This is a genomic window from Asanoa ferruginea (assembly GCF_003387075.1).
GTDB classification, from domain to species: Bacteria; Actinomycetota; Actinomycetes; order Mycobacteriales; family Micromonosporaceae; genus Asanoa; species Asanoa ferruginea.
Genome location: NZ_QUMQ01000001.1, coordinates 1687241 through 1744550, shown reverse-complemented (window position 1 = coordinate 1744550; position 57310 = coordinate 1687241). Strand labels below are relative to the sequence as shown.

Genomic DNA, 57310 nt, shown 5'->3' with positions numbered 1-57310 from the left:
AGACCACCCGGTGGGCGAGGATCTCCAGCGAGCCGGCGTCGTGCAGTTGCTTGATGTAGAGCGGCATGAAACCCCAGAGCAGATACGCGCTGAGGCCGAAGAGGTAGCCCTTGCGCAGCTCCGTCACGGGGTGTTCCGCCGGTCGATCTCCATCCAGCGGTCGGGTCGGGCGACCTGGACGAAACCTGCCTTGGCGTAGACGCCGTGCGCGTCCCAGGTGGCCAGGATGATCCGCAGTACGCCGATCTCGGCGAGCGCGTCACGGGCCGTCTCGGCGAGCCAGGTGCCGAGGCCGTGGCCACGCTCGGCCGGGTCGACGTAGACGTCGCACAGCCAGCCGAAGGTGGCCCGGTCGGTCACCACCCGGGCGAAGGCAACCTGCACGTTGTCTTTGTAGATGCCGAACAGCACCGAGTTGGCGAACGACCGCTCGACGATCTCCCGGGGTCGGCCCTTCGCCCAGTAGGCGTCGTTGGAAAGCCAGTCATAGACCCGGTCGACGTCGATGCGGTCGGGGTCGGTGGAGAGCTCGTACCCGTCGCGGGTGGCCGTCCGGTTGATCTCTTGCGCCGTGTTGGTCTCGTGCGCCGTGCTCATCTCCACGCAGGTGACGCTAGCCCGCGACCGATCGACGGTCGCGGGCCAATGCGCCAACTGCGGCCCGTGTCGGGGCCGGTTTCTGCTGTTTTGCCGGTGCGCTCAGTCGCGATCGAAGATCAGACCCAGCACCCAGGTGACGAGGCTCACGAAGAGCGCACCGAGCACCGCGGCCGGCCAGAAGCTCTCGACATCGAACGGCAGGTCGACCTGCTCGGCGATCCACCCGGTCAACAGGAAGAGCAAGGCGTTGACGACGATGGCGATCAGCCCGAGCGTCAAGATATAAAGCCCGCAACCGAGCGTCTTGATGATCGGCTGAAGCACGGCATTGACCACACCGAAGATCACCGCGACCAGAATGACGGTGAGCACCACCTGCCCGGTGGAATCGGTGTCCAGCGTGATGCCCGGAATGATCAGGGTGGCGAGCCAGAACGCGAACGCGGTGGCCAGCAGCCTGACAAGAACACCCTTCATGAAACCCATGCGCGGCATAGTGCCATGGAGATCGCCGCTAGTCGCCCCCTCGCAGCGAGTTTCCTGCCCTGGTCACGGGCTGCAATGCATCGACATCACTCGGTGTTCCCTGGTCGGTGAGAGACCGCTCGACCGGGGTCGGCGCGAGGGCGGCCCAGCGCAGTGGTTGGCCGGTCGCGATCATGGCGACGATCTCGTCGCCCAGCCCGGTGAGCTGGCCCTCCAGCGCGAAGGTGTCCGCCACGAGGTTGGCTTCGCCGGGTCTGAGGTTTTGCAGCATCACCAGGTCGGCGGTGGTGAGCAGCGGTGTGTCGGCGCTGGTCAGCTCGTCGCGGACGATGATCGTGGCGTGCCAGCCACGTGTGTTGCCCGGCGGCGTGGCGCTTCCCTGGTCGGCGGGTCGATCAGTTCCCGGGCCGTTGGCCGGCCGGAGGCCCCGGGTGGCGGCGTCAACGATGGTCAGGGTCGGTCGCAGCGGTGTTCCTGGTGGGGTGGTCGAAGCCATCCTGGTTGGCATGCCACCGTTAAGGCTCGGGCTGGCCCAATCTGGGATCGCGGCCGCGTCCGGCGTCACGACGATGTTGCGGGTGGGCGCCGTGACTTCGTCGGCGAAGCCGCTCCATGCTGCCCACCTGCGTGTTCGCACGTCGACCTGCGCGCCCAACGCAAGCGCACGGATGGCGACCAGTTGTGCGGTCCGCAGCCCGGCCACGACGACAATCCGCGTAGGCGCCGGGCGGAAGATCTTCGCGACCACGGGGATCCCGTGTCGGTCGTAGCCAAGCACCAGCCCGGCCAGCGGCAGCGCGGCGCCGCCGCTCACCGTTTGCGGCCATGATCCCGCGTATGGCTGCGGCGTCGGCTGTGGTCGGCGCGGCCGGGGGCTGGGTCGTGGTCTCGGTCTTGTCGCATCCGGGCGAGCGACGTGCTGCCGCTCATCCGGGGGTCGGCTGCTTGCCGCGCCGCCGGCCGGGTCACCGCGACATGCTGCCGTTGTATCCGACGGCCTGATTCCCAGCGATCCGGAGCGCCCACCAACCAGCAACGTCTCCGCTGCGGCGATGCGGTGCTCACCGTCGAGGCGATGCACGGTCGCCCGCTCGGCGGCGGCGAGTTGGCGGAGGGCTTGATCCGCGCGCTCCAGTTGCTGCGGTGACTCAGCGGCCAAGCGGACGGCGAGAGAAGGCGCGAACCGGCGCGGGCTGACGCAGATGGCGATCGCCGCCGTGGGGAGGGTGAGCAGGCGATGCATGGCCCGCGCCGTGTCCTCGTTGCCCGCGGGCAACGTCACCCGGTAGGCCGCCTGGCACAGCCCCCCGATCTCGACGAACGTCCAACGCTCGTCCACCCTGCTCGTGAAGTCGTGGTGGGCGAGTTCGGCCAGCGTCGTCGCCGCGTCCTCGTGGCCAAGCCGCCGATGGGGCCCGAGGCGTTTGGCGACGCGTCGGGTGGCGGCGGACATCGTCGGCCTCAGGTCGGCGTCGGACCATCCGGGCGGCCGCAGGACGCGGAGGACAACGAAGGTTCGGCACTGCGCGGGGATGCGGCCGCCGGTCAGCTGGCGATAAGACACGGCAGTCGCGCTGCCGATTCCGGACGTCCGCACCGCGGCGGCGGTCAGCAGCAGATCGATCCGTACCAGCGGTCTGATTTCCGGCAACGCGGTGACGGTGCGCGGGTGCTGCTCCGGTGGCGGGTCATCGGCGGCGGACCAATCGCGTGCCGCTGGGTCGTGAGCGACGGCCGGGTTCCGGCTCGGTCGGGGTTCGTGGGTGGCGGACCAATCGCGTGCCGCTGGGTCCTGGGCGACGGCCGGGTTCCGGCTCGGTCGGGGTTCGTGGGTGGCGGACCAGTTGTGTCCCGCTGGGTCCTGGGCGACGGCCGGGTTCCGGCTCGGTCGGGGTTCGTGGGTGGCGGACCAGTTGTGTCCCGGGTTCGGGTCGTGGGCGGGGGACCAGTTGTGTCCCGGGTTCGGGTCGTGGGCGGGCGACCAGTTGTGTCCCGGGTTCGGGTCGTGGGCGGGCGACCAGCTGTGTCCCGGGTTCGGGTCGTGGGCGGCGGACCAGTTGTGTCCCTGCGGCGGGCCGTAGCCGCCGGCCGGATTGTGGCTCGGGTGGGCGCCGCGCGGATGGTGGCTCGGTATCGGTTCGTGGATGGCGGACAGGTTGTGACCCAGCCGCGGGTCGTTGGCGGCGACCATCAGTAGGCCGAGATCGGGCAGCGCGGTCGGTTCGCTCGCGAGCAATGGTCCGTCGAGTTCGAAGACGGCGACCAGGCCGTCCGCGTCGACGAAGGCGCCATCCGGTGCCGGGGCCACGTCGGGCGCGAGGAAGCGCATCAGCTCGGCCGGCGTGGCGTTGGCCGGCAATGAATGCCGCCGGGTCGCGTAGCGGATGCCGATCGCGAGCCAGCTGTGGAGCCAGCGTCCGCGTACACGGGCAAAAGCGACAATCACCACCATGCAGCCGATGGTGCAGGCGGCGGTCAGGATGATCGGGCCGTGGCCCAGCGCGGCCAAGAGGCCGGCGATGGCCGCTTGAGCAGCGACGATCTGCCCGACCCGGCGCGGCGTCCATTGTGGATCACCCCGGGCCGCCTCCGCCGTCTTGCGGTAGGGGTCCACCGCGGTCGATGTCATCGCGATAGCCTGCCCTCCGTATTCGGCGCGGTTACTCGCCGCATCCTAGAACCGCCAGCGCCCACAAGGGAGCCCTGATGCCGTCGCGGCAGGACCAGCTGCACTCGTATCAGTTCATGGTGCAGCGGGTGGTTTCCGCCCTGGTTATGCGCGAGACCGACCCCGCGCAGCCGCCATTTCGGCGAGCCGCCGGCGCCTCGCTGGCCGGCGTGTTGGTGGCGGCCATCATCTGGGGCGGATTCGTCGTTTATGGCGTGCTCGTTGATGGTGGCGGCACCGCCTGGCGCGACACCTCGGCGGTGATCGTCGAGCGCGAATCCGGTGCCCGCTATATCTATCGGGATGGCAAGCTGCACCTGGTCGTCAACTATTCGTCGGCGCTGCTCGCGGTCGGTGCGCCGCAGCCGAAGACGGTGCTGGTCTCGCGGCGTTCGATCGAGGGCGTGCCGCGCGGCAGCACGCTGGGCATCGCCGAGGCGCCGGACTCGCTGCCCGCCGCCGGTCGTCTGCTCGGTCCACCCTGGACGGTGTGCACGCTGCCCGGGCCGGCGTCGGTGGTGCTGGTGGGCGCGACGAGCACGGGCGGCACGCGAGTCGGCGAGCGCGGTGTGCTGGCACAACATCCGGACGGCTCCTTGCATCTCATCTGGCAGAACCACCGCTATCGGCTGAGCGACCCGAGCCTGGCGCTAACCGCCTTGGGCTGGACGACCGTGCGGCCGGTGGCGGTCGCACCGGCCCTGCTCGGCGCGCTGCCGGCCGGTCCCGACCTGGCGGTGCCGCGCATCAGCGGCCGATCCACCCGCGTGCCATCGGCCCGCATCGGAGAGGTGTTCGTGGTGACCAGCCAGGGTGGCGGGCGGCAGTATGCGGTCGCGGTGCGCGCCGGCCTCGCCGGCATCACCCAGGTGCAGGCCGACCTGTTGCTGACCGCCAACCGGCAGGACGGGCCGACGGAGCTGACCCAGGGTCGCTTCGCCTCCATCGAGAAGGCGCCGGATCTGGTGCCGGCCGATCTGGTGCCCACGGTGACTCCCTCGCTGGTCGGGGCGTTCACGGGCGCGCTGTGTGCGGTGGTGCGCGACGACCGGGGCGTAGCCGATGTCGTGGTCGACGCCGACCTGCCCGATGTCGCGGATGCCGCGAGAACGCGGGATGGGGCCGCCGACTATGTGGCGGTGCCGCCAGGGCGTGCCGCGGTGGTGGAGGCGGTCGCGGCTCCGGGTGCGACCGGCGGAACGGTCAGCGTCGTCACGGACCTGGGCCGCAGGCATGCGGTCGTCGGTGCGGACACGTTGGCGATGCTCGGCTATGGCGACGTGCGGCCGGTGCGCCTGCCGGCGGCGGTGGTGGCGTTGTTGGGGTCGGGTGCATCACTCGATCCTGCCCGGGCGCAAGACCCTGTTTGACGCTATCCACAGGCAGAAATTTGTCCACAGCGAGTGTTTTCGGGGCTACCGAACGTATGCCATGAAGGTTTAGCGTCATGCCCGGCGTTGCGAGACATTCGCCAACTTCGACACGAAGCGAGGTGACGTCGGGGTGTCCCAGACGCAGGCACAAGCGGCGGTGATGCAGCAGACCGCCGCCAGGTTCGAGCAGGTCGACGAGTCGTTGCAGAGCATGCTGACCAGCCTCATGGCCGAGCTCGCCGTCCTGCAGACCGCGTGGCGTGGCGCGGGCGGTCGCTCGTTCGAGCAGGTCAAACAGCAGTGGTCGCACGACCAGGCGGCGATGCAGCGGGCCCTCCGCGAAACGGCCGGCGCGATCCGCACCGCCGGCCGGCAATACGAGGCCTCCGACAGCGACGCCGCCACCCGGATCGCCACCATCCAGCTGCCGTTGTAGAGGAGCCATCCGATGAACGACGACATCCTGGTCGTCAACTTTCCGGCCTTGCAGCAGGCCAGCGCCGACATCCAGAAGGCCCTGAACACCCTCGACACCCAACTGGCCCAGCTCGAACGTGACGCCGCGCCCCTGATAGCCACCTGGGACGGCGACGCGCGGCAGGCCTACGACCAGCGCCAGTCCCGCTGGCGCACCGCCTCGGCTGACCTACAGGCCATGCTGCGCGACATCAAGCTGGCCCTCGACGACTCCGCCGCCGACTACCTGAGCACGGAGAAGAGAAACGTCAACCTCTTCCACTAGCCCGGGTGCCCGTCGTGTCCAGAAAGTCCGTGCCGCTTGTCACCCGGGAGCGGCGTTGAGGGTGATCCTGGACCACGACGCAGGCGACTACCGCTACCGTCACGCCGGTGCCGATTCCCAGGTCGACGCGTTGTCCGCCTGGGAAGCGGGATCGTGGCCTCGGGAGCTAGGCGACCGGGCCGCGGTTGGGAGCGTGCCCGCCCGGGTTGGCGGGACCGTGACGGAAACATGGGCAACTGGCAAGATGACGATTGACAGGGAGAAAGCGGCGGTGCCGGCTCGGGATGGTATCGACGGTGGGCACGGCGAGACCGCCCGTGACGTCCCTACATCGTGATCTAGCCGACACCTTGTAGGTTGTACGCGATGCGTCTGGCCTGTCCGGGAAGGGGGTGGCCGTGACCGACTGGGAACCGGCCACCGAGGTCGAGGCCGCGATGCGAGACGCGCTCCGCGCCGGCGACCAGGAACTCTACTTCCGCATCCTGGCCCGCTCCGAGCTGCTGCTGCCCGTGTCGTCAGAGGCGCTCGCCGGTCGTGCTCCGGTCGGCTGGGGCACCTGGACCACCAACGGCCGCACGCACGTCCTCGCTTTCACGTCCGGTGAGGCGCTGCGCGTCTGCCTGGCCGACAACGCGGGGTCCGCCCGCCGCATGCCCTACCACGACCTCGCCGCGAGTTGGCCCAACCTGGAGTGGTGGCTCGCGGTCAACCCGGGCCTGCCGATCGAGGGCTACCTGCCGGCCTGGTTCGTCTCGCAGCTAGCCCGCGGTGACGTCCGCCTGCCCGGCCGCACCATGGGCGCCCGCGCCCGCCTTGACCGGGCCGAGTCAGCCGCGCGCGCCCGCGCCCGGGCCACTGTCCCCGGGCAGGTCGTCCAGGGCGAGATCGTCGAGCCGCCGTTCGTCGACCGTGCCGCGGCCGCGGTCGGGCCGGTCCTCGAGCCCGACAGCATCGAGCCACCGCAGCGCAATCGCCCGACCCGGCCGCCCGGCTACGACTCGCCGCTCGCCTCGATCCGCCGGCGGGCGGGCGTTGCCCCGACCGATGCCACCCCGTCGTCGCCCGCGACCCCGCCGCCCTACCGGCCGGTCCCGCAGCCGCAGGTCACCGACGTCACGCCACACCGTTCGCAGCCGAGCGGCAACGGCTACGACCGCCAGCCCGCGGCCAACGGCGAGGCGACAGCCTGGCCGCCGCCCGTCGTTCAGGGCGGCCCGCCGCCGCGCCGGCCGCTTCGCCCACCTGTGGAGCCGCCGCGCGAGGTCATCGACCAGTCCGCGCCCCCGATGCGCCCGCGCTCCCCGTTCCGCGACGACCCGGCGCGGGCGACCCCGCCCGCCCGTTTCGGCGCGCCGCCGCCCGTTCCGCAACCCCCGGCCAGGCCCACGTCGGGCGGTGGCTTCTTCGGCGGAGCCGAGGCCGACCCCGAGCCGCCACGGCGCCCGGCCACACCGGGTTGGCCCGGCCAGCCGGCCGCCCGCGACGACCCACGCCAGACCAACTGGTCGCCGGCCAACGCGGCTGCCAGCGCCAGCGTGCCAACCGAAACCAGACCATCCGCGGGTACGCCCACCGCCTCCCCGACGCCGCCCAGGCCCGCGCCTGGTCGCGACCCCGGCGCACCCGGATGGGCCGACAGCACACCACCAGCCCGTCCGGCGCCGGCCTGGCCGGCCGCGGCTGCGCCCGCACCCCAGGCCCGGCCCGGCTCCGTGACACCCGGCGGATCAGACAGCCCGGGTTCGCGCGGGCCGCAAGCCCGACCCGAGCACCCGCCCCGGCAGACCGACTCGGCACCCTTGCCGGTGCGCAGGCCAGGCAGTCCGCCCGCGAGCGGCGCCGCCGCGGCGACCGTCGGGCAACTCTGGCCCGACCACCCGGTCACCGGCCCGACGAGGGCGGCGGAGGCCGCGCCGCCGCGTCCGGATGATCGGCCCAGCGACGCCGGCACCCCCGGCGCGACGCCGCCCGGACGGGCCTGGCCCGAGCAGCCGCCGGCCGGCAAGCCCGGTCGAAGCGCGTCAACCTTGGCAAAGGTGTGGTCCAACCGCGGGTCCGCCGCGGCTCCCGAGGGCTCGACGGCGATCCCCGCCGGCAGCCCAACACCAGCGGCGCCGCAGTTGTGGGCAGACAGCAAGCCCCCATCGACTCCCGAGGTCCCGGCCCGAGCCGAGCCGCCGCGCCCGGCGTCGGCCGCGCCGCAGCGATGGCCCAATGACGCATCGCCGGCCCAGGCACCCGGCGGCCGCTCGCACACCGCCTCGGCGCAGGTCGGCTCGGACAGCAGGCCATCGCCGGGCACCGCGCAGTCGCCGGCGGTGTCGCAACTCCGCCCCGACGGCACCTCGTCCGCCGAGGCCGGTCGCGCTGACCGTTCGTCGGCAACCGCGGCGCAGATGTGGTCCGACAGCAAACCGTCGCCCGGCGTGCCGGCTGGTGCCGACAGGCCGGCAGCGATTCCCAGCGCGACGACCGACCTGTGGTCAGACAGCAAGCCGCCGTCCGACGTGCCCTCTGACGCCGAGCGGTCCTCGGCTGCGACGAACCGGTGGTCCGACGGCAATCCGTCCGACGTGCCGGCCGCCGCCGCCCGGCCGCAGGCCGTTCCGAGCGCGGCGACGGACCTGTGGTCAGACAGCACGCCGTCGTCAGAGCCGGCCCGCAGCGCGGTGGCCGACGTGTGGTCAGACAGCAGCTCGGCGGACGTATCGGACGGGTCCGACAGTGCGAAGGCGGCCGCCAGCGCTCGGACGGATAGCCGGTCGTCGGCCGGCGCTGACGGCCCGCGATCAGCGTCTACTGCGGCGACCGACTTGTGGTCGGACAGTGGGTCGTCGTCCGACATGTCGGGTGGCGCCGATGGGCCGCGGGCGGCCTCTAGCGCAGCCACGGACTTGTGGTCGGACAGTAGGCCGTCCTCCGACATGTCGCGTGCCGCTGACGAGCTGCGGGCGGCTTCTGGCGCGGCGACTGACTTGTGGTCGGACAGCGGGTCGTCGTCCGACGTGTCGGGTGGCGCCGATAGGCCGCGGGCGGCCTCTAGCGCAGCCACGGACTTGTGGTCGGACAGTACGTCGTCCGACGAGTCGTCAGCCACGTCGCCCGCAGGCGCCGGGCGATCCCCAACGGCCGACTCTGCGGCGGACTTGTGGTCTGACAGCAAGGCGCCGGATGTGCCGGCTGAGGCCGAGCGGTCTTCGGCGGCCGGGGCTCTGGCGGATCTCTGGGCCGACGGTAGGCCGTCGGCGGGTGCCGGCTCGACGGCAACTGCCGATGCGGCGCGGATGCGGTCCGAGAGTCAGACGCCGTCGCAAGCGCAGGCTGGCACCGATCGGTCGCCAGCGGCTTCCGATGCCGCCCCGGACCTGTGGTCGGACAGCAAGCCGCCGGCTGATACCCAGCGGTCGCAAGCGGCTCCTGGGGCCGCCGCGCAGGCGTGGTCGGGCAGCGAGCCGGCGAATGCCGGTGTGGCCGCTGAGACGTGGTCGGACGGTGGGGCACTGGCAGCACCGCAACAGCCCGACACTGACGGGCCGGAGGGCGTGAAGCCGCACGCGAACACCGCCGCGCAGTCATGGTCGGAAGCCGGCACTGCCGAGAAGCCGCAGACGAGCGGACTATGGTCCGACAGCGCCGCGCCGTCCGAGGCGGGGACCGCGGAGCCCAGCGCGGCGGAGATGTGGCTGGATCGCGCAGCCGCCGCCGAGAAAGCTCCGGAGCCCTCCGCCACTGAGATCTGGCACGACCGCACGCCATCGCCGAGCGACGACGCGCCGGCGGCGGCGACGGACTCCAGCTACGCCGAGCTCTGGCTCGACCACGACGATGCGGCGGCCGCGGCAGAAGCGCCGCGCGGCGAAGACCAGCGGTGGGCACCGGGACCGGTTGACGCGCAACCGGACGCCGCGGACCTCTGGCGAGACAGCGCACCGGCGACCCAAACCGAGGCCGCCACCCAGGGGAGCGACCCGCACGCGGGTTGGTCCAGCAGCACGCCGGTCACACCGTTCGCGGCGGCAGACGCTCCGTCGACCTCGCAGGCCTGGGCGACCGCACCGACACCGTCCTGGTTGGATCAGGCCGCGCCCGCGGCGGGCCAGCCGCCCGCCGACACCAGCCTTTTCACCGCTGAGGTGCCCGCCGACTTCCGGCCGGCCAACGACGTCGAGGAAAGCCTGCTCACCGCCGCCGGTAGCGGCAACACCGACACCTTCCTGTCGACGTTGCTGCTCGCCCGGGTGCTGCTGCCCGTCTCCAGCGATTCGAGCGCCGGCGCCAAGCCGGGTGGCGACGGGTTCGTCTGGCGCACCGAGACGATCGACGACCAGCCCTACGTCGTGGTGTTCACGTCGCCGGAGCGGATGGCCGAGCACCTCGACAACGGGCACGAGACGGTTACCGTCAAGTTCGTTCGGCTGATCAGTCGCTGGCCGCAGGAAAACTGGTCGTTCGCCGTCAACCCGGGCACGCCGGTGGGCGCGAAGCTACCCGGGGCCCAGATCGTGGCGCTCGCGAGCTGGGCCGCCGAGGTTGGGCTCGACGCCGGCGACGACGAGCCGGTGGTCGCGGCCGCGCCCAAGCAGGAGGCGCCGAAGCCGGCACCCGCACCGGCCGCAGTGGATGCGGCGCTGCCGACGATGATGCAGAAGACGATCGCGCCGAGCCAGGTCGACTACTACCTGGAGCGCGGGTATGACCGGGTTTCCGGGTTCGTGCACCGGGTCGCCGAAGTCTCTCACCTCAGCAGCCCGGCACAGCTGTTCACCGCGCTCGGCCTGGGCTACGCCAACAGCCCCTTCGACGCCGGCGCCGACGAGGTCTATGTGTTGCGTTGGCCCGCCTACCGGCCGAGCCTCTACCGGATCCCTTACGGCGGCCAGAACGAGACCGCGATGCGCGCGATGGAGGGCTGGGTCATCGAGCGCGGGCCCTTCCGCGGCAACGGGTTCGCGCCCGGTGAGGGCAGTGAGGTCATCGCGGAGTTCAAGGTGGACAGTGCCCGACTGCCGCACGGCGCGCAGCTCTGGTTGATCCGCGCCGACGGGTCGGAGAAGCTGGTCGCCGTGCTCGACGCCGACGCGCCGGGGTGGAATCGGGTTGATGACCAGTGATGCGTGACGGGTACGTGGCCCGCTGGCAGGACCGGGAATACGACGCCAGCCCCGACGGCGAACAGGTCCGGATCTACCAGCCGGATCCCGGCGACGGCTTCACCGAAGTGCGCACCGGCCGTTACGTCCGGGTCGTCCCGGTGGCCGAGGTCGACGAGGTCGCCTACGTGCGCACCACCTGCTCCTGGAAAGGCGAGCCGTTCATCGTGCTGGCGGAGCACGACGGCTGGTTGCGGGTCGAATACACGGGCGGGCGGGCCCCGATCGCCGAGTCGCTCGGCCTCGAACCGTTCGACTTCGGTGTCTACCAGGGCTGGGCACCCGCCAACGAGGTCCGCGACCTGCGCGAACAACGCGCCTAGGATTTAGCCCAGCGCAGCACCTCGCCGAGCACCAGGTCGGGTGCCTCGAGATGTGGGTAGTGGCCGACGCCATCCAGCAGGCGCCACTCGTACGGTGCGACGCAGTAACGTCCTGATCCTTGCGCCGTCCGCGGCAGCACCGCGTTGTCTAGCGCCCCGTGCAGTTGCAAGGTCGGCGTGATCAGCGGCGTCTGCATCTGCTTGACGAAGCGATAGCCGTGCAGCCGCAGCGCCGAGCGGAACGCCCAGCGATAGCCCTCCAGCGCGCAGAACGCGACCTGCGGGATCCGCATCGCCTCCTGGCAGCGCGCGATGTAGTCGTCGAACCCGGCCGACTGCTTCCACGCCGGGCCGGACCACTGGCGCAGGAAGTCGCCGACCATCTTCGCGCCGTCGCGGACCAGCACGTGCTCGTAGCGCGGGAGCTGGAAACGCAGTGTCGGGGTCGCGGCGTTGAACTGGCCGCGTGGGTCGGCGAAGATCGCCGCGCGTAGCCGGAGCGGGTGCGCGGCGCCGAGCACCACCAGCCGGCGCACCATCTTCGGGTGGAACGCGGCGGCGGCCCAGCCGACCATCCCGCCGAAGCCGGCGCCGACGATCGTTGCCTCCCGCTCGCCCAGTGCGCGGATCAGGCCGGTGACGTCGGCGGCCATCGTGAACCCGTCGTACCCCCTGGGCGGTTTGTCGCTGGCGCCGTATCCCCGCATATCCACCGCGACGGCCCGGAAGCCGGCATCGGCCACTGCGGGCAGCATCTCGTGCCAGGCCCACCAGAACTCGGGAAAGCCGTGCAGGAACAGCACCAGCGGGCCGGCGCCGGCCTCGACCACGTGGAAGCGGTTGCCGTTGGCGCCAACCGAACGGTGCGTCCAGGGGCCGTCGACCAGCACGCTTGTCTCGTCTACCACGGGTTCCATCCGGCCAGCGTAGGTCAGTCGCGCCCCGGTCCGGCTCCGGAGATCTCCCGGAGGGACCTCTTAGGGATTACCGTCAGGGACATGACACTGCCTGTCCCTTACGTCGAAGTCAGTGGCACACCGGGCGAATGCGGCATCGCCTACGGGCAGGCCGCACGCGATCGGATCGCCGCCAACCTGGATCTCTACGCCCGGCGGTTCCGGGCCGTGGGGCTCGGGCCCGACGTGACGCGCGCGGCGGGCGAGACGTTCCGCGGCGAGACCGTGAAGCTCTACCCGCGGATCGCCGAGATGCTCGATGGCACCGCCGAGGGCGCTGGGGTCGCGGTGGGTGACCTTTATGCGGTCAATGCCCGAACCGAATTGATCTACGGTACGCCGCCCGACGGCGCCGCCGGTGGCTGCACGGTGCTCGGCGCGCTCGGCACGCACACCGCGACCGGTCACACGCTGATGGCGCAAAACTGGGACTGGCACCCTGACCAGCGGCAGGCGATGGTGCTGCTGAGCACGACCGACGAGCACGGCCACCGGGTCGTCGCGCTCACCGAGGCCGGCATGCTCGCCAAGGCCGGGCTCAACTCCGCCGGAATCGGCATCTGCGTCAACATGTTGACCACTGACCGCGACGGCGCCGACCCGAACCGTCCCGGGGTGCCCTACCACGTGGTGCTGCGCGCGGCGCTCGAAGCCGACACCCTCGGGCGCGCGCTCAAGGCGGTCGTGCCGAGCCCCCGCAACGCCTCGATGAACCTGCTGCTCGGCCAGGCCGGCCCCGCCGGTGGCGAGTTGATCGACCTGGAGTTGGTGCCCGGTGCGGCCGGCTGGCTGCACCCGGCCGACGGGGTGATCGCGCACGCCAACCACCTGGAGACCGTGTTGCCCGTGCGTGACCTGGTCAACGACTTCGGCGGGTCGACGCTCTTCCGGGCCGCCCGGGCCCGGCGGCTGCTGACCGCTGCGGCCGAGCCGGGCAAGCTGACCGACGACGACCTGGCGGAGATCCTCCGCGACCACCAGAGCTACCCGAACGCGATCTGCCGGCACGTCGACGAGCGCGATGTCTATCTCGAGCGCTCGGAGACCGTCTACACGGTGCTGATGGATCTCGACGAGCGCCGGTTCGGTGTCGCCGAGGGGCCGCCGTGCGGCCATGAGTTCGACTGGGTCGAGCTCACAGCCGGTTGAACGAGATCATCTCCCGGGGTATGCCCTCGCCGCAGTCGATCCGCGCCAGGAGCGGGCCGACCTTGGCCACGATGTAGCTGCCCTCCTCGAGGACCAGCCCGGCGTCGCTGTGCAGTGCGAAGCGCCGCCCGTCGTCGGTTTCCACCGCGTAGCAGGGGCCGGACCCGCCCTTCACCACCCGCCCGCCGACGACGTCGCGAGGGAGGTTGTCGGTCGGCCCGGACGGACCGTTTAGCCCTGGTGGATACGTCGGCGGCGGGATCGGCGACAGCGTGGCACCACCGTCGCGAGGCGCGACCGACGACGGTGGAGATGTCGGAGTGCCGGACGGCTCCGGGGCTGAAGACGATGATGCGGCCGACGATGTGCCTGGCATGGCGCTGCCTCCCACCGACCCGCAGGCGCTGAGCGCGGTGGCGGCCAGAACGAGCGTGGCGACCATGGCGGCGGGTCTTCTCATCTGCACCTTCCTTGGACGCTACGGCCTGTTCGACGGTTCCGCGAACGGGAGCGCCCCCCGCTCCACCGGACGGCGGGGCGGGGGGCGCGACGCGCTTTGGTGCGTACCCGAAAAGATCAGTTGACCTTGATCTTGACGGAAGTGCCGTTCTCCTGGACCACCTTGATCTTCACACCGAGCGCAGGCAGCTTGACGCCGTGGCTCGGCACCGCCTCGTCGAAGTAGTTCTTGGTGTCGTCGAACAGCGGGTTGCCGTCGGGCCCACGCACATACATGGCCTGGTCGTTCACGTGGACCGTGAACGAGTCGGCCTTGCGCAGGCTGAACGGCGCGTCGTAGATCTGGACCCGGGTGCGCCACGGCAGGCCGTCGAGGCGGTAGAGGGTCTTCGGGCGGGCATCGACGTAGAGGTTGAGGCCGGCACCGGGGTGCTCGCTGACGTTGTTGTCGCCCTGCGAGGTGTCCCAGTAGGAGACCAACAGACCCGTCTGGTACGGGAAGTGGTCGACCTTGTCCTCGGTCGGCCGGTTGAAGTAGTAGGGGCCGTACTGCAGGTATTTGTCATAGCTGACGTAGGTACGCCACCCGGCGATGTAGTAGTGCGGGTGGTGGGTCGTGAACGACGACGTCACGTTCTGGAAACCGTTGACCGTCCAGCCCATGTTGCCGTCGGCGTCGCCGTCGGCGAACACCGTGGTGGCACCGTTGGTGATGGCGATCTTGTCGACGAACAGGCCGTTGGGCAGCGGGGTGTCCGGGTTGCCGCGCTGGGCACCGTCGGTCCAGTAACGGAACCGCAGGCCGATCGTCTTGCCGGCGAACGCCGACAGGTCGAACGTCGCGTCGGTGTAGGTCTCCTGCACACCGTCGATACCCAGGCCGCCGTCGGCCTCCGTGGCGTTGGTGATGTTGCCCTTGATCGGGACGAAGCCGCTGCCCGAGTCGACCTCGACGTAGGCGAAGTCGCACGGGTCAGGACCGCAGTCCTCGATGTCCCAACGGGCCTTGAAGGTCAGCGTCGACGTGCCGGCTGGCAGGGTCACCTGACGGGACAGCGTGTTGTTGAGATCGTCGCCGTCGCCGCTCCACCACTGGTGTGTGCCGTCCGCGACCGCACCGACATCGTGGACCACGTCCTTGAGGCCGAGCGGAACGACCAGCGCCTGCGGCTTGGCGGAGTTGTATTCCTCCGGCCCGAGGGTCCAGCTGTCCTTGACGCCGACGGGGGTGACGACGTAGTCGAGCCAACCGAGCTGCAGCTTGTTCCAGGCGCCCATGTCACCGGCGCGGTCGCCGATGAACTGCTCGCCCTTGGCGCCGAGACGGCTTTGCGCCATCAGGGTCCAGTATTCGTTGGGGTTGTCGCCGGCGCCGGTCGTGTCATAGTCGTCCGGCAGGCCCAGGTCGTGGGTGTATTCGTGGTAGAAGACGCTGCGACCACCGTTTTCCGGCTGGATCGTGTAGTCGTAGATCCACACGCCACTGTTGCCGATCTGGGTGCCGCCGTGGAGGTTGTCGGCCGGGCCCGTCGTGTTGCTCGGGAAGACCGACCAGCGGTGGCTCCAGATCGCGTCTTCACCCTGGTGCGGGTCACCGTCGGCCTCGTCACCGCCGGCGTGGACGATCTGGAAGTGGTCCATGTAGCCGTCGGGCTCGTTGAAGTTGCCGTCGCCGTCGTAGTCGTTACGGTCCCACTGGTCGAAGCTCTTCAGCTCGGCGTTGACCTCGGCGACCGGCCGACCCTTGGCGATCTGGTCGTTGTACCAGGTGTTGGCGGCGTCGCGGATCAGGGCCCAGGTGTTGCTGCAGACGTTGCCGCCGCAGACAGCGGGGTCGTCGCCGGCCTCACCGTCGTTGGGGTCGCCTGAACGGCCGTAGCGAGCCTCGTTGTAGGGCACCTTGACCCAGTCGGTCACCGTGCCGTCGACCGTGTAACGACCCGAGGACTGCGTCTCCATGTATTGCTTCAGCGACTCGTCGTTCTTGCCGGTGCCGAAGTAGAGCTTCTGGAAGTGCGCCTGGTTGAAGTCGCTCTGCCAGATAGTGGAGTTGTCCGTGGCCCGGTTGGGTGCCGGGATCGCGTTGTGCAGCGGACCGTCGAATGTGGTCGGTCCGGCCGTGGTCGGGTCGGTGTCCTTGTCGGGGAAGGACGGGTGCCGCTGGTTGCCGAACTCCGTCAGGATCACGAAGATCTTGTCGGACTTCTCCCGCTGGAGCTCGACGTACTGGTCGACCTTCTTCTTGCCGGTCCGCTTCTGGTCGGCCTTGCTCAGGTTCTTCGAGCCGATCTTGACGACCTTGCTGCCGTTGATCATCTGCGGCGTCTTCTTGCCCGCGATGACGTCTTGGATCGCGACGTCGCGCAGCTCGCGACGCTTCGACTCGAGCGGGTCAGTTAGATCGTCATCCGCCGGCTGGGGTTCGGACGACGAGGGGGCCACCGCCGTCGCCGCGGCTTTTGGCGCCTGGCCAAACGCCGCGCCGCTCAGCGCGAAGCTGGTTGTCGCGGCCAGCGACAGACCTAGCAGCCCCACTGCGACTTTGCGCACGTGGATACCTCCGGTGTGAGGGTGCCGTCCCCGGGGGGTAGCGGGAACGGAAGAACAGGCACCTAATAAGGGGCCAATGAGGAAACTAAGCACTACTGGGGCGTGAGGGAAGTCGGACGCGTCGATTTATTGCAAAAATCTTGGTGAGTGTGCCGTCGAGCGTCACATCGACGCCTGCTACCTGCATACGAAAGCGGGCGAACCCCCTGAGGGGGTTCGCCCGCCATCAACACGGACTAATACCTACTCGTCAGTGGACTTGCCCGACTGCATGCCGTCGGAGATCAGATCCATGACGGTCGAGTCCTGGAGCGTGGTGACGTCGCCGAGCGAGCGGTGCTCGGCCACGTCGCGGAGCAGTCGACGCATGATCTTGCCCGATCGGGTCTTCGGCAGTTCCGCCACCAACATGATCTGGCGCGGCTTGGCGATCGGGCCGAGGGTCTTGGCCACGTGGTCGCGCAGTTCCTTGATCAAGACTTCGCCGGCTTCGCCCTCGCTGTCGACCGAGCCGCGCGGGATGGTGAACGCGACGATCGCCTGGCCGGTCGTCGGGTCGGTGGCACCGACCACCGCCGCCTCGGCCACCGACGGGTGCGACACCAGCGCCGACTCCACTTCGGTCGTCGAGATGTTGTGGCCCGACACCAGCATCACGTCGTCGACCCGGCCGAGCAGCCACAGGTCGCCGTCGTCGTCCTTCTTGGCGCCGTCGCCGGCGAAGTACATGCCCGGGAACCGGCTCCAGTAGGTGTCGATGAAGCGCTGGTCATCGCCCCAGATGGTGCGCAGCATCGACGGCCACGGCTCGCGCAGCACCAGGTAGCCACCGCCACCGTTGGGCACGCTCTGGCCCTGGTCGTCGACCACGTCGGCGGAGATTCCCGGCAGCGGCCGCATCGCACTGCCCGGCTTTGTTCCGGTAACTCCCGGCAGCGGCGAGATCATGATCGCGCCGGTCTCGGTCTGCCACCAGGTGTCGACGATCGGGCTGCCGTCGTGGCCGATGTTCTTGCGGTACCACATCCAGGCCTCGGGGTTGATCGGCTCGCCGACCGACCCGAGCACCCGCAGCGACGACAGGTCGGCCGCGGCCGGGAACTCGTCGCCCCACTTCATCATCGTGCGGATCAACGTCGGCGCCGTGTAGAGGAGCGTGACGCCGTATTTGTCGACGATGTCCCAGAACCGTCCCTTGTGGGGGGTGTCCGGCGTGCCCTCGTACATCACCTGGGTGGCGCCGTTGGAGAGCGGCCCGTAGACGATGTAGGAGTGGCCGGTCACCCAGCCGATGTCAGCGGTGCACCAGTAGACATCGGTCTCCGGCTTCAGATCGAAAACCGCGTGATGGGTGTACGACGTCTGCGTGAGATACCCGCCGGTGGTGTGCAGGATGCCCTTCGGCTTGGCCGTCGTGCCGCTGGTGTAGAGGATGAACAGCGGGTGCTCGGCGTCGAACGGCTGCGCCTCGTGCTCGGTGCTGGCCGTCTCGACGGTCTCGTGCCACCAGTGGTCCTTCTCGCCCCAGGCCACCTCCTCGCCGGTGCGGCGCACCACCAGCACGTGCTCGATGGTCGGGCTCTTGGCGACCGCCTCGTCGACGGTGGGCTTGAGCGCTGAGGGCTTGCCGCGCCGGTAGCCGCCGTCGGCGGTGATCACGACCTTGGCGCTGGCGTCCTGGATCCGGCCCGACAGCGCGTCGACGGAGAAGCCGCCGAACACCACGCTGTGCGTCGCGCCGATCCGCGCGCAGGCCAGCATCGCCACCGCGGCCTCGGGGATCATCGGCAGGTAGATCGCGACCCGGTCGCCGGCCACCACGCCAAGATCGGTCAGCGCGTTCGCTGCCTGGCAAGTCAGTTTGTGCAGATCGGAGTAGGTCAGCGTGCGGGTGTCGCCGGGCTCGCCCTCCCAGTGGATGGCGACCTTGTCACCTTTGCCGGCCTCGACGTGGCGGTCGAGGCAGTTGTAGGCCACGTTGAGCTCGCCGCCGACGAACCACTTCGCGAACGGCGGGTTGGACCAGTCGAGCACCTGGTCCCACTGCTTGGCCCAGTCGAGCCGGCCAGCCTGCTTCGCCCAGAACGCGAGCCGGTCGTCGGCGGCCTCGTCGTAGGCGTCCGCCTTGACGTTGGCTGCCTCGGCGAGCGCGGTTGGTGGTTCGAAACGGCGGTTCTCCTGTAGCAAGTTCGCCAAGGTCTCGCTCATCGTCACGCTCCTTGCACCGGGGGGTCGGGGTCCTCGGACGAATCCTGCCACCAGCGCGCGGTTTCGTGCAGGTCGCGGGCCCTCGGCTAGCGTTGCGACCGTGACCGCACCCGTTGACCCGCTCTCGCCGTTGCTGGCGCTCGCCGATGTGCAAGACGCCGTGGTGGAGGCCCGGGACGCCGCCGACGCCGCGATGCGGCATCGGGCGCTGCGCCGGCAGGGCGGTGCGGTCGCCGCCGAGGTCAGCCTGCGGTCCGCGGTCGCTTCGGCGGCTTTGGCGGGGTACGCGCACGAGCGCGAACAGGTGCGCGCCGGCGTCGTGACGGACCCGGTCGTGCAGGGCTGCCTGCGGGTCGCCGCGGCGCTGCCGTCGCTGGTCGAGACCTGGCCGAAGGCGCCCCGCCAGGTGCTGGCGCGGCTGCACGTGCTGGCCGCCCGCGGGTCGGTCGCCCCGGAACTGCTGGGGCATCCGGTCGACGGGTTTGCCTCGCCCCGGCTCGACGCGCTCTCCGCGCTGGTGACCGGGGGCACATCGGCGCCGCCACTGGTGCTGGCGGCCGTCGTACACGGTGAGCTGTTGGCTCTTGCGCCTTTTGCCGGTGCCCCCGGTGTGGTCGCGCGCGCGGCTGCCCGGTTGACGCTGATGTCGTCGGGATTCGACCCGCGCGGGCTGATCGCGCCCGAGGTGGGGCATCTGGCGCGGGAGCCGGAGTATGTCGGCGCGGCGGGTGCGTTCGCGACCGGGACGCCGGACGGGGTGCGGTCCTGGTTGCGGCACTGCGCGGCCGCTGTGTCGCTGGCCGCCGCGGACCTGACCGAGGTGGCCGAACAGACGTGGACGGCGCCCCAGTCCTGAGGCGCCGTCACTCACGTCCGGCCGGGTTATCAAGCGTGCACCGTAGTCGTCGTCAACGGTCGTTGGCCCGCGGTGCGGGCGGCTCGATCCGCCGCGACGCGCCTGCCGCGGCTGGTCGCGCGTGGGTGCCCGGTGGCCGTGCACGGAGCCCGATGGTCTGGGGTCCGCATCCCTTTTCTACGCCTCTGACCGCTTGATCGGAAGGCTTTGACCTGGGTGTGTCGCCCTTGTCCTGCGTCCGTTGCGCGTTGGCTGGTCGGTCAGGCGTTCGCTGGGCCGGGGAGGGCGGTGCGGGTGCGGCGGTGGCGGCCGTACCAGGCGATGCCGATCGCGACGCCCACGCCGACGCCGATGGCGGCGGCGGCGACCGGGACGGCCGGGCGCTCGCGCAGCCGGCGGCCGATCGGGATGGGGTGCCGGAACTCGAGGACCGGCCAGCCGTTGTCGGTGGCCAGCCGGCGCAACGCGCGGGGCGGGTTGACGGCGCTCGGGTGACCGACGCATTCGAGCAGCGGGATGTCGGAGGTCGAGTCGGAGTAGGCGTAGCAGTCGGCCAGGTCGTAGCCGCGCTCCTTGGCCAGCGCGGTGACCGCGTCGACCTTGGCACTGCCGGCGGCGTAGAACTCGACCTCGCCGTTGTAGCGACCGTCGGTGACGCCCATCCGGGTCGCGATCACGTCGGTGATGCCGAGCAGGGCGCCGATCGGCTTGACGATCTCTTCGCCGGAGGCGGAGACCAGGACCACGTCGCGGCCGGCCGCCTGGTGCTCGTCGATCAGGGCCGCGGCCTCGGCGTAGATGTAGGGGTTGATCAGCTCGTGCAGCGTCTCGGTGACGATCTGACCGACCTGGTCAACGGGCCAGCCCTTGCAGAGGGTAGCCAGGTAGTCACGGATGCGCGCCATCGACTGGTCGTCTGTGCCGCCCAGGCGGAACATCAGCTGCGCGTACGCCGACTTGACGACGTCACGACGCGTGATGAGGCCATCACGGTAGAACGGCCGACCGAAAGCCAAGGCACTGGACTTGGCGATGACGGTCTTGTCCAGATCGAAAAACGCGGCGCTGCGGCCCACGATCGAAAGTCTAATGTGCGGCGCGAAATGTGTTGGCCCTCCCGGGGTAGGACGCCTAGCGCATAGCCTGGTACAACTTGGTACCGGGCCTACAACACGGCGATGGATGTCACGGATCTCCATCGGCGTGTCGTGCGAGTTGGGGCAAACGCCACTCGACGCGCACCGCGCATATCAGGCATGCTAGTTGAGACACGATTTCCAGTCGTGTTTCCGACCCTCGGCGGTTGCACCCCCCGTAACCGCTGAGTGGGTTCGGCTCGACCCCCCCGGAGCCGAACCTCAGGCGACCCCCGTCTCCCCCCGACGGGGGTCGTCGTTTTTGCGTCCGTCCTCTGTGGGTGGTTTCCGGTTTTCCACAGGTTTTCGGTTATCCACAGACGCTGAGCTTGTCCCGCTTCGGTCTCCCGTGGCGGCGGATGGTGTGTCAGTCCCTTCCGCCCGCTCCTGGAGGCCCCGCGATGCCTGCTCCCGTTCGACCCGGTTTCCGGCTGCCGCTGCTCGTCACGGCCGACGCCGACCTGCTCGACGAGTTGCTGCGGATCGCGGCGGCCGCCGGCACCGAGGTCGACGTCGCGCCCGACCCGACCGCCGCACGACCACGCTGGTCCCGGGCGCCGCTCGTGATCGTCGGTCAGGACCAGGCGGCGGCCTGCCTGCGCGCCCGCCTGCCCAGACGGCAACGTGTGGTCATCGTCGGTCGCGGCCCGGCTCCTGGTTGGGATCTCGCCGAGCCCCTGGGCGCCGAATACGTGCTGCAACTGCCCGAGGCCGAAGAGTGGCTCCTACGCCGCTTAGGTCCGTCTGTTGATGCCGGCGGCCGGGTCGTGGCGGTGCTCGGCGGGCGCGGCGGTGCCGGCGCGAGCGTGCTGGCCGGCGCACTGGCGGTGACCGCGGCCCGCGACGGCAAGCGCACCCTGCTCATCGACGCCGACCCGTTCGGCGGCGGCCTAGACCTGATCCTGGGCTGGGAGACCGTCGAAGGTCTGCGCTGGCCCGGCCTCACCGCTGCGGAAGGTCGGTTCGACCCGCTCGCACTCGTCCGCGCCCTGCCTCAACGCGGCGACCTGGTGATGCTCTCGTTCGACCGTGGCGACCCGCTGCCCCTACCGGCCGAGGCGCTGGCGGCGGCCCTCGATGCCGGCCGGCGCGCCCGCGACCTGATCGTGGTCGACCTGCCCCGCCGTCTCGACGACGCGGCCGTTGCCGCGTTGCAGGCCGCCGACCACACGCTGCTGGTGGTGCCGGCCGAGCTGCGAGCGACGGCGGCGGCCACCCAGGTGGCCAAGGCGGTCACGATGCACTGCGCGGCGGCGTCGGTGGTCGTCCGCGGCCCCGCGCCGGGCAACCTGTCGGCGACCGAGGTGGCCCGTTCGGTGGGCTTCCCGCTGGCGGGCCTGCTGCCGTCCGAGCCAGGCCTGGTCCGCGGTCTGGAACACGGCGAGGCGCCGGCGTCGGGTGGCCGCGGCCCGTTGGCAGACCTGTGCCGCCGGGTCATCACCGACCTCTTCGGCAATGGCGGGGTGGCGGCGGCATGACCACGACGTTGCCCGCCAACCCACCACCGTTCGGCGGCGAAGCCGACCTGGCCGGCACAGTGCGTCGGCGCTTCGCCACCGGCCACCGCGAGGTGAGCCCGGCCGCGGTGGTCGAGGCGGTCCGCTCGACCGGCGGCGCGGTGCTCGGCGATCGCGACGTGCTGCGGCTGGCGGCCCGCGTGCACGACGACCTGGTCGGTGCCGGCCCGCTGGGCCCGCTGCTGGCCGACCCTGCGGTGACCGACGTGCTGGTCAACGGAACCGAGGTCTGGGTCGACCGGGGCGACGGGCTGCGCCGCGAGCGGATCACCATCGCCTCGCCCGAGGCCACCCGCCGCTTGGCGCAGCGCCTGGTCGCGGCGACGGGCCGGCGGCTAGACGACGGTTCGCCCTACGCCGACGCGATCCTGCCCGACGGCACCCGCTTGCACGCGGTGCTGCCACCGGTGGCGACCGGCGGCCCCTACCTGTCGCTGCGCACCTTCCGTCGCCGTCCGTTCACGCTGGTCGACCTGGTCTCGTGCAACACGGTGCCGCCCCCGGTCGCCGACCTGCTGGCGGCGGTCGTCGCTGCTCGCCTGGCCTACCTCGTGGTCGGTGGCACCGGATCCGGCAAGACCACCCTGCTCAACACGCTGATCGAGCTGGTGCCGCGCGACGAGCGGATCGTCCTGGTGGAAGACGCGGCCGAGCTGCGACCGGCCCATCCACACGTGGTCGGCCTGCAGTGCAAGACGTCCAACGTGGAGGGAGCGGGCGCGGTCGAGATGACCGACCTGGTCCGGCAGGCCTTGCGAATGCGTCCCGACCGGCTGGTGGTCGGCGAGTGCCGGGGTGCGGAGATCGTCGACCTGCTGCGCGCTCTCAACACCGGTCATGAAGGTGGCGCCGGCACGTTGCACGCCAACGCCATCGCCGATGTGCCCGCGCGACTCGAGGCGTTGGGCTTGTTGGGCGGCTTGCCCCGGGCGGCATTGCACGCGCAGGCCGCGGCGGCTTTGCAGGTGGTGCTCCAGATGCGGCGGACCGCGACGGGCCGGGTGTTGTCGACGGTCGGTTTGGTGGCCGCCGAAGGCCCAGACCGCATGGTCACCGTGCGGCCGGTCTGGGACCGCTCTTCCGGCGTCTCTGCCGCGGGGGCCGACCTGGCCCGGTTGCTGGCCGCCCGCGGCGCCCGCGTGCCGGAGCTGTTGTGGAGCCCGTCGCGATGACGACGCTTCTTCTGCTCGTTGGGGGTGTGGGCGCTATCGCGGTGGTGCTCCTGCCGCTCCGACGGTCGCGAGCGTTGCGGCGTCGGCAGCGGGCGGTCCTATCGTCCGCTGACCGCCTCTCGGTGGCGTCCGGCGATCATCTCTCGCGGGCGCTCGTTGCCCGATTCTCATTCGCGCGGCCGTCGCTTGCGATGGTCATGGCGGCTCCTCGTTGGCGCCTGATGTCGTTGTCTTTCCTGCTCGGTGCGGCGGCCGGGTACCTGCTTGGTGGTCCGGTGGCGGCCGTCGCCTTGGGCCTGTATGCGACGGTGGCCACCCTCTTCCTGCGTCGTCGCCACGCTGCGAAAGCCCACCGGGAGGCGCGGTCCGCGTTGCTCGATCGCCTTACCGGCCTGGCCGCGGATCTACGCGCCGGCATCCCGATGCCGTCGGCGTTAGCACTCCTTGATCCGGCAACCACCGGTGCCGGTCCCGGTGCCGGTGCCGGGCTGGTCGCGCTGGCCCGGGCGGCGGCGACGTTGGCGGAGCGCACGGGTGCGCCGTTGGCCGAGCTGATCGACCGGATCGAGGCCGACGCCCGCGCCGGCGATCGGGCCCGAGCGGCCGCGGCCGCACAGGCCGCCGGTGCGCAGGCGACTGGGCTCATGCTGGCCGCATTGCCGGTCGCCGGGCTGGGGTTGGGCTTCGCGATCGGCACCGACCCGCTGGCCATCCTGCTGCACACACCGTTGGGTGCGGCCTGCGCGCTCGCCGCGGTCGCGTTGCAGACCGTCGGCCTGATCTGGTCCCAACACCTTCAGCCGAGGCAGGCATGACCACCTCCGGCTTCGCGCCTGCCAGCTTCGAGACGAGGGACGACCGGATGGCGTGGACCCTTCGAAGGGTCGCCGCCCGGCGGCGGTTGGCGCGCATCACCGCGCCGCCAAAGGCACGTCGGCGTCCCGACCTCGCGAAGCTCGGTGGGTTCGCGATCGGAGCCGCCACCGCCGCGGTCGTCGACGGGTGGTGGGGTCTAGCCCTTGCCGCACCGGCGGCGCTCGTCGGTCATCGTGCGATCAGGCGGCTCGAATCGGCCGAGGCCAAGGAGCGGCGGCTGCGCGAAGAGGCCGACGCACCGATCTGCGCCGACCTGATCGCCGCGGCCTTGCGCGCCGGTGCGCCGGTTGATGTCGCTGTCCTCGGTGTCGCCGAAGCCCTTGGCGGGCCCTTGCGAGAGCGGCTGACGACCGTCGCCCGGTCGCTGCGGCTCGGTGCCGAGCCCGATGAGGCGTGGAGCCATGTCGCCGGGATGCCGGGCGGCACGCGGATCGCCGCTGCGGCGGTCCGGTCCTCGGCCAGCGGTTCGGCCCTGGCCGGTGCGCTCACCCGCCTCGCCGACGACCTGCGCGCCGACCGGGCCGCCGCGATGGAGGCCGCCGCCCGCCGCGCGGGCGTCCTGATCGTGTTGCCACTAGGGCTCTGCTTCCTGCCCGCCTTCGTCCTCGCCGGTCTCATACCGGTGATCGTCGCCCTCCTCGGCGACGTCCTCTGACCCACTGAAGGGAGTCACATCGTGCGCAAGCTTCTTGTCCGTCTGCGCGACGACGCTGGCATGACCACCGCGGAGTACGCGGTCGGCACCGTCGCGGCCGTGGCCTTCGCCGCGGCGTTGCTGAAGGTTGTCAGCTCGGAGAAAGTGACCGCCGCGCTTTCCGCCGTCATCAGCCGAGCGCTCGGCTGATGGCAATGGCCCGTCACATGCGACACCACCGACTGGCGCGCCGACTCCCGAGCGGCGAACCTCCGACGCCGCCGGGAGTCCTACGGGGCCGGCGCGACCCGGTGTGGTCGCGGTTGACGGGCCGTGGCCGCGACCGCGGTTCGGCAACGGCAGAGATGGCAGCCGCCTTACCGGCGTTGGCGCTGCTGCTCTTTGTCGGTATAGCCGCGGTCGCGGCCACCCAAACCAAACTCCAGTGCGCCGACGCGGCCCGCGACGCCGCGTTGGCCGCCGCCCGCGGCCAACAAGGAACCCTGACCGCCAACCGCACAGCGCCCAACGGCGCCACCATCACGATCCAGGTCAACGGCGACACGGTCACCGCGACAGTCCGCGCCCCGGCACGCGTGGTTGGCGGCCACCTGCCGGCGATCGAGGTATCCGCCACCGCGGTAGCGGCTCGCGAGCCGGAAGGGATGGACCCGCCATGGTGACGGCGACGCACGCCTGCGGCGACCGCGGTGGCGGCCCGCGAGCCGGAGGCGATGGACCCGCTATGGCGACGGCGACGCCGGCCTGCGGCGAGCGCGGTGGCGGCCCGCGAGCCGGAAGGGATGGACCCGCCATGGTGACAGCGACGCACGCCTGCGGCGACCGCGGTGGCGGCCCGCGAGCCGGAGGCGATGGACCCGCTATGGCGACGGCGACGCCGGCCTGCGGCGAGCGCGGTGGCGGCCCGCGAGCCGGAAGGGATGGACCCGCCATGGTGACAGCGACGCACGCCTGCGGCGACCGCGGTGGCGGCCCGCGAGCCGGAGGCGATGGACCCGCTATGGCGACGGCGACGCCGGCCTGCGGCGAGCGCGGTGGCGGCCCGCGAGCCGGAAGGGATGGACCCGCCATGGTGACAGCGACGCACGCCTGCGGCGACCGCGGTGGCGGCCCGCGAGCCGGAGGCGATGGACCCGCTATGGCGACCGCGACGCCCGCCTACGGCTGGGCGCCGCCGCCGACGGTCGCAGTCAATGGCTCGACAGCGGCACGCCACCCCAACCCGATCATGCGGTGCCTGCTGGAGACTCCTGCCGTGCGGCGCCGGGTGGCTGGCGATCGTGGTTCCGCGACCATTTGGGTTCTTGCTGTTGGGTTGGCGTTTGTGTTGCTGGGACTCGCATGCGCGACCGTTGGTGTCGCCGCGATCGGGCGGCACCGGGCGCAGACCGCAGCCGACCTCGGCGCGCTCGCCGGCGCCGCGCGCAGCCTCGAAGGCCCAGCCGCCGCATGCGCAAGGGCGACCGACATCGCCGCCGCCAACGGCGGTCGGGTGACGGCGTGCGCTGTCCAAGGGTTCGACGTGATCGTGACGGTGGAGGTCGTCGTCCACCTGCCGTCGCGCGGGATCCGGGTAGCGACCGCCCGTGCGCGAGCCGGACTGGTGGCCTAGCACCTCCGAAACGGAAGGAGCGTTATGAGAGCTCGGCAGCAGGATCGCGATAGGCGCGGGCGATCAGCGTGACCCAGTCGTAGACCGCGTTCTCGTTGGGCGCCAACGGTCCTGGCACGAAGTGCGGTGACGACACACCACGTTGGACAGACTCGCACGCCTGCCAGTCCTGGCGGTTGGTCAGATCCCAGAACTCCACGGCATAGGACGGATCTGTGACCTCATCCCGGAACAGCCACTCGCAGGTGATCCGGGTGCGGCCCGGCGACAGCGGTTCGAGGAGGTGAGTCATGACGTAGTCGGGGTGCAGCGAGATGAGCATTTTGGGGAAGAGGCCGAGGTAGCGCACCAGGCGCGGGTCGACGCCGTCGAGGGCGAGGCCGTGGGAGCGGCCGTCGAGCGACATCGTCTGCGCGTGGTCGCGTAGGTCCATCGAGCCGCCTACCCAGGTGCCCGGCTCGCGCCAGTTGCTGCCCGAGTTGGGTGGCGAGACCGCGCACAGCTCGGGGTGGATCAGCGGGCAGTGGTAGCACTCGTGGTAGTTCTCCGCCACGATCTTCCAGTTGGCCGCGACCTCATACTCGTGGCGGGCCTTGCTGACCAACGACTCCGGACGGTACGGCGAGACGTGCGCGGCGAGCGCACCGATGTGGGCGGCGAACGGCCGGGCGGTGCCCGTCGCGTTGACGAACAGCCAGCCGTGCCAGTCGACGGCCGGCAGTTCGACAAGGCCGTAGGCGGTGCCGTCGAAGGTCTCGCCCATCCGGGGCGCGGTCCGCATGCGGCCGTCGAGGCCGTAGGACCAGCCGTGGTAGGGGCAGAGCACTGCCGGTCGGTCCGCGGTCTCGCCGGTGGGCAGCAACTCGTGCCCACGGTGTCGGCAGACGTTGGCGAACGCTCGTGGTGCGGCGCCGTCGAAGGTCAGGAGCACGCCGACGTCGCCGACCGTGACCGCTCGCTGGTTGCCGCCCTGGGCCAGGGCCACCGTGCGACCGACCGGCACCCACGACCCGGCGAACAGGTGGCGGCGTTCCCAGGCGAGTACGCGCTCGTCGAGGTAGGCCGCCGCGGGCAACATGGTCGACTCGCCGAACGGACGGAGGGCGGACTCGAGCGCGGACGGATCGATCGGCGCACTCACCATGCCACCATCATCACCCGACCCGAACAGCCGGCGAAACTAGGCGGCGTCCTCGGCCAGCAGGGCCGAAGCCACGCCGACTCCGTCTGCCTCGGCGATCCGCTCTTCGGCCAGCGCGGCGTCGTTCTGGCGGGCCTGGGCGAGCTCGTCGCGGCCGGGGGCCTGCGTCTCGCGGGCCTGCCGGTGCCGCACGGCCGCCGCCACGTGCGCGTCCCACGGCGGCGGCTTCGTCGCGGCCGGCTTGGCGCGGGAGTTCGGCACCCGCGAGCGCTTCGCCTCGCCCGCGGCGACGGGCTCATGCGCGGCGACCGGCTCATGCGCGGCGACCGGCTCATGCGTGGCGGCCGGATCCGCAGGCGTGCGTCGCCTGCCGGCGGCACTGAGCCGCCGCCCGCTTGCCGGGCCGCGTCCAGCGGCGGACATCTCTTCGCCGGCAAAGGCTGCGGCGGAGATCGGGTCGTTCGGCGTGATGCGGGCCGCGGACTCCGCGTCGGACGTCGGGTCGCTCGCGGACGGCGCGATGCGGGCGGCACGCCCCGCGTCGGAGATCAGGCCGCTCGCGTTCGTCTCGATCGCGCCGGCCGCGATGAGGCCTGCAGCGCCGACGGCCTGCGCGGCGAATGCGACGGCCGCCGAAGGGCGGCCGGGAGCGGGAGTCTCGGGCACAGAACTTGCCGGCGAAGCGATGACGGCGCCAACCGCGCCCGCGTCAGTGGCCACAGGGAGCGCCGGTGGGTGGACCACCACGTCACCGGCGACGGCCAGGTTGGCCAGGACCACGTCGAGGACCTTGACCGCCTCGGGTTTGGCCAGCGGGTTGTTTCCGTTGCCGCACTTGGGCGACTGGACGCACGACGGGCATCCAGCTTCACAGGCGCACTCGGCGATCACATCCCGGGTCGCCCGCAGCCACGATGACGCGGCCGCGAAAGCGCGTTCCGCGAACCCGGCACCCCCGGGGTGACCGTCGTAGACGAAGACCGTGGGCAGGCCGGTGTCGGGATGCGACGCGGTGGACAGGCCGCCGATGTCCCAGCGGTCGCAGGTCGCGACCAGCGGCAGCAACCCGATCGCCGCATGCTCGGCCGCGTGCAGCGCGCCCGGGATGTCGGCCTCGGCGACACCGCAGGAAGCCAGCGCTGACGGCGACACGGTGAACCAGACCGCGACCGTGCGCAGTTCGCGGGCCGGTAGCTCCAACGGGCGGGTGTCGATGACCTCGCCGGAGCCGATGCGGCGGCGCTGGTAGGAGACCACCTGGCTGGTCACGTCGACCTCGCCCAGGTGCATCGACACCGGGCCTGACGTCACCGACGAGCCCACCCCGGCCACCGACAGCGTGGTGACGTCGCGGGCGTGGGTGGTGTAGTCGGGCTCCTCCGCGTGGACCAGGGCGCAACCGTCGTCGAGGTCGAGTGAGTCGACCACGAAGGAGGCGCCCTGATGGAGGTAGACGGCGCCGTCGTGGAGCATGAAGTGCGACGAGCCCGCGTCGGTCATTCCGAGCAGCCGGCCCGTTGACGCCTCGACGATGCAGATCGGCTCGCCGCCGCTGCCGCGGATGTCGACGTCGGGGCGTTTGTAGGGGCGCCAGTACCAACCCGAGGGGCGGCGGCGGAGCAGGCCGGCCGCGACCAACTCCTCCAGGACCGGCGCCGCGGCGGGGCCGAACAGGGACAGGTCGGCCTGGGTCAGCGGGCCCTCGGCCGCCGCGCAGCAGAGTTGGGGGCCCAGCACATAGGGGTTGGACGGATCCAGGACCGTTGCCTCGACCGGGTGGCCGAACAGCGCTTCCGGGTGATGGACCAGGTAGGTGTCGAGCGGGTCGTCGCGGGCCACCAGCACCGCCAGCGCGTCGCCGCCGGCGCGGCCCGCGCGGCCGGCCTGCTGCCACAGCGACGCCCGGGTGCCGGGGTAGCCGCAGATCAGCACCGCGTCCAGGCCGACCAGGTCGACACCTAGCTCCAACGCGTTGGTGGATGCCAGGCCGAGCAGCGACCCGGACAGCAGACCCTCTTCGAGGGAGCGCCGCTCTTCGCGCAGATAGCCGGCGCGGTAGGCCGCGACCTGCCCGGCCAGCGCGGGGGAGACCTCGGCCAACGACCGGCGCGCCATCGTCGCCACCGTTTCGGCGCCGCGGCGGGAGCGGACGAAGGCTACGGTGCGTACGCCCGCGGTGACCGCGTCAGTCAGCAGGGAGGCCGTCTCGCGCACCGCCGACCGGCGAACGGGGGCCGGCGACGTGGCCTCCAGGGGTGGTTCCCACAGCGCGAACGTCACACCACCCCGCGGTGACGCGTCTTCCGTGACCGCCTCGACCCGCAACCCGGTCAACCGCGCCGCCGCCGTCTCCGGGTCACCCGCCGTCGCGGACGCGAGCACGAAGACGGGGCTGCGCCCGTAGCGCGCCGCCGCCCGCCGCAGTCGCCGCAGCACGTGTGCGACATGCGAGCCGAACACGCCCCGGTAGGTGTGGCACTCGTCGACCACGACCACCGACAACCGGCGCAGGAACGTGCCCCAGGCGGCGTGGCCGGGCAGCATGCTTCGGTGCAGCATGTCGGGATTTGTCAGCACGAAACGGGAATGCTGGCGGATCCATTCGCGCTCCGCGCGCGGGGTGTCTCCGTCGTAACACGCGGGCCGGACACCCTCGACGTCCAGGCCGGCGACGGAGCGTAACTGGTCGGCGGCTAGTGCCTTGGTCGGCGCCAGGTAGAGCGCCGTCGCGCGCGGGTCGAGGGTCAACCGGGACAGCGCCGGCAACTGGTAGGCGAGCGACTTTCCGGACGCGGTGCCGGTCGCGATCACCACGTGTCGGCCCTCGAAGGCCAGCGACGCCGCCTCCGCCTGGTGTCGCCAGGGCTCGGTCACGCCGCGCGCCGCGAACGCGTCGACCACCGACGGTGGCACCCACGGAGGCCACGGAACGGAATCACCGGATCGAGCGGCGACCTCTTCGACGTGGGTGACCGGCGGCCGGGCCAGCATGCCGGCGAGCAGCGCTGCCGGCGCCCCAACCGCGGTGGTCATGCCTGCACTCTCGCACTGATGTACTGATCAGTCGACGTCGGGTCGGGTCGTCGCTGCATGCACAGCGTGTCGATGGTTAGATCGGGGTCGACCGAACCGTTCGGTCGACCCAACGACCCCCCGCGGGAGGCGTTCGATGGAGCTGTCGCTCTCGACCCGGACCCAGGGCGAGCACACTGTGCTGGAGGTCGGCGGCGAGGTCGATGTCTACACCGCTCCCCGGCTCCGTGAGCGCCTGATCGAGTTGGTCGACGGGGGTGCGACCGAGATCGTGGTCGACCTCGGCCGGGTCGACTTCCTCGACTCGACGGGGCTCGGTGTGCTGGTCGGCGCCCTCAAACGGCTGCGACAGGCGGGCGGCGGCCTGAGCCTGGTGTGCGACAAGGAGCCGTTGCTCAAGATCTTCCGGATCACCGCCCTCGACCAGGTCTTCCCGTTGTACGCGAGCGTCGACGCGGCGACCGAGGCCGGTCCGGCCGCGTGATGGCGACAGTTCGTCTTTCGTTCTCTCCCGCTCCGGTGCACGTCCGCACCGCCCGCCTGGTCGGCGTGGCGGTGGCCCGGCGCGCCGGGGTGGCCGAGGAACTGCTCGACGAGGTGCGCCTCGCGATCGGTGAGGCGTGCACCCGGGCGGTCGCGCTGCACCGGCAATACGGCCTGGCCGACCTGGTGCTGGTCGAGATGTCCGACGGCGGCAGCTACATCGTGCGGGTCATCGACCGCGCGCCTATCGAGGCCGGGCTCGGCATCGCCGCGCTGCCGCCGGACGAGCTGGCCAACGAGTCGCTGACCGACGAAGCGTTGACGGTGGGTGTCGGGTTCGCCCTGCTCGCCGGGTTCGTCGAAGATCTCCAGGTGCGTCCCGTCGACGACGGGATCGGCACCGAAGTACGCATGGTTTGGCCCGTCGCGCGCTAACCGAGATCACGGTTTGTGGCCAACAACACCGCGCCGATGTGAATGTCAACACTGTGTACGGCTAGAGTACGCGGGTTATCAGCTAACGCCCTGACCTCGCCATCCGCGTGGTCAGGTGAGTCGTTGCTCTCCACCTGGAGACGTCCGTGCCGGGCTAGTCCTCCGGCAGGGCGCGATGGTCGGTTATTGGAGGACATAGATGTCCGGGACCTTGGCCGCCGAAAGCGGCGGGCTGTCCCTTACCAATGCGAACTTCTCGTACGTGATCGTTGCCTTGGTCATCGCCCTTGTGGCGCTTGGCTTCGCGGCCGCACTGCGTAGGACGGTTCTGGCGACTGGTAAGGGCACCACCAACATGCAGGAGATCGCTGCTGCTGTGCAGGAGGGCGCTTCAGCTTACCTGCGCCGCCAGTTCAGAACGCTTGCGATCTTCGTAGTGATCGCCGTGATCCTGCTGTTCATCCTGCCGGTACACGGTGTGGACGGCAACGAGACGATGGTCAAGCTCGGCCGCTCGGCGTTCTTCGTCGTCGGCGCCGTGTTCAGCGCGTTCATCGGCGGTGCCGGCATGGCGCTGGCGACCCGCGCCAACCTGCGCGTCGCGGCCGCTGCCCGGGAGTCCGAGGGCGGTCGTGAGAAGGCGATGCAGATCGCGTTCCGCACCGGTGGCGTCGTCGGCTTCCTCACCGTCGGCCTCGGCCTGGTCGGGGCGACCCTGGTCGTGCTGTTCTACAAGGGCAACGCACCGACCGTGCTGGAGGGCTTCGGCTTCGGCGCCGCGCTGCTCGCGATGTTCATGCGGGTCGGCGGCGGCATCTTCACCAAGGCCGCCGACGTCGGCGCCGACCTGGTCGGCAAGGTCGAGCAGGGCATCCCGGAAGACGACCCGCGCAACGCGGCGACCATCGCCGACAACGTGGGCGACAACGTCGGTGACTGCGCCGGCATGGCGGCCGACCTGTTCGAGTCGTACGCCGTGACCCTGGTTGCCGCCCTGATCCTGGGCCGGGCCGCGTTCGGCCAGGACGGCCTGGTCTTCCCGCTGATCATCTCCGGCATCGGCGTGGTCATCGCGATCATCGGCGTGTTCATCACCCGGCTGCGCACCTCGGACCGCAACGGCCTCCAGGCGATCAACCGTGCCTTCTACATCTCCGCGGTGATCTCCGCGGTCGCGGTCGCGGTGGTTTCCTGGTTCTACCTCAAGCCGTCGTTCGCCGACTTCGAGGGCGTCGACCCGTCGGTCGCCGCGATCACCCGCGACCCCCGCTGGGTCGCCATCGGCGCGGTTGTCATCGGCATCGTCCTCGCCGCCGCCATCCAGGCGCTGACGGGCTACTTCACCGAGGTCGAGCGACGTCCGGTGCAGGACATCGGCAAGAGCTCGCAGACCGGCGCGGCCACCGTCGTGCTGGCCGGCATCAGCGTCGGCCTGGAGTCGGCGGTCTACTCGGCGCTGCTCATCGGCGCCGGCGTGTTCGGCGCGTTCCTGCTCGGTGGCGGCTCACTGACGCTGTCGCTGTTCGCGGTCGCGCTGGCCGGCACCGGCCTGCTGACCACGGTCGGCGTCATCGTCGCGATGGACACCTTCGGGCCCATCTCCGACAACGCGCAGGGCATCGCCGAGATGTCCGGTGACATCGACGAGCAGGGTGCGAAGACGCTGACCGAGCTCGACGCGGTCGGCAACACCACGAAGGCCATCACCAAGGGCATCGCGATCGCTACGGCCGTCCTCGCCGCGACCGCGCTGTTCGGGTCCTACACCAACTCGCTGTTGTCGTCGCTGGCCGACGCCAACGTGCAGAACGTGGACGACTACCTGCTCAACCTGCTCAACATCAGCAACCCGCGGAACCTGGTCGGCCTGATCATCGGCGCCGCGGTGGTGTTCCTCTTCTCCGGTCTCGCGATCAACGCGGTGGCCCGGTCGGCCGGTGCGGTCGTCGTCGAGGTGCGCCGCCAGTTCCGGGAGTTCCCGGGCATCATGGACCGCACCCAGCGGCCCGAATACGGCAAGGTCGTCGACATCTGCACCCGCGACGCTCAGCGCGAGCTGATCACCCCGGGTCTGCTGGCGATCCTGGCGCCGATCGCGGTCGGCTTCGGCCTCGGTGCCGGCGCGCTGGCCTGCTACCTGGCCGGTGCGATCGGCACGGGCACGCTGATGGCGGTGTTCCTGGCCAACTCCGGTGGCGCCTGGGACAACGCGAAGAAGCTGGTCGAAGACGGTCACTACGGCGGCAAGGGCTCCGAGGCCCACGCCGCGACCATCATCGGTGACACCGTCGGTGACCCGTTCAAGGACACCGCCGGCCCGGCCATCAACCCGCTGCTCAAGGTGATGAACCTGGTCGCGCTGCTCATCGCGCCGGCCGTCATCACCTTCAGCGTCGGCGACGACGCCAACACCGGTGTGCGGGTCGGCATCACTCTCGCCGCGGTCGCGGTGATCGTCGGCGCGGTGCTGTTCAGCAAGCGCAAGCCGATCGCCATGTCGGAGGCCGAAGCGGGAAAAGCCGATGAGGACGCGGGCGCGTCCGATGAGGAGCGGGTGAACGTCTGACCCGGCGCCCAGCAAGCTGAAGGCCCCCGGTTGACGCAGCGCGTCGGCCGGGGGCCTTTGCTTCTATGCTGCACGGCATGCGTTCCCCCCGCGCTGTCATGGTCGCCGTGCTGGTGGTGCTGGCGCTCGCCGGCTGTGGCAGCGATGGGCCGGCGCCACGGGCCTGGGCGGCAGATGTGTGCGACGCCCTCGGCCCCTGGCGCGACGAGATCGACACCCTCACCTCGGGCACCGAGCAGCAGATGACCGCCAAGACCACCCCGGCGCAGGCCAAGGAGAATCTGGTCCGGCTGCTGGGCGGTGCCGAGCAGGCCAGCGAGAAGGCCCGCGGGCTGGTCGAGCAGGCCGGGGTGCCCGCCGTCGACCAGGGCGCGCCGGTGGCGAGCGGTTTCGTCGGCTCGCTGGCCGCGGTCCGCGACGCCTACGGCAAGGCCAAGCGCACGATCGAGGGACTGGACACCGGCCCCAAGTTCTACGACGAGGTCGGTGCGGCGGTCGAGACCCTCAACAAGGAGTACGACGCGAGCGCGCTGGACACCAGCAAGCTCAACTCCCCGGAGTTGGTGCGCGCCTTCGACGAGGTCCCGGAGTGTCGCTGACGCCGCGGCAGCTCTCGCTGTTTGGCGTCGAGGCCCGCGAACCGACGCCGGGAGACCTCGCGGGCCTGCTCGCCGGGCCCGGCCAGGTCGTGCGGATGGGCGGCACCGCCCGGGTCTCGGTGGTGGTCGACGCCGCCTGGCGGGTGCATGTGCTGGTCGCCGAGTTGACGTTGCGCGGGCTGGCGCCGACCTGGTCGCCGACCGAGGTCGACGGGCACCTGGGCGTGCGTACCTCTTATTCCACTGCTCTGGCCTCTCTCGGGGTCTCGTGGTTGCGCGGGGCAGTTAAACGCCCTCCGCCCGGTTTTTTCCTGGATGGGCGAAGACTCCGCCTATGGGTGGCGGCGGCGGGCGGACCGGACGATGCTGGCTATACCCTCCGGCTGGGCGCCAACGACGAGGGCCAGTGGGACCAGGTCGGTGCCGCACTCGCCGCGGTCGGCCTGCCCGCCGCACTGCTCGGGCCGCGCGCCGGCGGCCCCGCCTACCGGGTGACCGGTCGGCGCCGGCTGGCTCGACTGGGTGAGCTTGTCGGTGATCGTCCAGCACCCGCCCCGCAGGAATGCTGGCCTGGGTGAACGCGTTGTTCAACTGTTCGATCGACACCGGTTCCGGTGCGGTGGCACCCGTCACCCTTCTACCTGGGTGTACGGTGTCGCCGTCCAGCGTGACGCTGCGTCCAGGGCACGGGTCGCCTCCGTATCGCGACCTCGCCACGGCGGGGCGCGTTACCTTGGACATCCACGAACATGTGAGGGAGTGCAGTGCCGAGCAACGCCAGGAGCACCCGTCTTGTCATCGTCGAGTCACCGGCGAAGGCCAAGACGATCTCGGGCTATCTCGGCCCGGGCTACGTGGTGGAGGCCAGCCTGGGTCACGTCCGTGACCTGCCGCGCAACGCCGCGGACGTGCCGGCCAAATATAAGAAGGAGCCCTGGGCCCGCCTCGGCGTCGACGTCGACAACGGCTTCGCCGCCCTCTATGTCGTCTCCGCCGACCGCAAGCAGCAGATCACCAAGTTGACCAAGCTGGCCAAGGAGGTCGACGAGGTCTTCCTCGCGACGGATGAGGACCGCGAGGGCGAGGCGATCGCCTGGCACCTGGTCGAGACGCTCAAGCCCAAGGTCCCGGTCAAGCGGATGGTCTTCCACGAGATCACCCGGCAGGCGATCCAGGCGGCGGTGGCCAACCCCCGCGACATCGACCGCGACCTCGTCGACGCACAGGAAGCGCGGCGGATCCTCGACCGCCTCTACGGCTACGAGGTGTCGCCGGTCCTCTGGAAGAAGGTCATGCCGCGGCTCTCGGCGGGCCGGGTGCAGTCGGTCGCGACCCGCATCGTGGTCGAGCGTGAGCGCCAGCGGATGGCGTTCCGCTCCGCCGACTATTGGGACATCCAGGCGCTTCTCGCGGTCGACGCGGCCGCCGCCAAGGAGGGCCCGCGCACGTTCAGCGCCACCCTGGTCGCTCTCGACGGCGACCGGGTCGCCACCGGTAAGGACTTCGAGCCCACGACGGGCCGGGTGAAGCCGGGAGCTGCGGTTGTTCATCTCGACGCCGACGGCGCCCGGGGCCTGGCCGCCCGCCTTGACGGGCGGCCGTTCACTGTCACCCGGGTGGAGGAAAAGCCCTACCGGCGTAAGCCCTATGCGCCGTTCATCACCTCCACCCTTCAGCAGGAGGCGGCGCGCAAGATGCGCTTCTCCTCACAACAGACAATGCGCACTGCGCAGCGTTTGTACGAAAACGGCTACATCACTTATATGCGTACAGACTCGGTCAACCTGTCGGAGACCGCCATCGCGGCGGCCCGCCGGCAGATCGCCGAGCTCTACGGTCAGGGCAGCGTCCCGCCGGAGCCGCGTCGTTACACCGGCAAGGTGAAAAACGCGCAGGAGGCGCACGAGGCGATCCGCCCCGCCGGTGACCACTTCCGCACACCCGGCGAGGTCGCCAACGAGCTGTCGGCCGAGGAGTTCAAGCTCTACGAGCTGATCTGGCGGCGCACGATCGCGTCCCAGATGACCGACGCGGTCGGCATGTCGGTGTCGATCCGGATCCGGGCGGTCTCCACCGCGGGTGAAGAGGCCGACTTCGGCGCCACCGGCAAGACCATCACCGACCCCGGCTTCCTGCGCGCCTACGTGGAGTCGTCTGACGACGAGTCCGCCGAGGCCGAAGACGCCGAGCGCCGGCTGCCCAACCTGGTCAAGGACCAGCCGCTGACCGCCGAGCAGCTCGAGGCGCAGGGTCACAGCACCCAGCCGCCCTCGCGCTACACGGAGGCGTCGCTGGTCAAGGCCCTGGAAGAGCTGGGCATCGGCCGGCCGTCGACCTACTCGTCGATCATGGCGACCATCCAAGACCGGGGTTACGTGGTCAAGCGCGGCCAGGCGCTGATCCCGTCGTTCCTCGCGTTCGCCGTGATAGGGCTGCTGGAGGGGCACTACCCCCGGCTGGTCGACTACAACTTCACCGCGACGATGGAAAACGAGCTCGACGAGATCGCCGGCGGCGACATGGCCGCGGCCACCTTCCTGACCTCGTTCTACTTCGGCAGCGACGTCTCCGCCGACGGCACGATCGCCGCGTCGGGCGGGCTCAAGCGGCTGGTCACCGACAACCTCAGCGAGATCGACGCGCGCAGCGTCAACTCGATCCCGCTGTTCAAAGACGACCAGGGTCGCGAGATCGTGGTGCGGGTCGGTCGCTACGGCCCCTACCTGCAGCGCGGCGCCGACCACGCGTCGGCCAACGGCAACGGTGACGGCAGCGACCACGAAGACCGCGCGTCGATCCCCGAGGGCGTGGCGCCCGACGAGCTCACCCCGGAGAAGGTCGACGAGCTGTTCCTGGGCGGCGGTGGCGAGCGGAGCCTGGGCACCCACCCGGAGACCGGTGAGGACATCGTCCTCAAGTCCGGCCGCTACGGCCCCTACGTGTCCAGCGGCGAGCGCAACTCGTCACTGTTCAAGTCGCACTCGCCTGAGACGCTCTCGCTCGAAGACGCGCTGCGGCTGCTCTCGCTGCCCCGGGTCGTCGGCAAAGACGACGACGGCGTGGAGATCCTGGCGGCGTCCGGCCGCTACGGCCCCTACGTGAAGAAGGGCGACGAGTTCCGGTCGCTCGAGTCGGAAGACAAGCTCTTCACGGTCACCCTCGACGAGGCCAAGGCGCTGCTCGCGGCGCCGAAGACCCGCCAGCGCCGGGCGGCCGCGCCGCCGCTGCGCGAGATGGGTCCCGACCCGCTGACCGAGCTGCCCCTGGTGATCAAGGACGGCCGGTTCGGCCCCTACGTGACCGACGGCGAGGTCAACGCGTCGCTGCGACGCGGCCAGACGCCGGAGTCGCTCTCCATCGAGCAGGCGTCGGAGATGCTCGCCGAGAAGCGGGCCAAGGGTCCGGCGCCGCGCAAGAAGGCGGCGAAGAAGGCGGCCAGCAAGTCGACCGGCGCCAAGGCCACGACGGCCAAGGCCGGCACGGCGGCCAAGAAGACCACGGCCAAGAAGACGACCGCGGCGAAGAAGACCACGGCGGCCAAGAAGACCACTGCCGCCAAGAAGACCACGGCGGCGAAGAAGGCGACTGCGGCGAAGAAGACGACCGACTAGCCTTCGTCCGATGTGGTCCACCACGTCAGACGTCGATGAGTTCCGCGCCACCGCGGGTCCGGGCCTGCTGGCCCGCCCGGTCGAAAACACGCTGCTGCTGACCGTTTCGGCTATCGCGGCCGCCCGCGGCCCGAGGGCCGCCGGCGGGGTCTACGGCTGGCACCCCGACGGCTCCGCCTTCGTCTGGACCCCGCCCCGCCCGGTGTTGTTCGGCGGTGCCGCGACCCCCGAGGCGGCGGCGCAACTGGCGGCGCTGCTCGACGATGTGCCCGGGGTCAACTCCACCGACGAGGCGGCCAAGGCGTTCGCCGACGCCTGGAGCCGCCGCACCGGTGTGGCCCACCGCCTCGGTCGGCGGTCGCGCCTCTACCGGCTCGGCGAGTTGGTCCCGCCCTCGGTGCCCGGCCAGGCCCGGGTCGCCGGCGCCGCCGACCGCGACCTGCTGGTCGACTGGCTGACCGCGTTCGAAGAGGAGATCGAGGAGCAGTCCGGCTCGGCCACCGAGTCGGTCAACGCCGGCCTGGCCTACGGCGGGTTCAGCGTCTGGGAGGTCGACGGCGCGCCGGTCGCCACGGCCGGGGTCCGGCAACCGGCCGGCGGCGTTGTGCGGGTCGGCCCGGTCTACACCCCGCCGCGCCAGCGCGGCTACGGCTACGGGTCAGCGGTGACGGCCGCGGTCAGCGCCGCGGCCCGTCCACACGAGGCCGTGCTGTTCACCGACCTCGACAACCCGATCAGCAACTCGATCTACCAGAAGATCGGCTACCAGCCGGTCGAAGACCGACAGGTCTACATGTTCCGGCCGCGGGATCGGGCATCCTAGGCACTATGGCCGCAAAGTTCGCGAGCGTCGACGACTACCTCAGCGCGCTGCCCGACGACCAGCAGGAGATCACCCGCGAGGTCCGGCGCACCGTCCTGGCCGCCCTGCCGGATCCCGGCGAGAAGATCAGCTACAACATCCCGGCGGTGACGGTCGGCGGCAAGGTGCTCGTCTACTACGCCGCGTGGAAGAAGTTCGTCTCGCTCTACCCGGCGCCGCGCGCCGACGACGACTTCGAGCGGGCCGTCGCGCCCTACCGCGGTGCCAAGGACGCGCTCCAGTTCCGCTGGACCGAGCCGATCCCGCACGACCTGATCACCCGGGTCGTCCGCGTGCTGCACGAGCAAAGGGGACGTTAGGAAGGGCCCCTTCTTATGCGGAAAGCGATAAGAAGGGGCCCTTCCTTCGAACTCAGCCGAGCAGGTGCCGGATGGCGCGCTTGACCAGGTCGTTGCGCTCCGTGGGCGCGAGGCCCTCGAAGCCGAACCCGGTGTAGACGCTGTCCCGGGTCACCACGACCGCACCCTCTTCGAAGCCGAGTTGGGTGCGGGTCCAGTCAGACGGGTTGGGTCCGGAACCGGCGGGCGGCCCAGGAACCGTGAAGCCACCCAGGTCGGTCTCGAACCCGGTCGTCGCGACCGGCTGGCCGTCGGCGGTGACCCGGACGTCGTCGACGAAGACGCCCAGACCCTCGGTCGACCAGTCGGTCATGTAGGTGATCGAGAACTCGACCTGCTTGCCCGCGTAGGGCGTGAGGTCAACCGACCATTCCTTCCACCCGCCGGACGAGCCGGTCGCCGCGTTCCAGCTGCCGGTCGTGCCGGTGGCCTCACACGGCTGATCGGTGGCGACGAACGTGACGTAGTGGTTGACCTGCGGGTGCAGCCGGTTGGGCAGGTTGGCCGAGCAACTGTCGCCGGGGTCCTGGGTGGTCTTGCCGTTGCGGTCGGGCAAGGTCGTCCAGTCGTCGGTGCCCACCACGTGCGCCTCGACGAACATGAAGTCCCAGTTGGCCTCGGCGTCGTAGGAGCTCCAGAACTTCAGGTCCCCGGACGTCGACCCGGTCAGGTCGACGGTGCGGGCCAGCCGCTTGTAGGCCGTGTCGCCGCGACCGCTGAAGGCGTAGTAGTCACCCTCGTAGGGGTCGAACGGCGGCGCGCCCGGGCGGACCCAGCCGACCGGTGCCGAACTCGGGCCGAACCACGGGAACTCGTCCTGCGGCAGGATGCTCGAGGTGGCCAGGAACGACGCGGTGTGGTCCTGGTTTTCCGCCGAGCCCGGTGCGTTGAGCGTGCCGGTGAACCCGTTGAACCGCCCGCTGTTGCCACTCAGCGGCTGCGGGTTGCCCTCGTCGTCGGAGCCCGAGCCGTCGATGTAGGCGTAGGCACCGAGGTAGTACTGCTGGAAGTCGTTGAACAGCGGCAGACACGTCAGGTCGGCCGTGTTCGCACACTCCGGCTTGGCCGGGACATCCGGCTGGTAGAGGTAGGAACCGTTGATCCCTTGTGCGTACATCGCGTTCTTGCCGGTGATGAAGACCTTGCCGCCCTCGTTGAGGTAGTCGCGTACGGCGAGTTCGGTCTCCAGCGCCGACTTGGTCGTCGTGCCACCGGCCTGGCCCTGCGACCGCATGATGATGTCGTCACCGGTCTCCCAGACCACCGCCTTGTAGTGCGAGAGCACGCCCAGCGGGTGGGGCGCCTTGCGGCCCTGGGTGTCGAAGTCGTAGACGTCGCTGCTGCGGCCGGCCGCGGTCAGCGAGGCGACCATCTCGTCGGCGTATTTGGCCGACGTGCCGGTCTGCACCGGGCTCAGGCCCGTGACGTCTTCGGCGGCCAGCACCAGCACGTCGCCGCCGATGTCCTGCGACACCGTGTAGGTGAAGTGCTCGCTGGCGACCGTGCCCTTGCCCGACTTGCGTCCGCTGAACCAGACCTCGACCTTGTCACCCTTCTTCTGGCCGGTGACGTTGCCGCGTAGTTCGGCGTAGAACTCGTTGCCCTCGTTGCCGTAGCGCTCACCGCCGCGCCATTCGCGCACGTTGGTGGTGCGCGGCCGGCCGCCGTTGATCACGTAGTGCATCTCGACGTCGCGCAGCGCCCGGCGGGCGGTCACCGCGACCGGCTGCTTGGTGCCGGAGGAGAGGTCGAACTTGTCGACGACGAAGTCGGGCGTGCTGCGGCCGACCACCGACACCGGGTCGTCCGGGTCGAGCGCCGACTGCGCGGTGGCGATCGCGAACGGGATGTTCTTCTGGAACTCCGCCTGGATCAGGTCTTCGTCGTCGGGGAAGATGAAGTCGCTGACGCAGTCTTCGGCGACCCACTCGTCGTCGGGCACCGAGTCGGCGGCCGACGCGCAGGTGCTCATCTCCGGTGTGAAGCCCAGGCCGCCATAGCGCGCCGACAGGCCCGAGTCGGAGTCGCCGTTGGTGGTGTAGAGCTCGGCCGAGATGTCCGGGTCATAGCCGGGCACCGCCGGGTGGGCGTCGTCACCGGCCATCGTCACGGAGATCACGTCGTCTGGCGACGGCGTGCTGACCTGCCAGCCCACCCCGTAGAGCAGCAACTGCGCGGCCGAGTGGTAGTTGATGAAGAACTCGGGGCGGATCTTGCCGTAGAGCCCGTCGAGCGCCTTCGTCTCCGGCTCCGAGTTGGGCCCCGGGCCGCGGTAGGTGTCGCTGGTCGGGTTGGGCGACGAGCCCTCGTTGTCGTAGCCCCACTTGTAGGCCATGTTGCGGTTGAGGTCGACGCCGTCGACGGTGGTGAGCTGGCCGTCACCGTCGTTGTCGCGCAGGTTCTTGCGCCACAGCCGGTGGTCGGCGGTGAACGTGTAGTCGTAGCCGTCGGGGTTGGCGACCGGCACGAACCACAGCTCGGTCTTGTCGACCAGGTTGGTGATCGCCGGGTCCTTGCCGTAGTTGTCGAGCACGTAGTGCAACAGGCGCCGGTTCATCTCGACGGTGATCCACTCGCGCGCGTGCTGCGCGCCCAGGTAGAGCGTCGCCGGGCGGGAACCGTCACGCACGTTCTTCGCGTTCTTGGTCACCCGGACCGCGGTCATCGTCTTGCCCTGGGTGCTCTTGCCGAAGTTGACCACCTCGGTGAGCTTGGGATAGCGGGCGGCGGTCGCGACCAACTCGTCGCGGATGCCACCGGGCGCGTTGTAGGGCCGGAACGCGTCCCAGCCGGCCTGCGCCTGCTCGCGCAGCACCTGTGACGCCGCCTTGCCGCGGATCTTCTTGACCGAGAGCTTGACGCCCCGGTCGGCCATCCGGTCGGCCTCGCGCCCGCTGAGCACGGTCTCGATCCGGGTGTTGGCGCCATCGGTGCCGGCGGTGGCCTCGCCGACGTCGACGCCGGCCGCGCGCAACTCACCGAGCTGGGCCGGTGTCACCGTGCCGACGTAGACCTCGAGGCGGTCACCCGCGTCGGGTGCCTTGGCCCGGGCCGGTGACGCCACGACCAGTGCGGCCACCAGCGTGGCCGCGGTTGTCGCCGCCAGCCATCGTCTCGATCTCATCCATCCCCCTCGCTCATGACAAAGGGGCTCCTCGACGTCGAAGAGCACCAATGTGGAGCCTGCCGACTGCGTAGGCGGGGGTCAATGGATCGCGACCCTTGACAGATCCCTACGGTTTACGGCTGGCTACGCGGGGTCAACGACGGAGCCGCCGGACTGTGGCGGACGGCCCAGAGCGCGGCCTCGGTCCGCGAGGCGGTGCCGGTCTTGCGCAGCAGGTTGGAGACGTGCACGGTGACCGTGCGCACGGAGATGCCCAGCGCCCGGGCGATCTGCTTGTTGGCCATCCCGTCGCGCAGGCAGACCAGCACCTCGACCTCGCGCGCGGTCAGCTCCGCGGGCGCGCTCTCGGGTTCCACCAGCCGGGGCAGGTCGTCGGCCGGCCAGGTCGCGATCAGCTCGGTCAGCCGGTAGGCGTTGCCGCCGGTGCGGGTCCAGACGGCCTCGGCGGCGTCCGGCGGGATCTCCCGGCCCGGGTAAACCTGGGCCAGCACCTCCGCGACGTCGGCCGGCCGGAGCGGGCCGAGATGCTGGCGGACCGCCCCGGGGGTGCCGGTGAGCCGCGCCAGCGTCCGCGCGACCAGCGGGTCGGCGCTGGGCCGGCTGGTCACCAGCAGCAACGCGGGCAGGCCGGGTGCTGCGGCCAGCTCGCCGATCAGGTTGAGGCTGGCCGGGTCGAGCGCGTGCAGGTCTTCGACCACCAGCACGGCCGGGCCGTCGCCGGCGAGCGAGCGGACCACCCGGGCGGCGACCCGCAGCAGCGCGCCGGGCGCGAACCGCTCGACCGGGGCGGCGTCGTGCTGGGCCAGCCACGCCAGCGCGGGTGCCGGTGCCGGCAGGCCGCGGGTGTCGCGGCCGCTGAGCACGGCGGCCAGCCAGTCGTAGGGTGCCGGCGAGTGGATCCGGGCCTGGCCGGCCAGCACTGTCACCGGTGCGGGGTCGAGCGCACCGAGCACGGCGGCGACGAGGGCGCTCTTGCCGGTGCCCGGCTCGCCGGTCAGCACCGCCACCTGCGGGCCGGCGGAGCCGCTGGTCAGCGCGGCCCACGCAGCGGCCAGCTCGGCACGCTCCCGCGCCCGACCGACCAGCGTCACCGGCATCACGCACACACCCTACGAAATACTGCGTAGAGACTGCGATCGACGGGTTTGAGATGCTCGTAGCCATGCCCCGCTTGATCTTGCATGCTGTGACCGCGACCGACGTCGGTCCGGTCCGGCCAAACAACGAGGACGCCGCGTTCGCGGGTCGCCGCCTCGTGGTCATCGCCGACGGTGTCGGCGGCATGCCGGCCGGCGAGATGGCCAGCGAGATCGTGATCGACTCGCTGCGCGGCCTGGAAGACGCCGACCACCCGGATCCGGACCTCGCGCTGGCGGCCGCGGTCGAACAGGCCAACGCGCTGATCGCCACCGACGGGCAGGGCGCCGGCACGACGGTGACGGCCGGCCTGCTGCACGGCGACCGGCTCGGCCTGCTGCACGTCGGTGACTCGCGCGGCTACCTGCTCGCCGCCGGCGCGCCCGACGTGGTCCGGCTCACCCGCGACGACACCTTCGTGCAGATGCTGGTCGACAAGGGCACGCTGACGGCCGAGGAGGCCCGCGGGCACCCGCGGCGGTCGGTGATCACCCAGGCGGTGCAGGGCGAGAGCTACCGGGCCGCGACGGCCCTGCTGCCGGTCGAACCCGGTGACCGGGTGCTGCTGTGCAGCGACGGGCTCTCCGACTATGTCGAAGACGCGGTCATCGGGCGTACCCTGCGGGAGATTTCTGATCTTGAGGCGTGCGCCCGGGAACTGGTGTCGCTCGCGCTGACCGCCGGCACCTTCGACAACGTCACGGTGGTCGTGGCGGACGTGCTAACTGCCTAGAACCCTCTCCGTGTACGCGTTCGCGAAGACCCGGTGCGGGTCGAGCCGGTCGCGCAGCGCGACGAACTCGTCGAACAGCGGGTAGACCGGGCGCAGCGACTCGGCGTCGCGATAGTGCAGCTTGCCCCAGTGCGGCCGGCCACCGAGGTCGCGGGCCAGGTTCTCGACGGCCCGGAAGTAGGGCTCGTAGGGCGCGCCCTTGAACTGGTGCACGGCGACGTAGACGGAGTCCCGGCCGTAGCCGTGCGAGAGCGGGATGTCGTCGGCCGCGGTGAACCGCACCTCGACCGGGAACTGCACCTTGAACGGCAGCCGTTCGATGAGCCGGGGCAGTTCGCCCAGCATCGTCGGGAACGCCTCACGGGGCAGGCCGTACTCCATCTCCGTGAACCGCACCCGGCGCGGCGTGCAGAAGACCGCGTCGGACCGTCCGGTGTAGACCCGCTCGGTGAGCGCCCGGGCGGAGACCGCGTTGATCGGGCCCACCGCCGCCGGGACCGCGCGACCGACCCGGCAGACGCCGGCGAACACGGTGTTGGCGAGGAAGTCGTCGTCGAGCCAGCCGCGCCAGCTGGGCAACGGGTTGTCGTCGGCGGCCACCCGGTTGTTGGTCTTGACCTGGACCCGGTCGGTGTAGGGGAACCAGTAGAGGTCGCAGTGGTCGTTGTCGGCGACCAGCTCCGGCCAGCCGGACAGCACGTCGGCCAGCCGCCCGGGGCGCTCATGCGCGCGCAGCACGAACGCGTCGACGCACTGCAGGGTGACCTCGGTGAGCACGCCGAGCGCGCCGAGCCCGACCCGGGCAGCGGCGAACACCTCGGGGTTGCTGCCGGCGTCGCAGCGCAACACCTCGCCGGTCCCGGTCACCAGGGTCAGGCCGGCGACAAACGTCGACAGGCAGCCGAAGGCCGCGCCGGTGCCGTGAGTGCCGGTGGAGATCGCGCCCGCGATCGTCTGCGCGTCGATGTCGCCGAGGTTGGGCAGCGCCAGGCCGTGCGTGGCGAGCAGGGCGTTGAGGGTCGCGAGGGTCATCCCCGCCGGAACGGTCACCCGGCGCTGCTCGCGGTCGACGTCGACCGGGCCGGCCAGGCTGGTGACGTCGAGGCGGATCCCGTCGGTGACGGCGATGTCGGTGAAGGAGTGACCCGAGCCCACCGGCTTGACCCGCTCGCCCGCCGACCCCTTGATCAGCTCGGCCAGCTCGTCGGTGCTGCCCGGCCGGGCGACCCGCGCGGCGCTCTGCTGGTTGCCGGCCCAGTTGCGCCAGTCAGTCGCTCGACTCGCGTTCACGGCGCCCTCCATAATGTGAACAGCCTTCATATCAGTATCCCGGGGCAGCACGTAAGAGCGTGGTGGCCATACTCCGCGCAAATACCGCCCTTCTGCTGAATACCTCTCATCCGGGTTGCTCGTTGAGCCGAGTAACGTTCCCCCCGCGCAGCGGGGCCGAAAGAGGAAGGATGTGGTGAGGCATGACGACTTCAGCCGTCACCACGGGCCCCCTGCGCCGCGTGCCGGTGCAGGGCCGCAGTGTGGCCCGCGTTCAGCGGATGCTCGATGCGTGCGCCGAGATCGTCGACGAGGTCGGCTACGAGGGCCTGACGACCACATTGCTCGCCGAGCGCGCCGAGGTGGCGATCGGCTCCGTCTACCAGTTCTTCCCCGACAAGCGGGCCATCGTGCAGGCGCTCACCCTGCGCAACATGGAGGCCTACCTGGAGCGGCTGGCCACCCGCTTCGGCAGCGGCACGTTCGCTGACTGGTGGGAAGGCGTCGACGCGGGCATCGACGAATACATCGAGATGCACCGCACCGTGCCCGGCTTCCGGACCCTGCACTTCGGCGACGTCGTCGACGTGCACCTGCTCGACGAGGAGCGCGACAACAACGCGGTCATCGCCGAGCAGCTCGCCCGGCTGCTTGTCGAGCAGTTCCACGTGGCCGACGAACCGCGCCTGCGGTTCGCCCTGGAGATCGCCGTCGAGGCGGCCGACGCGCTGATCAAGCTCGCGTTCCGCCGCCGCACCGAGGGCGATGAGCAGGTGCTGGCGGAAGCGAAAGCGCTCATCCGCGAATACCTGCACCGGCACGTCTCGGTCTAGCTCTCTGTATTACAGGAAGGCGTGGCCCTCACCGCGGTAGGTGGGGGCCACTGCCGTCGCCTGGTCTCCGTCGAGCAGGTGCACCTCGTTGACGTGCTCGCACAGCTCGCCGGCCTTGGCGTGACGGAACCAGACCCGGTCGCCGACCTTCAGTGAATCGGCGGCCGCGCCGCGCAGCGGGGTCTGCACCTCGCCGGCGCCCTCGGTGCCGATCAGCTTGAGGCCGGCGGGCAGCCAGGGGCTGGGCTGCCGGCTCTGCTCGGCCGGGCCGGAGGCGATCCAGCCGCCGCCCAGCACGGTGACCAGACCCGGGCCGGGCCGGCGGACCACCGGCTGGGCGAAGAACGCGGCCGGGCTCGGGCGCCAGGCCCGGTAGGCGTCGAACAACGTCGGGCCGTAGAGCCCGGAGCCGGCGGTGATCTCGGTGACCGACGGGTCTTCGCCGGTGAGTCGCACGCTGCCGGTGCCGCCGCCGTTGACGAACTCCAACTCGGCGACCTCGCGGACCGCGGCCACCGCTTTGCCGCGGCGTTCGAGCAGTTCCTTGTAGGACCGGCTCTGTAGCGCGCGGATCGCGAGGCCGCGGGCGCGGCGGCCGGGTGGTGCGTCGCCGAGACCGGCGATCTGAGCCTCGTACGACATGATGCCCGTCAACCGGAAGCCGGCGCGCTTCGCGATCGTCTCGGCCAGCGCGCGGGCGTGGTCGGGTGCGTGCACCGGTGAACGGAACACACCGAGGTGGACGCGGCCGCCGGCGAGCCGGTAGGAGGCGTCGAGGTCGAGGCAGAGCCGGATGTCCGTCGCGCCGGTGACCGACTCGATGAAGTCGAGCTGCTCGGCGCTGTCGACCATCAGGGTGACGCCGGCGCGCAGCCCCTCGTCGCCCGCGAGGTCGCGCAGGGCGGCGCGGTCGGCCGTCGGATATGCGACTACCGCGTCGTTTGTCACCCCGGTCCGGACCAGCCAGTTAGCCTCGGCGAGGGTGAAGGCGAGCACCCCTGACCAGCCCGGACGGGCCAGCACCCGGGTCAGCAACGCGCGGCAGCGCACCGACTTGCTCGCTACCCGCAAGGGCTTGCCGGCGGCGCGGGCGACCAGCGCGTCGGCGTTGGCGTCGAACGCGGCGAGATCGACGACCGCGAACGGCGGGTCGAGCGCGGCCGTAGCGCGGTCGAGTCTCGCCCTTTGGGGGTTTTCGGTGGTTTTTGCGGGCACAGCTGAACGGTATCGGGTCGCTGTGGAATCCGAAACACCCTCACGTACGAACACCCCGTAGGGGTGGTTCTGACCTGGTCCGGTCAGGGGAATGTCGGGGTTAAGCAGAACGTCCGCGCCGCTAGAGTGTGTGCGGGGGAGCCCAGCGATGGGCCGTCACGCGGAGGTACGGCCATCGACACGAACGTCAGCGGCGAAGAGCTGGATCGGCCCGCCGAAAGCACCCGGCCCGAGGGGCCCGCCACCACCAACCGCGCCCAGCAGGTCGACCTGTCCGGCGTCGGCGCGCTGCGCGCGGTGCTCCGGATCCGGCCCTTCCGACGCCTCTGGCTCGTGCTCGGTGTCGCGTCGTTCGGTGACTGGCTCGGCCTGCTGGCCACTTCCATCTTCGCGTCCGCGCAGGTCAGCGGCGACACCGCGAAGGGCCTCGCGTTCGGTGGCGTGATCGCCGTCCGGCTGCTGCCGGCGCTGCTGCTCGGCCCCGTCGCGGGCGTGCTCGCCGACCGGTTCGACCGCCGCTACACGATGGTCATCTGCGACATCCTGCGGTTCCTGCTGTTCGCGTCGATCCCGCTGGTCGCCCTCCTCGGCTTCTCCGGCGGCATCGTCGTCGGCTGGGCGGCGATCGCCACCTTCATCATCGAGGCGATCACGCTGATCTGGATCCCGGCGAAGGAAGCCGCGGTACCCAACCTGATCCCCAAGTCCCGCCTCGAGGTCTCCAACCAACTGACCCTGATCACGACGTACGGGTTGACGCCGGTGCTCGCCGCCGTCGCCCTGTCGGCGCTGGACGCCAGCGTGCGCGGCATCACCGGCGGCAGCGAGCCGTCCAACTGGGCCGAGCCGGCCCAACTCGCCCTCTGGTTCAACTCGTTCTCCCGGCTGGCGACCGCGATCGTCGTGTTCTACGGGATCAAAGAGATCAGCGGGCGCACCGCGGCCGCCGACCGGGTCAACACCAGCATGGTCCGGCAGTTCATCGACGGCTGGAAGTTCATCGGCAACTCGCCGCTGGTCCGCGGCCTCGTGCTGGGCATCTTCGGCGCGTTCGCCGGCGGCGGCGTGGTGATCGGCACCGCCCGGTTCTTCACCCAGTCGCTCAACGCCGGCGACGCGGCCTTCTACCTGCTCTTCGCGTTCCTCTTCGTCGGCCTCTCGGTCGGCATCGGCCTCGGCCCGGCGATCATCAAAGACCTGTCCCGGCGGCGCTGGTTCGGCATGAGCATCGTGCTCGCCGCCGCGTCCGTGATCGTGCTGGCTGCCTCTATCCACCTGTCCATGGCCATCGTCGGCTGCATCCTGGTCGGCGCCGGTGCGGGCATGGCGTTCCTGGCCGGCATCACGCTGCTCGGCATCGAGGTCGCCGACGAGGTGCGCGGCCGGGTGTTCGCGGTCGTGCAGACCGGCACCCGCATCGTGCTGATGATCGCGATCGCACTGAGCAGCCTGCTGGTCGGCGTCGGTGGCTCGCGCAAGCTCGACATCGCCTCGCTCGGCATCTCCATCTCGTCGACCCGATTGCTGCTGCTGGCCGCCGGCATCGCCGGCATCCTGTCCGGGATCAGCGCGTTCAAGCAGATGGACGACAAGCCCGGCGTCGGCGTGCTGGCCGACCTCTGGGGCTCGATGCGCGGCCGGCCGCTCTCCCCGGCCGAGCCGTCGGCCTGGCGCGGCGTCTTCGTGGTCTTCGAGGGCGGCGAGGGCAGCGGCAAGTCGACCCAGGTCGCGGCGCTCGCCGACGCGCTGCGGGCGGAGGGGCGCGACGTCGTGGTCACCCGCGAGCCGGGCGCCACTGCGGTCGGCCGCCGGATCCGCTCGATGGTGCTCGACGGCGACGACGACCTGTCACCCCGGGCCGAGGCTCTGCTCTATGCGGCCGATCGCGCCGATCACGTGGCCAGCGTCGTGCGGCCGGGGCTGGCCCGCGGTGCGGTGGTGATCAGCGACCGCTACGTCGACTCGTCGCTGGCGTATCAGGGCGCCGGTCGTACCCTGCCGGTCGAAGAGGTTTCCTGGCTCTCGTCCTGGGCCACCGGCGGGCTCAAGCCCGACCTGGTCGTGTTGCTCGACGTCGAGCCGACCATCGGGCTGTCCCGCGCGGCGGCCCGCGGCGCACACGACCGGCTCGAGACCGAGTCACTGGCGTTCCACGAGCGGGTCCGCTACGCGTTCCTCGACCTGGCGGCCGGCGACCCGCGCCGCTACCTGGTGCTCGACGGCACCCGGCCGAGCGACGAGATCGCGCTCGCGGTGTTCGACCGGGTGACCCCGATGCTCGGCGACCCGGGCCCGGAGCACCCGTCGCCGGCCAAGCAACCCGACACGACGACCGAGCCGGAACTCTCCGAGCAGGAGATAGCCTCGATAGCCGACGCGGCCAAGCGCGATCTGCCGGATGATTCGGACGAAAACGACTCTTCTGGCGACGGCAAGCCCTCCGCCCGGATGGCAGCCGTCCAGCGCAGCGGGCCGCCGGATCGGGAGTTGGAGCCACGTGGCTGACGTTTTCGCCGACCTGGTGGGCCAGGAGGAGGCGGTCGAGACCCTGCGCCGAGCGGCGGCGGGTGCGGCCGCGATCCTCGACGGCTCCGGCACCGGTTCGGCGATGACGCACGCGTGGATCTTCACCGGCCCGCCCGGTTCCGGCCGCTCGGTCGCGGCTCGGGCCTTCGCGGCGGCGCTGCAGTGCAAGACCGGCGTCGGCTGCGGCGAGTGCCCCGGCTGTCACACCACCCTCGGTGGCACCCACGCCGACGTGCGGATGGTCACCCCCGACGGGTTGTCGATCGGCGTCAACGAGATGCGCGCCCTCGTGCTGCGGGCGGCCAGTTCACCGACCGGTGGGCGCTGGCAGGCCGTGGTGATCGAAGACGCCGACCGGTTGACCGAGCAGGCCGGCAACGCGTTGCTCAAGGCGATCGAAGAGCCGCCACCGCGCACGGTCTTCCTGCTCTGCACCCCCTCGACGCACCCCGACGACATCTCCGTGACGATCCGGTCCCGTTGCCGGGTGGTGACGTTGCGCCAGCCGCCGGCTTTAGCGGTGGCATCGGTCCTGACCGCGCGCGACGGAATCGAGCCCGACACGGCGGCCTGGGCCGCTGCCGCCGCACAGGGGCACGTCGGCCGGGCCCGCCGGCTGGCCCGCGACGTCGACGCCCGCCGCCGGCGTGAGGCCGTGCTCGCGGTGCCGCGCCGGTTGACCGGGGTCGGCGCCTGCTTCGACGCGGCGTCGGCGCTGATCGAGTCGGCCGAGGCCGAGGCCGCGTCGGCGGTGTCCGAGGTGGACACCAACGAGCGGTCGGCGCTGGAGACGGCGCTGGGTGCCGGCGGCACCGGCCGGGGCGCGGCCGGCGCCACCCGCGGGTCGGCCGGGCAGCTCAAAGAACTGGAGAAGCGGCAGAAGTCGCGGGCCACCCGGGCACAGCGCGACGCGCTCGACCGGGCACTGGTCGACTTGGCCGGCTTCTACCGCGACGTGCTGGTCCGCACCATGTCGGCGCCGGTGGCGCCGGTGCACACCGACGCGGTGTCGCTGGCCGAGGCCGCCGCCCGCAAGTGGAGCCCCGACGACGCCCTCCGTCGCCTGGAGGCGGTGCTCGAATGCCGCACGGCGATCGACGCCAACGTCAAACCCCGCATCGCCGTCGAGGCGATGATGCTCTCCCTCTGGCAATAGATATCCACAGGCGGTCGGTTATCCACAGGCGGGCTTTCGCGGCCTGTGATCCAGCGGTACGGTTCGATGCCTGGACGACGTGTGGTGGTGGTCGCGACACCGTCGGTGAGGGAGCCGAATGCCGCGAGAGATCGACGAGGCCTGGGTCGAAGAGGCGATTGCGCGCTACCGCCGCATCGATTCCTTACGCGACGAGTTCGACCGGGCGGTGCGGGCGACCGAGGTGACGGTCCGCTCGCCGGACGGTCTCGTCGAGGTGGTCGTGACGGCGGCGGGGGAGGTGACGGAGGTGCGGGTGGTGGGCGATCTGCGCGGGCGCGGCAACCGTGACGTCTCCGTCTCATTGACCACGACGATCGCGGCGGCGACCGATGCGGCGCGCTGGGCCCGCGAGAAGCTGCGGGCCGAGACGTTCGCCGACTATCCGCGGTTGGAGGAGCCATGACGTCGCCGCTTTCGGGCACGGCCGGGCGCCTCGACTCGGCGGCGGCCTCGCTGGGCGGGTTGGCCGGCCTGGATCCGGGCGCGTCCGCCTTCGGCGCTGGGGTGCCGGGTGCGCTGGGTGCGCTCGGCCGCGAGTTGCACGGGCGGTTTCAAGGCGAGCTTGCTGAGCACGCCCGGGCGGCTGCGGCTCTGGCGGGCCGCATGACGGAGACGGCCTCGACCCTCCGCGCGGCGGGTGAGGCTTACTCGGGCGTGGAAGGGTCGTCGGCCCAGCGCTCCAATCGGGCGGGCGAGTCATGATCACATCTGCTTGGGATCGGCGGTGACCCGCTGTTCGGGCGCGGGTCGCGCCGGTGTCCTCTCGTGAGGGCGGTGGGTGATGGCTGACGCGCTCGATCATCTCGCTGGGCCGGCGGGTGAGTTGCTCGCGCGGGTCGATGACGTGCTGGCCCGGTTCGGTTCCGCGGGCGACGATCCTGTGTGGATGCTGCTGCGCCGGGTGCGGGCTTTGCCGGGCGAGGCGGTGACGGCACTGACGCCGACGCTGTCGGCGGCGCCAGTTGCGGCGGCGGCCGCGACCGTGCGCGAGCGGGCCGGCCCCTATGCCGACGCCCAGGCCGCTTTGGCCGCGCCGGTGGCCTGGGAAGGTCCGGCGGGCGAGGCGTTCGCCGCACACGCCCAGCGGCTGGCCCGTGACCTCGGCGACGCCGCCGACGCGCTGGCGGCGACCGCCCGGCTGGCCGACGAGGTCGCCGCCTGGATCGCCCGCACGCGTTCACGACTGGCGGCGGTGCTGGCGGATGCGCTGGGTTCGGCCGAGGCGGTCTCGGTCGTGCTCGGCCTGGCCGACGCGCCCCGGTCCGCGTCGGCGATCGCCACCCGGGTGCTGGCGGCGATCGACGAAGCGGTGACCGACGGCGAGAGCCTGCTGCACCGGCGGCAGGTCGCCGGCAACCCGAGGCCGGCCGCGTTGCCGCCGGCCAGCTACGAGCGGATCACCCGGCTGAGCTTCTAACCCTCGACCAACGCCTCCAGCGGCACCTTCGGGTCCGCCAGCCGGGCCGGGTCGACGAGCGCGCGCGAGCGGATGAGTTCCTGGATGGGCTTGGTGACGTCCCAGACGTTGACGTTCATCCCGGCCAGGACCCGGCCGCCGGCCAGCCAGAACGCAATGAACTCGCCGGTGGCCGGGTCGCCGCGGAAGACGACCTGGCCATAGCCATCGGGCTCGACATACCCGGTGTATTCCATGCCCAGCTCGTATTGGTCGGTGAAGAAATAGGGCAGCCGGTCGTAGCTGGCGTCCTGGCCCAGCATCGCCCGGGCCGCGGTCTGCGGCTGGTTGAGCGCGTTGGCCCAGTGCTCGACGCGGATATGCCGGTCGAGGAACGGATGGAAGGCATTGGCCACGTCGCCCGCCGCGTAGACGTCGGGCGCGGAGGTGCGCAGGTATTCGTCGGTGACGATGCCATTGTCGACGGCCAACCCGGCCGCCGCCGCGAGCCCGACGTTGGGCGTGATGCCGACCCCGACGATCACCGTGTCGGCATCGATCCGGGTGCCGTCGGCGAGCAGCACACCATCCACAGTGCCCGCTGCGCCGCTGATCTCGGCGACCTGCACGCTCGGCTGCAGGTCGACACCGTGGCGCAGGTGGAGGTCGGCGAAGACCTGGGCCACCTCGCGCCCGAGCACCCGCAGCAGCGGCAGCTCCGCGCTCTCCAGCACCGTGACGGCGGCTCCGGCCTCGCGGGCGGCGGCGGCCGTCTCCAAGCCGATCCAGCCCGCGCCGATGACGACGATGCGAGCACCGGGCCGGAACGCTTCCTTGAGCCGATCGCTGTGCTGCACCCGCCGCAGATAAAGGACCCCGTCGAGCTCGGCACCCGGCACGGTGAGCGGGCGCGGCGAGGATCCGGTGGTCAGCAACAGCTTCGCGTAGCCCAGCGTGCTCCCGTCGGCGAACGTGAGCTGGTGCGCGCCGGGATCGAGCGCTATGACCCGGGTGTTCAGCCGCAGGTCGACGTCGTGCTCCGCATACCACCCGGCATCGTGGACATAGATCTTCTCGCGCTCGTCCTTGCCGGACAGATAGCCCTTGGACAGCGGCGGGCGCTCGTAGGGGCGTTCGTGCTCCTCGCCGATCAGCACCACCGGCCCGGTGAAGCCCTGCTCGCGCAGGGTCTGTGCGGCCTTGGCGCCACCGAGGCCGGCTCCGACGATCGCGTACGCGTCGTGCTTGGTCATGGTTTTCCTCTCAGCCGACGACACGGGTGAGCGCGAGGAACTCGCTTCGGGAGCGCGGGTCGTCGCGGAGCAGCCCCAGCATGGTCGAGGTGATGGTGGTCGAGCCGGTGGCTTGCACGCCGCGCAGCGTCATGCAGGTGTGCTCGGCCTCGATGACGACGCCGACACCCTTCGGGGTGAGCTGGGTCTGCAGCCAGTCGGCGATCTGCTTGGTGAGCCGTTCCTGCACCTGCGGCCGGCAGGCGAAGTGTTCGACCACGCGGGCGAGCTTCGAGAGGCCCAGAATCCGCTGCCCCGGCAGATAGCCGACGTGCGCGGTGCCGACGAACGGCAGCAGGTGGTGCTCGCAGACCGAGCGCAGCGGGATGGCGCGGGCCAGGACCAGCTCGTCGTAGCCCTCGTCGTTGGGAAACGTGGTCAGGTCGAACGGCCGCGGGCTGAAAAGCTCGGCGTAGGCGCGCGCCATCCGCCCCGGCGTCCCCCGCATGCTCTCGGTGTCGGTGCGCAGGCCGAGCGCACGCAGAAACTGCCCGGCGGCCTGCTCGGCAGCGGCGAGGTTGACGCCGTCGCCCGCGGTTCGCTGCAAAGTCATTTCATGCACCAACAAGTATTGGACTTATTTCCGAGAAAGGTCAAGGGCCTGCGGGTGTACGGAGTTGTGCCAACAAAAGTTTGCGTTATTGTGAATAGATGACCGCCCCGGGCAGCCCCGTCGAAGCCCTCGCGGTGCTCGCCGACGAGCAGCGCCGACGGATGTTCGGCTTCATCCGCCGCGCCCGCCGGCCGGTCACCCGCGAAGAAGTGGCCGCCCACGCGGGGACCTCGACCAAGCTCGCCGCGTTCCACCTCGACAAACTCGTGGCCGCCGGTCTGCTGTGCGCCCGAGAGGAAAGCCCGGGCGGGGTCCGGAAGGTCGGCCGCAAGCCAAAGGTCTACGAGCCGGCCGACGCCGACCTCCAGGTCAGCATCCCCGAGCGCCGCCCCGACGTGATCGCCGAGATCCTGTTGGACGCGGTCCTCTCCCATGCGCCGGGAGACGACGGCCAAGCTGCCGCGCTGCGCGCCGCCCGCGTGCGAGGCGAGCAACTCGGCGCCGGCGAACGCGCCCGCCTCCGCCCTGGGCGACTCGGCCCGGAACGCTCACTGACCTTGACCGAGGCGCTGCTGGAGCGCCGCGGCTTCGAGCCAGTCCGCACCGCGCCGACCGAGATCCGGTTGCTCAACTGCCCGTTCCACGCGCTGGCCAGCCGCTCACCCGAGCTGGTGTGCGGGATCAACCACGCCTACCTCGGCGGATTGCTCGCGGGCCTGGAAACCAACGGCGTCGACGCCGCGCTGGCGCCCCGCCCAGGGCACTGCTGCGTCGAACTCCGCACCGACGGCGGCCACTCGCCGACCGACGCCCAGGCCTGCGCGAAGGACTAGCCGCCGCGCGGCCGGGGCTGCGTGAAGGACCAGCCGCCCGCGGCCGAGGGATGAGCGGGGCGGCGCGGCTGGTGCGAAGGATCAGTCGCAGGTCAGTGGCGGGCTCGGGCGAGGTGGGCCAGGGCGCCGATGACCGTGGCGTTGACCAGGGCGCCTATCGCTACCCCGACCAGCGGGATCGCCGCCAGCAGCGAGATCGGTGCGGTCAGGATCAGCATGTAGATCGCGCTGAAGGAGGCGTCCGGGCTGGTCAGCGCGGAGTCGACCGCGGCGAACGCCACTGCCGCTGCGACCAGCAGCAGATAGATCCGGCTGGGCCAGTTGTCGATGGGGAAGCGGAGCCAGGCGCGCCATGCCGGGGTGCTGGTCATCAATGCATGGTGCCCGGCGGGTGCAACGGCCCGGACACGGCGACGGCGTCGCGCTCGGGAGCAACCGCTCCGGCAGCGACGCCGTGGCCCTTTCCTGCACCCCCCGCAGGCTTGGTGTTATCACTCAACGCCAACCGGCGGGACTTGTCCCGCGATCGATGCGGCTTTCAACCTTCCGGCGACCGACATCGATACGAATCGGGGGTCGGCACGACCCGAGTGTGCCGACCCCCGAAGCTTGACGCACCTCGGCCAACGACGACCCGCATGGAGGGTTGCGGCACAGGGATGTGTCCCATTCGTACGGACAATGCAAATCGTCCGAAAGGCGCACGGTCGTGTACGCCACACCTAGCGACGTAAGGTGGCGGGCATGGGCATGCTGTGCGCGGTCAGCTTCAACCGTTACGGCCGCCTCTACTACCTCGATCCGGTCGACCTGACCCCCGTGGTCGGCGACCGGGTGCTCGTCCCGACGGACGACGGCCCCGAGGTGGCGGAGTGCGTCTGGGCCGCGCAGTGGGTCGACGACGACACGTCGGGCTTCCCCAAGCTGGCCGGCATGGCCACCGAGGTCGACCTCCAGCGTGACGAGACCCAGCGCAAGCGCAAGGCCGAGGCCAAGGCGGCGGCCAAGAAGCTGATCCGCGAACACGCCCTGCCGATGAAGGTGGTCGCCGTCGACCACGTGCTCGACCCGTCCGGAGCGAGCGCCCGCACGACGATCTACTTCACCGCGCCGCACCGGGTCGACTTCCGGTCGCTGGTCCGCGACTTGGGCGCGACCCTGCACTGCCGGGTCGAGCTACGCCAACTCTCCGCCCGCGACTCGGCCCGCGTGCAGGGCGGCATCGGCTCCTGCGGTCGCGACCTGTGCTGCGCGACGTTCCTCACCGACTTCGAGCCGGTGACGATCCGGATGGCGAAAGACCAGGACCTACCACTCAACCCTCTGCGCATTTCGGGCGCATGCGGACGTCTCATGTGTTGCCTGAAATATGAACATCCTTTGTACCAAAGCTTCCAGGCCAGCGCGCCCGCAGTCGGCACCAAGGTCACCACTCCAGAGGGCGACGGCCGGGTGGTCGCACACAGCGTCCCCCGCGACTCGGTGGTGGTCCGCCTCGACGCCGACGGCTCCCGCTGCTCGTGCAGCCGCGCCAGCGTCTGCGGCCCCCGCAAGGCCCACGACGCCCAATACAACAGCGCCGACGCCTGACCGAGTCCCAGCCGGCACACGAGGCCGC

47 protein-coding genes and 3 pseudogenes (1 of these 50 only partly in view) are annotated in these 57310 nt (G+C 70.9%); 32 read left to right on the top strand and 18 right to left on the bottom strand.

Annotated features, from left to right (window positions below):
• From rarD to DFJ67_RS08475, 4 genes are all read right to left on the bottom strand, one after another.
• Window positions 1-127, bottom strand: the 5' portion of a protein-coding gene (gene rarD, locus DFJ67_RS08490) for an EamA family transporter RarD (protein WP_116067372.1). The gene continues 785 nt to the left of window position 1, outside the view; the window shows 127 of its 912 coding nt (coding positions 1-127); its start codon is at window positions 125-127; its stop codon lies off the left edge, out of view.
• Window positions 124-597 carry a GNAT family N-acetyltransferase gene (locus DFJ67_RS08485; protein WP_116067371.1) on the bottom strand — a complete coding sequence of 158 codons (474 nt, stop codon included), beginning with the start codon at window positions 595-597 and terminating at the stop codon, window positions 124-126. The genes rarD and DFJ67_RS08485 overlap by 4 nt, the downstream gene beginning before the upstream one ends.
• A gap of 102 nt (window positions 598-699) precedes the next feature.
• The gene (locus DFJ67_RS08480; RefSeq protein ID WP_090787011.1) at window positions 700-1086 is read right to left on the bottom strand and encodes a phage holin family protein; all 387 of its coding nucleotides are present in this window, start codon (window positions 1084-1086) and stop codon (window positions 700-702) included.
• Between the two features lie 28 nt (window positions 1087-1114).
• Entirely contained in the window at window positions 1115-3715 is a 2601-nt protein-coding gene (locus tag DFJ67_RS08475) for a hypothetical protein (RefSeq protein WP_116067370.1), read from the bottom strand.
• A 77-nt stretch (window positions 3716-3792) separates the two neighbouring features.
• Here DFJ67_RS08475 and eccB point away from each other — a divergent pair, with 77 nt between their 5' ends.
• From eccB to DFJ67_RS08445, 6 genes and pseudogenes are all read left to right on the top strand, one after another.
• A complete protein-coding gene (gene eccB / locus DFJ67_RS08470) occupies window positions 3793-5124 on the top strand; it encodes a type VII secretion protein EccB (protein ID WP_116067369.1) in 1332 nt (443 codons plus the stop codon).
• 133 nt (window positions 5125-5257) lie between these two features.
• Window positions 5258-5563 (top strand): WXG100 family type VII secretion target, encoded by a 306-nt coding sequence (locus DFJ67_RS08465; RefSeq protein WP_116067368.1) that lies wholly within the window; start codon window positions 5258-5260, stop codon window positions 5561-5563.
• Window positions 5564-5575: 12 nt separating this feature from the next.
• Entirely contained in the window at window positions 5576-5869 is a 294-nt protein-coding gene (locus tag DFJ67_RS08460) for a WXG100 family type VII secretion target (RefSeq protein ID WP_116067367.1), read from the top strand.
• Between the two features lie 437 nt (window positions 5870-6306).
• Window positions 6307-6555: pseudogene (locus tag DFJ67_RS44665) on the top strand (SseB family protein); the annotation flags it as partial.
• Window positions 6556-9867: 3312 nt separating this feature from the next.
• Window positions 9868-10983, top strand: a pseudogene (locus DFJ67_RS44660) (SseB family protein); the annotation flags it as partial.
• Entirely contained in the window at window positions 10980-11345 is a 366-nt protein-coding gene (locus DFJ67_RS08445; RefSeq protein ID WP_116067366.1) for a UCP033725 family protein, read from the top strand. The pseudogene DFJ67_RS44660 and the gene DFJ67_RS08445, both read left to right, overlap by 4 nt.
• Here the strand turns inward: DFJ67_RS08445 and DFJ67_RS08440 are convergent.
• Complete coding sequence (locus DFJ67_RS08440; RefSeq protein WP_116067365.1) at window positions 11342-12262, bottom strand: alpha/beta fold hydrolase; 921 nt, start codon at window positions 12260-12262, stop codon at window positions 11342-11344. The genes DFJ67_RS08445 and DFJ67_RS08440 overlap by 4 nt on opposite strands.
• A gap of 81 nt (window positions 12263-12343) precedes the next feature.
• Here DFJ67_RS08440 and DFJ67_RS08435 point away from each other — a divergent pair, with 81 nt between their 5' ends.
• Entirely contained in the window at window positions 12344-13450 is a 1107-nt protein-coding gene (locus tag DFJ67_RS08435; RefSeq protein WP_116067364.1) for a C45 family autoproteolytic acyltransferase/hydrolase, read from the top strand.
• Here the strand turns inward: DFJ67_RS08435 and DFJ67_RS42570 are convergent.
• The 3 genes from DFJ67_RS42570 to acs form a co-directional block, all read right to left on the bottom strand.
• Window positions 13437-13595, bottom strand: coding sequence for a hypothetical protein (locus DFJ67_RS42570; RefSeq protein WP_170215765.1), 159 nt, complete (start codon window positions 13593-13595; stop codon window positions 13437-13439). The genes DFJ67_RS08435 and DFJ67_RS42570 overlap by 14 nt on opposite strands.
• Before the next feature lie 431 nt (window positions 13596-14026).
• Window positions 14027-16444: an immune inhibitor A domain-containing protein gene (locus DFJ67_RS08425; protein WP_116067362.1), complete on the bottom strand. Its 2418-nt coding sequence runs from the start codon at window positions 16442-16444 to the stop codon at window positions 14027-14029.
• Between the two features lie 258 nt (window positions 16445-16702).
• Window positions 16703-18667, bottom strand: coding sequence for an acetate--CoA ligase (acs, locus tag DFJ67_RS08420; protein WP_116067361.1), 1965 nt, complete (start codon window positions 18665-18667; stop codon window positions 16703-16705).
• Between the two features lie 100 nt (window positions 18668-18767).
• On the opposite strand from acs, the gene DFJ67_RS08415 reads away from it, so the two are divergent.
• Window positions 18768-19523: a Fic family protein gene (locus tag DFJ67_RS08415; RefSeq protein ID WP_116067360.1), complete on the top strand. Its 756-nt coding sequence runs from the start codon at window positions 18768-18770 to the stop codon at window positions 19521-19523.
• Between the two features lie 260 nt (window positions 19524-19783).
• On the opposite strand, the gene DFJ67_RS08410 is transcribed toward DFJ67_RS08415, so the two are convergent.
• Window positions 19784-20599, bottom strand: a complete 816-nt coding sequence (locus tag DFJ67_RS08410) for an HAD family hydrolase (RefSeq protein WP_116067359.1) — start codon at window positions 20597-20599, stop codon at window positions 19784-19786.
• Window positions 20600-21060: 461 nt separating this feature from the next.
• Here DFJ67_RS08410 and ssd point away from each other — a divergent pair, with 461 nt between their 5' ends.
• From ssd to DFJ67_RS08375, 7 genes are all read left to right on the top strand, one after another.
• Window positions 21061-22137: a septum site-determining protein Ssd gene (gene ssd / locus DFJ67_RS08405; protein ID WP_116067358.1), complete on the top strand. Its 1077-nt coding sequence runs from the start codon at window positions 21061-21063 to the stop codon at window positions 22135-22137.
• Window positions 22134-23348, top strand: coding sequence for a TadA family conjugal transfer-associated ATPase (locus DFJ67_RS08400; protein ID WP_116067357.1), 1215 nt, complete (start codon window positions 22134-22136; stop codon window positions 23346-23348). Before ssd ends, DFJ67_RS08400 begins: the two co-directional genes overlap by 4 nt.
• 221 nt (window positions 23349-23569) lie before the next feature.
• Entirely contained in the window at window positions 23570-24163 is a 594-nt protein-coding gene (locus DFJ67_RS08395; RefSeq protein ID WP_239097618.1) for a hypothetical protein, read from the top strand.
• Window positions 24160-24879 (top strand): type II secretion system F family protein, encoded by a 720-nt coding sequence (locus DFJ67_RS08390; RefSeq protein ID WP_116067356.1) that lies wholly within the window; start codon window positions 24160-24162, stop codon window positions 24877-24879. The genes DFJ67_RS08395 and DFJ67_RS08390 overlap by 4 nt, the downstream gene beginning before the upstream one ends.
• Before the next feature lie 21 nt (window positions 24880-24900).
• The gene (locus tag DFJ67_RS08385; RefSeq protein WP_116067355.1) at window positions 24901-25068 is read left to right on the top strand and encodes a DUF4244 domain-containing protein; all 168 of its coding nucleotides are present in this window, start codon (window positions 24901-24903) and stop codon (window positions 25066-25068) included.
• A 155-nt stretch (window positions 25069-25223) separates the two neighbouring features.
• Window positions 25224-25541: a TadE family type IV pilus minor pilin gene (locus DFJ67_RS08380; protein ID WP_239097619.1), complete on the top strand. Its 318-nt coding sequence runs from the start codon at window positions 25224-25226 to the stop codon at window positions 25539-25541.
• Window positions 25542-26017: 476 nt separating this feature from the next.
• Window positions 26018-26491 carry an Rv3654c family TadE-like protein gene (locus DFJ67_RS08375; RefSeq protein WP_244940429.1) on the top strand — a complete coding sequence of 158 codons (474 nt, stop codon included), beginning with the start codon at window positions 26018-26020 and terminating at the stop codon, window positions 26489-26491.
• Between the two features lie 22 nt (window positions 26492-26513).
• On the opposite strand, the gene DFJ67_RS08370 is transcribed toward DFJ67_RS08375, so the two are convergent.
• On the bottom strand, window positions 26514-27632 hold the full coding sequence (locus tag DFJ67_RS08370; RefSeq protein WP_203784123.1) for an aromatic ring-hydroxylating oxygenase subunit alpha: 1119 nt from the start codon (window positions 27630-27632) through the stop codon (window positions 26514-26516).
• Between the two features lie 762 nt (window positions 27633-28394).
• Window positions 28395-30665 (bottom strand): annotated as a pseudogene (locus DFJ67_RS08365) (DEAD/DEAH box helicase); the annotation flags it as partial.
• A 136-nt stretch (window positions 30666-30801) separates the two neighbouring features.
• On the opposite strand from DFJ67_RS08365, the gene DFJ67_RS08360 reads away from it, so the two are divergent.
• The 8 genes from DFJ67_RS08360 to DFJ67_RS08325 all read left to right on the top strand — a co-directional run bounded on the left by DFJ67_RS08360 (window position 30802) and on the right by DFJ67_RS08325 (window position 39541).
• Complete coding sequence (locus tag DFJ67_RS08360) at window positions 30802-31149, top strand: STAS domain-containing protein (protein WP_116067352.1); 348 nt, start codon at window positions 30802-30804, stop codon at window positions 31147-31149.
• Window positions 31146-31583, top strand: a complete 438-nt coding sequence (locus tag DFJ67_RS08355; protein ID WP_116067351.1) for an ATP-binding protein — start codon at window positions 31146-31148, stop codon at window positions 31581-31583. The genes DFJ67_RS08360 and DFJ67_RS08355 overlap by 4 nt, the downstream gene beginning before the upstream one ends.
• Before the next feature lie 199 nt (window positions 31584-31782).
• Window positions 31783-34149, top strand: coding sequence for a sodium-translocating pyrophosphatase (locus tag DFJ67_RS08350; RefSeq protein WP_116067350.1), 2367 nt, complete (start codon window positions 31783-31785; stop codon window positions 34147-34149).
• 77 nt (window positions 34150-34226) lie between these two features.
• The gene (locus tag DFJ67_RS08345) at window positions 34227-34748 is read left to right on the top strand and encodes a hypothetical protein (RefSeq protein WP_116075883.1); all 522 of its coding nucleotides are present in this window, start codon (window positions 34227-34229) and stop codon (window positions 34746-34748) included.
• Window positions 34739-35326, top strand: coding sequence for a hypothetical protein (locus DFJ67_RS08340; RefSeq protein ID WP_116067349.1), 588 nt, complete (start codon window positions 34739-34741; stop codon window positions 35324-35326). Before DFJ67_RS08345 ends, DFJ67_RS08340 begins: the two co-directional genes overlap by 10 nt.
• 186 nt (window positions 35327-35512) lie before the next feature.
• Window positions 35513-38359, top strand: coding sequence for a type I DNA topoisomerase (gene topA / locus DFJ67_RS08335; protein ID WP_116067348.1), 2847 nt, complete (start codon window positions 35513-35515; stop codon window positions 38357-38359).
• Between the two features lie 10 nt (window positions 38360-38369).
• A complete protein-coding gene (locus tag DFJ67_RS08330) occupies window positions 38370-39182 on the top strand; it encodes a GNAT family N-acetyltransferase (RefSeq protein ID WP_116067347.1) in 813 nt (270 codons plus the stop codon).
• Between the two features lie 5 nt (window positions 39183-39187).
• Entirely contained in the window at window positions 39188-39541 is a 354-nt protein-coding gene (locus DFJ67_RS08325; RefSeq protein WP_116067346.1) for an iron chaperone, read from the top strand.
• Between the two features lie 52 nt (window positions 39542-39593).
• Here DFJ67_RS08325 and DFJ67_RS08320 read toward each other — a convergent pair whose 3' ends face one another.
• Window positions 39594-42704 (bottom strand): M14 family metallopeptidase, encoded by a 3111-nt coding sequence (locus tag DFJ67_RS08320; RefSeq protein WP_116067345.1) that lies wholly within the window; start codon window positions 42702-42704, stop codon window positions 39594-39596.
• Window positions 42705-42820: 116 nt separating this feature from the next.
• Window positions 42821-43804 (bottom strand): AAA family ATPase, encoded by a 984-nt coding sequence (locus DFJ67_RS08315; protein WP_116067344.1) that lies wholly within the window; start codon window positions 43802-43804, stop codon window positions 42821-42823.
• 65 nt (window positions 43805-43869) lie between these two features.
• Here DFJ67_RS08315 and DFJ67_RS08310 point away from each other — a divergent pair, with 65 nt between their 5' ends.
• A complete protein-coding gene (locus DFJ67_RS08310; RefSeq protein ID WP_116067343.1) occupies window positions 43870-44577 on the top strand; it encodes a PP2C family protein-serine/threonine phosphatase in 708 nt (235 codons plus the stop codon).
• Here DFJ67_RS08310 and DFJ67_RS08305 read toward each other — a convergent pair.
• Window positions 44566-45879 (bottom strand): D-arabinono-1,4-lactone oxidase, encoded by a 1314-nt coding sequence (locus DFJ67_RS08305; protein WP_116067342.1) that lies wholly within the window; start codon window positions 45877-45879, stop codon window positions 44566-44568. The two genes, DFJ67_RS08310 and DFJ67_RS08305, sit on opposite strands and share 12 nt — an antisense overlap.
• A gap of 170 nt (window positions 45880-46049) precedes the next feature.
• On the opposite strand from DFJ67_RS08305, the gene DFJ67_RS08300 reads away from it, so the two are divergent.
• Window positions 46050-46679 carry a TetR/AcrR family transcriptional regulator gene (locus tag DFJ67_RS08300; RefSeq protein ID WP_116067341.1) on the top strand — a complete coding sequence of 210 codons (630 nt, stop codon included), beginning with the start codon at window positions 46050-46052 and terminating at the stop codon, window positions 46677-46679.
• Window positions 46680-46688: 9 nt separating this feature from the next.
• Here the strand turns inward: DFJ67_RS08300 and DFJ67_RS08295 are convergent, their stop codons facing one another.
• A complete protein-coding gene (locus DFJ67_RS08295) occupies window positions 46689-47894 on the bottom strand; it encodes an amino acid deaminase/aldolase (RefSeq protein WP_116067340.1) in 1206 nt (401 codons plus the stop codon).
• A 333-nt stretch (window positions 47895-48227) separates the two neighbouring features.
• On the opposite strand from DFJ67_RS08295, the gene tmk reads away from it, so the two are divergent.
• The 5 genes from tmk (at window position 48228) to DFJ67_RS08270 (ending at window position 53035) form a co-directional block, all read left to right on the top strand.
• Window positions 48228-50399, top strand: a complete 2172-nt coding sequence (tmk, locus tag DFJ67_RS08290) for a dTMP kinase (protein WP_239097489.1) — start codon at window positions 48228-48230, stop codon at window positions 50397-50399.
• On the top strand, window positions 50392-51576 hold the full coding sequence (locus tag DFJ67_RS08285) for a DNA polymerase III subunit delta' (RefSeq protein WP_116067339.1): 1185 nt from the start codon (window positions 50392-50394) through the stop codon (window positions 51574-51576). The genes tmk and DFJ67_RS08285 overlap by 8 nt, the downstream gene beginning before the upstream one ends.
• A gap of 118 nt (window positions 51577-51694) precedes the next feature.
• The gene (locus DFJ67_RS08280) at window positions 51695-52021 is read left to right on the top strand and encodes a YbaB/EbfC family nucleoid-associated protein (RefSeq protein WP_116067338.1); all 327 of its coding nucleotides are present in this window, start codon (window positions 51695-51697) and stop codon (window positions 52019-52021) included.
• A complete protein-coding gene (locus DFJ67_RS08275) occupies window positions 52018-52320 on the top strand; it encodes a hypothetical protein (protein WP_116067337.1) in 303 nt (100 codons plus the stop codon). Before DFJ67_RS08280 ends, DFJ67_RS08275 begins: the two co-directional genes overlap by 4 nt.
• Window positions 52321-52399: 79 nt before the next feature.
• Complete coding sequence (locus DFJ67_RS08270; protein WP_116067336.1) at window positions 52400-53035, top strand: hypothetical protein; 636 nt, start codon at window positions 52400-52402, stop codon at window positions 53033-53035.
• Here the strand turns inward: DFJ67_RS08270 and DFJ67_RS08265 are convergent.
• Both DFJ67_RS08265 and folE read right to left on the bottom strand, forming a co-directional pair.
• On the bottom strand, window positions 53032-54267 hold the full coding sequence (locus DFJ67_RS08265; protein WP_116067335.1) for an NAD(P)/FAD-dependent oxidoreductase: 1236 nt from the start codon (window positions 54265-54267) through the stop codon (window positions 53032-53034). The two genes, DFJ67_RS08270 and DFJ67_RS08265, sit on opposite strands and share 4 nt — an antisense overlap.
• A 10-nt stretch (window positions 54268-54277) precedes the next feature.
• Window positions 54278-54859, bottom strand: a complete 582-nt coding sequence (gene folE / locus DFJ67_RS08260; RefSeq protein WP_116067334.1) for a GTP cyclohydrolase I FolE — start codon at window positions 54857-54859, stop codon at window positions 54278-54280.
• A gap of 98 nt (window positions 54860-54957) precedes the next feature.
• Here folE and DFJ67_RS08255 point away from each other — a divergent pair, with 98 nt between their 5' ends.
• Window positions 54958-55692, top strand: a complete 735-nt coding sequence (locus tag DFJ67_RS08255) for a helix-turn-helix transcriptional regulator (protein ID WP_116067333.1) — start codon at window positions 54958-54960, stop codon at window positions 55690-55692.
• A 92-nt stretch (window positions 55693-55784) separates the two neighbouring features.
• Here the strand turns inward: DFJ67_RS08255 and DFJ67_RS08250 are convergent, their stop codons facing one another.
• Window positions 55785-56063 carry an SCO4225 family membrane protein gene (locus DFJ67_RS08250; protein ID WP_116067332.1) on the bottom strand — a complete coding sequence of 93 codons (279 nt, stop codon included), beginning with the start codon at window positions 56061-56063 and terminating at the stop codon, window positions 55785-55787.
• A gap of 373 nt (window positions 56064-56436) precedes the next feature.
• Between DFJ67_RS08250 and DFJ67_RS08245 the strand changes: the two genes are divergently transcribed.
• Window positions 56437-57282 carry a PSP1 domain-containing protein gene (locus DFJ67_RS08245; RefSeq protein WP_116067331.1) on the top strand — a complete coding sequence of 282 codons (846 nt, stop codon included), beginning with the start codon at window positions 56437-56439 and terminating at the stop codon, window positions 57280-57282.
• Window positions 57283-57310: the final 28 nt, after the last annotated feature.

What these genes read in the sequence shown, in the direction of transcription:
- DFJ67_RS08255 (WP_116067333.1), top strand. Translation starts at nt 54,958, where the DNA reads ATGACCGCCCCGGGCAGCCCCGTCGAAGCCCTCGCGGTGCTCGCCGAC.
- DFJ67_RS08315 (WP_116067344.1), bottom strand. Translation starts at nt 43,804, where the DNA reads ATGCCGGTGACGCTGGTCGGTCGGGCGCGGGAGCGTGCCGAGCTGGCC.
- DFJ67_RS08475 (WP_116067370.1), bottom strand. Translation starts at nt 3,715, where the DNA reads ATGACATCGACCGCGGTGGACCCCTACCGCAAGACGGCGGAGGCGGCC.
- eccB (WP_116067369.1), top strand. Translation starts at nt 3,793, where the DNA reads ATGCCGTCGCGGCAGGACCAGCTGCACTCGTATCAGTTCATGGTGCAG.
- DFJ67_RS08360 (WP_116067352.1), top strand. Translation starts at nt 30,802, where the DNA reads ATGGAGCTGTCGCTCTCGACCCGGACCCAGGGCGAGCACACTGTGCTG.
- acs (WP_116067361.1), bottom strand. Translation starts at nt 18,667, where the DNA reads ATGAGCGAGACCTTGGCGAACTTGCTACAGGAGAACCGCCGTTTCGAA.
- DFJ67_RS08250 (WP_116067332.1), bottom strand. Translation starts at nt 56,063, where the DNA reads ATGACCAGCACCCCGGCATGGCGCGCCTGGCTCCGCTTCCCCATCGAC.
- DFJ67_RS08380 (WP_239097619.1), top strand. Translation starts at nt 25,224, where the DNA reads ATGGCAGCCGCCTTACCGGCGTTGGCGCTGCTGCTCTTTGTCGGTATA.
- DFJ67_RS08390 (WP_116067356.1), top strand. Translation starts at nt 24,160, where the DNA reads ATGACCACCTCCGGCTTCGCGCCTGCCAGCTTCGAGACGAGGGACGAC.
- DFJ67_RS08265 (WP_116067335.1), bottom strand. Translation starts at nt 54,267, where the DNA reads ATGACCAAGCACGACGCGTACGCGATCGTCGGAGCCGGCCTCGGTGGC.
- DFJ67_RS08325 (WP_116067346.1), top strand. Translation starts at nt 39,188, where the DNA reads ATGGCCGCAAAGTTCGCGAGCGTCGACGACTACCTCAGCGCGCTGCCC.
- DFJ67_RS08350 (WP_116067350.1), top strand. Translation starts at nt 31,783, where the DNA reads ATGTCCGGGACCTTGGCCGCCGAAAGCGGCGGGCTGTCCCTTACCAAT.
- DFJ67_RS08395 (WP_239097618.1), top strand. Translation starts at nt 23,570, where the DNA reads ATGTCGTTGTCTTTCCTGCTCGGTGCGGCGGCCGGGTACCTGCTTGGT.
- DFJ67_RS08320 (WP_116067345.1), bottom strand. Translation starts at nt 42,704, where the DNA reads ATGAGATCGAGACGATGGCTGGCGGCGACAACCGCGGCCACGCTGGTG.
- ssd (WP_116067358.1), top strand. Translation starts at nt 21,061, where the DNA reads ATGCCTGCTCCCGTTCGACCCGGTTTCCGGCTGCCGCTGCTCGTCACG.
- DFJ67_RS08275 (WP_116067337.1), top strand. Translation starts at nt 52,018, where the DNA reads ATGACGTCGCCGCTTTCGGGCACGGCCGGGCGCCTCGACTCGGCGGCG.
- DFJ67_RS08485 (WP_116067371.1), bottom strand. Translation starts at nt 597, where the DNA reads ATGAGCACGGCGCACGAGACCAACACGGCGCAAGAGATCAACCGGACG.
- DFJ67_RS08480 (WP_090787011.1), bottom strand. Translation starts at nt 1,086, where the DNA reads ATGGGTTTCATGAAGGGTGTTCTTGTCAGGCTGCTGGCCACCGCGTTC.
- folE (WP_116067334.1), bottom strand. Translation starts at nt 54,859, where the DNA reads ATGACTTTGCAGCGAACCGCGGGCGACGGCGTCAACCTCGCCGCTGCC.
- DFJ67_RS08460 (WP_116067367.1), top strand. Translation starts at nt 5,576, where the DNA reads ATGAACGACGACATCCTGGTCGTCAACTTTCCGGCCTTGCAGCAGGCC.
- DFJ67_RS08345 (WP_116075883.1), top strand. Translation starts at nt 34,227, where the DNA reads ATGCGTTCCCCCCGCGCTGTCATGGTCGCCGTGCTGGTGGTGCTGGCG.
- DFJ67_RS08310 (WP_116067343.1), top strand. Translation starts at nt 43,870, where the DNA reads ATGCCCCGCTTGATCTTGCATGCTGTGACCGCGACCGACGTCGGTCCG.
- DFJ67_RS08440 (WP_116067365.1), bottom strand. Translation starts at nt 12,262, where the DNA reads ATGGAACCCGTGGTAGACGAGACAAGCGTGCTGGTCGACGGCCCCTGG.
- DFJ67_RS08300 (WP_116067341.1), top strand. Translation starts at nt 46,050, where the DNA reads ATGACGACTTCAGCCGTCACCACGGGCCCCCTGCGCCGCGTGCCGGTG.
- DFJ67_RS08330 (WP_116067347.1), top strand. Translation starts at nt 38,370, where the DNA reads ATGTGGTCCACCACGTCAGACGTCGATGAGTTCCGCGCCACCGCGGGT.
- DFJ67_RS08245 (WP_116067331.1), top strand. Translation starts at nt 56,437, where the DNA reads ATGGGCATGCTGTGCGCGGTCAGCTTCAACCGTTACGGCCGCCTCTAC.
- DFJ67_RS08280 (WP_116067338.1), top strand. Translation starts at nt 51,695, where the DNA reads ATGCCGCGAGAGATCGACGAGGCCTGGGTCGAAGAGGCGATTGCGCGC.
- DFJ67_RS08400 (WP_116067357.1), top strand. Translation starts at nt 22,134, where the DNA reads ATGACCACGACGTTGCCCGCCAACCCACCACCGTTCGGCGGCGAAGCC.
- DFJ67_RS08435 (WP_116067364.1), top strand. Translation starts at nt 12,344, where the DNA reads ATGACACTGCCTGTCCCTTACGTCGAAGTCAGTGGCACACCGGGCGAA.
- DFJ67_RS08270 (WP_116067336.1), top strand. Translation starts at nt 52,400, where the DNA reads ATGGCTGACGCGCTCGATCATCTCGCTGGGCCGGCGGGTGAGTTGCTC.
- DFJ67_RS08305 (WP_116067342.1), bottom strand. Translation starts at nt 45,879, where the DNA reads ATGGAGGGCGCCGTGAACGCGAGTCGAGCGACTGACTGGCGCAACTGG.
- DFJ67_RS08375 (WP_244940429.1), top strand. Translation starts at nt 26,018, where the DNA reads ATGGCGACCGCGACGCCCGCCTACGGCTGGGCGCCGCCGCCGACGGTC.